Annotated in this window: 55 protein-coding genes and 2 tRNA genes (2 of these 57 only partly in view); 27 read left to right on the top strand and 30 right to left on the bottom strand. The window is 55.3% G+C overall.

Translation table 11 applies throughout. From position 1 onward, the window contains the following. On the top strand, positions 1-215 hold the 3' end of the coding sequence (locus A6F69_RS08640; RefSeq protein WP_067599939.1) for an NAD(P)H-dependent oxidoreductase. Its footprint begins 412 nt before the window's first position; 215 of the gene's 627 nt are visible here — the last part of the coding sequence; its start codon lies beyond the left edge, outside the window; the stop codon is at positions 213-215. Here the strand turns inward: A6F69_RS08640 and tgt are convergent. The 9 genes from tgt to A6F69_RS08685 form a co-directional block, all read right to left on the bottom strand. After that, entirely contained in the window at positions 212-1339 is a 1128-nt protein-coding gene (gene tgt / locus A6F69_RS08645; protein WP_067599942.1) for a tRNA guanosine(34) transglycosylase Tgt, read from the bottom strand. The genes A6F69_RS08640 and tgt overlap by 4 nt on opposite strands. Before the next feature lie 93 nt (positions 1340-1432). Next, positions 1433-1942, bottom strand: coding sequence for a hypothetical protein (locus A6F69_RS08650; protein WP_067599945.1), 510 nt, complete (start codon positions 1940-1942; stop codon positions 1433-1435). 195 nt (positions 1943-2137) lie between these two features. Beyond that, positions 2138-2905, bottom strand: a complete 768-nt coding sequence (locus A6F69_RS08655; protein WP_067599950.1) for an ABC transporter permease — start codon at positions 2903-2905, stop codon at positions 2138-2140. Beyond that, positions 2902-3846 carry an ABC transporter ATP-binding protein gene (locus A6F69_RS08660; protein ID WP_067599953.1) on the bottom strand — a complete coding sequence of 315 codons (945 nt, stop codon included), beginning with the start codon at positions 3844-3846 and terminating at the stop codon, positions 2902-2904. Before A6F69_RS08660 ends, A6F69_RS08655 begins: the two co-directional genes overlap by 4 nt. A 9-nt stretch (positions 3847-3855) precedes the next feature. Further along, complete coding sequence (gene queA, locus A6F69_RS08665; protein WP_067599956.1) at positions 3856-4890, bottom strand: tRNA preQ1(34) S-adenosylmethionine ribosyltransferase-isomerase QueA; 1035 nt, start codon at positions 4888-4890, stop codon at positions 3856-3858. A gap of 44 nt (positions 4891-4934) precedes the next feature. Next, positions 4935-5612, bottom strand: a complete 678-nt coding sequence (locus A6F69_RS08670; protein ID WP_067599959.1) for a peptidylprolyl isomerase — start codon at positions 5610-5612, stop codon at positions 4935-4937. A 104-nt stretch (positions 5613-5716) separates the two neighbouring features. Beyond that, positions 5717-6208: a pantetheine-phosphate adenylyltransferase gene (gene coaD, locus A6F69_RS08675; RefSeq protein WP_067599962.1), complete on the bottom strand. Its 492-nt coding sequence runs from the start codon at positions 6206-6208 to the stop codon at positions 5717-5719. Beyond that, positions 6205-7110, bottom strand: a complete 906-nt coding sequence (locus tag A6F69_RS08680; RefSeq protein WP_067599965.1) for a polyprenyl synthetase family protein — start codon at positions 7108-7110, stop codon at positions 6205-6207. The genes coaD and A6F69_RS08680 overlap by 4 nt, the downstream gene beginning before the upstream one ends. Position 7111: 1 nt before the next feature. Beyond that, positions 7112-7393, bottom strand: a complete 282-nt coding sequence (locus A6F69_RS08685; protein ID WP_067599967.1) for an exodeoxyribonuclease VII small subunit — start codon at positions 7391-7393, stop codon at positions 7112-7114. A 55-nt stretch (positions 7394-7448) separates the two neighbouring features. On the opposite strand from A6F69_RS08685, the gene A6F69_RS08690 reads away from it, so the two are divergent. The 4 genes from A6F69_RS08690 to A6F69_RS13220 are packed head-to-tail and all read left to right on the top strand — an operon-like array spanning position 7449 to position 11120. Continuing rightward, on the top strand, positions 7449-7853 hold the full coding sequence (locus A6F69_RS08690; RefSeq protein WP_067599970.1) for a DUF2177 family protein: 405 nt from the start codon (positions 7449-7451) through the stop codon (positions 7851-7853). A 4-nt stretch (positions 7854-7857) separates the two neighbouring features. Next, positions 7858-8520, top strand: a complete 663-nt coding sequence (locus A6F69_RS08695; RefSeq protein ID WP_067599974.1) for a metal-dependent hydrolase — start codon at positions 7858-7860, stop codon at positions 8518-8520. Between the two features lie 27 nt (positions 8521-8547). Continuing rightward, on the top strand, positions 8548-10794 hold the full coding sequence (gene purL, locus A6F69_RS08700) for a phosphoribosylformylglycinamidine synthase subunit PurL (protein WP_067599977.1): 2247 nt from the start codon (positions 8548-8550) through the stop codon (positions 10792-10794). A gap of 17 nt (positions 10795-10811) precedes the next feature. Next, positions 10812-11120, top strand: a complete 309-nt coding sequence (locus A6F69_RS13220) for a DUF6122 family protein (RefSeq protein ID WP_281179663.1) — start codon at positions 10812-10814, stop codon at positions 11118-11120. On the opposite strand, the gene A6F69_RS08710 is transcribed toward A6F69_RS13220, so the two are convergent. Further along, positions 11117-11908: a Coq4 family protein gene (locus tag A6F69_RS08710; RefSeq protein WP_067599984.1), complete on the bottom strand. Its 792-nt coding sequence runs from the start codon at positions 11906-11908 to the stop codon at positions 11117-11119. The two genes, A6F69_RS13220 and A6F69_RS08710, sit on opposite strands and share 4 nt — an antisense overlap. 111 nt (positions 11909-12019) lie before the next feature. Between A6F69_RS08710 and A6F69_RS08715 the strand changes: the two genes are divergently transcribed. Both A6F69_RS08715 and A6F69_RS08720 read left to right on the top strand, forming a co-directional pair. Next, complete coding sequence (locus A6F69_RS08715; RefSeq protein WP_067599987.1) at positions 12020-12706, top strand: nitroreductase family protein; 687 nt, start codon at positions 12020-12022, stop codon at positions 12704-12706. Between the two features lie 25 nt (positions 12707-12731). Next, positions 12732-13328, top strand: coding sequence for a hypothetical protein (locus A6F69_RS08720; RefSeq protein WP_067600002.1), 597 nt, complete (start codon positions 12732-12734; stop codon positions 13326-13328). Here the strand turns inward: A6F69_RS08720 and serB are convergent. Continuing rightward, positions 13325-14239 (bottom strand): phosphoserine phosphatase SerB, encoded by a 915-nt coding sequence (gene serB, locus A6F69_RS08725; RefSeq protein WP_144573632.1) that lies wholly within the window; start codon positions 14237-14239, stop codon positions 13325-13327. The two genes, A6F69_RS08720 and serB, sit on opposite strands and share 4 nt — an antisense overlap. Here serB and miaA point away from each other — a divergent pair. The 5 genes from miaA (at position 14196) to A6F69_RS08750 (ending at position 19750) form a co-directional block, all read left to right on the top strand. Beyond that, the gene (gene miaA / locus A6F69_RS08730; RefSeq protein ID WP_067602852.1) at positions 14196-15143 is read left to right on the top strand and encodes a tRNA (adenosine(37)-N6)-dimethylallyltransferase MiaA; all 948 of its coding nucleotides are present in this window, start codon (positions 14196-14198) and stop codon (positions 15141-15143) included. The two genes, serB and miaA, sit on opposite strands and share 44 nt — an antisense overlap. A 140-nt stretch (positions 15144-15283) precedes the next feature. Continuing rightward, positions 15284-17026, top strand: coding sequence for a biosynthetic-type acetolactate synthase large subunit (ilvB, locus tag A6F69_RS08735; RefSeq protein ID WP_067600005.1), 1743 nt, complete (start codon positions 15284-15286; stop codon positions 17024-17026). Positions 17027-17035: 9 nt separating this feature from the next. Then, positions 17036-17551 (top strand): acetolactate synthase small subunit, encoded by a 516-nt coding sequence (gene ilvN, locus A6F69_RS08740; RefSeq protein ID WP_067600008.1) that lies wholly within the window; start codon positions 17036-17038, stop codon positions 17549-17551. Between the two features lie 14 nt (positions 17552-17565). Beyond that, entirely contained in the window at positions 17566-18585 is a 1020-nt protein-coding gene (gene ilvC, locus A6F69_RS08745) for a ketol-acid reductoisomerase (RefSeq protein WP_067600011.1), read from the top strand. Between the two features lie 16 nt (positions 18586-18601). Further along, complete coding sequence (locus A6F69_RS08750) at positions 18602-19750, top strand: alpha-hydroxy acid oxidase (RefSeq protein WP_067600014.1); 1149 nt, start codon at positions 18602-18604, stop codon at positions 19748-19750. Here the strand turns inward: A6F69_RS08750 and A6F69_RS08755 are convergent. Together A6F69_RS08755 and A6F69_RS08760 are read right to left on the bottom strand one after the other, a co-directional pair. Next, positions 19722-20189 (bottom strand): PaaI family thioesterase, encoded by a 468-nt coding sequence (locus tag A6F69_RS08755; protein WP_067600018.1) that lies wholly within the window; start codon positions 20187-20189, stop codon positions 19722-19724. The two genes, A6F69_RS08750 and A6F69_RS08755, sit on opposite strands and share 29 nt — an antisense overlap. A gap of 82 nt (positions 20190-20271) precedes the next feature. Continuing rightward, positions 20272-20826, bottom strand: coding sequence for a YHS domain-containing (seleno)protein (locus tag A6F69_RS08760; protein WP_144573630.1), 555 nt, complete (start codon positions 20824-20826; stop codon positions 20272-20274). Between the two features lie 276 nt (positions 20827-21102). Between A6F69_RS08760 and leuA the strand changes: the two genes are divergently transcribed. Then, positions 21103-22776, top strand: a complete 1674-nt coding sequence (leuA, locus tag A6F69_RS08765; protein ID WP_067600021.1) for a 2-isopropylmalate synthase — start codon at positions 21103-21105, stop codon at positions 22774-22776. A gap of 6 nt (positions 22777-22782) precedes the next feature. On the opposite strand, the gene A6F69_RS08770 is transcribed toward leuA, so the two are convergent. Continuing rightward, positions 22783-23376, bottom strand: coding sequence for a J domain-containing protein (locus A6F69_RS08770; protein WP_157092823.1), 594 nt, complete (start codon positions 23374-23376; stop codon positions 22783-22785). A 206-nt stretch (positions 23377-23582) separates the two neighbouring features. Here A6F69_RS08770 and A6F69_RS08775 point away from each other — a divergent pair, with 206 nt between their 5' ends. Further along, positions 23583-24632, top strand: a complete 1050-nt coding sequence (locus A6F69_RS08775) for an amidohydrolase family protein (RefSeq protein ID WP_067600027.1) — start codon at positions 23583-23585, stop codon at positions 24630-24632. Positions 24633-24746: 114 nt separating this feature from the next. After that, positions 24747-25733 (top strand): NAD(P)H-dependent flavin oxidoreductase, encoded by a 987-nt coding sequence (locus tag A6F69_RS08780; protein ID WP_067600030.1) that lies wholly within the window; start codon positions 24747-24749, stop codon positions 25731-25733. On the opposite strand, the gene A6F69_RS08785 is transcribed toward A6F69_RS08780, so the two are convergent. The 3 genes from A6F69_RS08785 to A6F69_RS08795 form a co-directional block, all read right to left on the bottom strand. Next, positions 25730-26266, bottom strand: a complete 537-nt coding sequence (locus tag A6F69_RS08785) for an AHH domain-containing protein (RefSeq protein ID WP_245638221.1) — start codon at positions 26264-26266, stop codon at positions 25730-25732. The two genes, A6F69_RS08780 and A6F69_RS08785, sit on opposite strands and share 4 nt — an antisense overlap. A 5-nt stretch (positions 26267-26271) precedes the next feature. Further along, complete coding sequence (locus A6F69_RS08790) at positions 26272-27069, bottom strand: hypothetical protein (protein WP_067600034.1); 798 nt, start codon at positions 27067-27069, stop codon at positions 26272-26274. 146 nt (positions 27070-27215) lie between these two features. Continuing rightward, positions 27216-27701, bottom strand: coding sequence for a flavodoxin family protein (locus A6F69_RS08795; protein ID WP_067600037.1), 486 nt, complete (start codon positions 27699-27701; stop codon positions 27216-27218). A gap of 82 nt (positions 27702-27783) precedes the next feature. Here A6F69_RS08795 and recJ point away from each other — a divergent pair, with 82 nt between their 5' ends. From recJ to phoB, 8 genes are all read left to right on the top strand, one after another. Continuing rightward, entirely contained in the window at positions 27784-29571 is a 1788-nt protein-coding gene (gene recJ / locus A6F69_RS08800; protein ID WP_067600040.1) for a single-stranded-DNA-specific exonuclease RecJ, read from the top strand. A 63-nt stretch (positions 29572-29634) separates the two neighbouring features. After that, a tRNA-Glu gene (locus tag A6F69_RS08805) sits at positions 29635-29709 on the top strand. A 96-nt stretch (positions 29710-29805) separates the two neighbouring features. Next, positions 29806-30993, top strand: coding sequence for a sensor histidine kinase (locus A6F69_RS08810; protein ID WP_067600044.1), 1188 nt, complete (start codon positions 29806-29808; stop codon positions 30991-30993). A gap of 167 nt (positions 30994-31160) precedes the next feature. Continuing rightward, positions 31161-32546, top strand: a complete 1386-nt coding sequence (gene pstC / locus A6F69_RS08815) for a phosphate ABC transporter permease subunit PstC (protein ID WP_067600046.1) — start codon at positions 31161-31163, stop codon at positions 32544-32546. Next, positions 32539-33807, top strand: a complete 1269-nt coding sequence (gene pstA / locus A6F69_RS08820) for a phosphate ABC transporter permease PstA (protein ID WP_067600049.1) — start codon at positions 32539-32541, stop codon at positions 33805-33807. The genes pstC and pstA overlap by 8 nt, the downstream gene beginning before the upstream one ends. Positions 33808-33845: 38 nt before the next feature. Then, positions 33846-34592 carry a phosphate ABC transporter ATP-binding protein PstB gene (gene pstB / locus A6F69_RS08825; RefSeq protein ID WP_067602858.1) on the top strand — a complete coding sequence of 249 codons (747 nt, stop codon included), beginning with the start codon at positions 33846-33848 and terminating at the stop codon, positions 34590-34592. Further along, positions 34592-35260 carry a phosphate signaling complex protein PhoU gene (gene phoU / locus A6F69_RS08830; protein ID WP_179946154.1) on the top strand — a complete coding sequence of 223 codons (669 nt, stop codon included), beginning with the start codon at positions 34592-34594 and terminating at the stop codon, positions 35258-35260. The genes pstB and phoU overlap by 1 nt, the downstream gene beginning before the upstream one ends. A gap of 67 nt (positions 35261-35327) precedes the next feature. Further along, entirely contained in the window at positions 35328-36017 is a 690-nt protein-coding gene (phoB, locus tag A6F69_RS08835) for a phosphate regulon transcriptional regulator PhoB (RefSeq protein WP_067600055.1), read from the top strand. Between the two features lies 1 nt (position 36018). On the opposite strand, the gene A6F69_RS08840 is transcribed toward phoB, so the two are convergent. From A6F69_RS08840 to A6F69_RS08855, 5 genes are all read right to left on the bottom strand, one after another. Next, positions 36019-39489, bottom strand: coding sequence for an error-prone DNA polymerase (locus tag A6F69_RS08840; RefSeq protein ID WP_067600058.1), 3471 nt, complete (start codon positions 39487-39489; stop codon positions 36019-36021). 93 nt (positions 39490-39582) lie between these two features. Beyond that, entirely contained in the window at positions 39583-39915 is a 333-nt protein-coding gene (locus A6F69_RS08845) for a PilZ domain-containing protein (protein WP_067600061.1), read from the bottom strand. Between the two features lie 73 nt (positions 39916-39988). Further along, positions 39989-41524, bottom strand: coding sequence for a DUF6504 family protein (locus tag A6F69_RS08850; protein WP_083984748.1), 1536 nt, complete (start codon positions 41522-41524; stop codon positions 39989-39991). Then, positions 41475-42293: an ImuA family protein gene (locus A6F69_RS12965; protein ID WP_245638222.1), complete on the bottom strand. Its 819-nt coding sequence runs from the start codon at positions 42291-42293 to the stop codon at positions 41475-41477. The genes A6F69_RS08850 and A6F69_RS12965 overlap by 50 nt, the downstream gene beginning before the upstream one ends. A 107-nt stretch (positions 42294-42400) precedes the next feature. Then, positions 42401-43801, bottom strand: a complete 1401-nt coding sequence (locus A6F69_RS08855; RefSeq protein ID WP_067600068.1) for a sodium-dependent transporter — start codon at positions 43799-43801, stop codon at positions 42401-42403. A 129-nt stretch (positions 43802-43930) separates the two neighbouring features. On the opposite strand from A6F69_RS08855, the gene panB reads away from it, so the two are divergent. Both panB and A6F69_RS08865 read left to right on the top strand, forming a co-directional pair. Next, positions 43931-44803 (top strand): 3-methyl-2-oxobutanoate hydroxymethyltransferase, encoded by an 873-nt coding sequence (gene panB, locus A6F69_RS08860; protein WP_067600071.1) that lies wholly within the window; start codon positions 43931-43933, stop codon positions 44801-44803. Between the two features lie 5 nt (positions 44804-44808). Next, positions 44809-45882 carry a DUF475 domain-containing protein gene (locus A6F69_RS08865; RefSeq protein WP_179946155.1) on the top strand — a complete coding sequence of 358 codons (1074 nt, stop codon included), beginning with the start codon at positions 44809-44811 and terminating at the stop codon, positions 45880-45882. Here A6F69_RS08865 and A6F69_RS08870 read toward each other — a convergent pair. The 4 genes from A6F69_RS08870 to A6F69_RS08885 form a co-directional block, all read right to left on the bottom strand. After that, the gene (locus tag A6F69_RS08870; protein WP_067600074.1) at positions 45866-46828 is read right to left on the bottom strand and encodes a bile acid:sodium symporter; all 963 of its coding nucleotides are present in this window, start codon (positions 46826-46828) and stop codon (positions 45866-45868) included. The genes A6F69_RS08865 and A6F69_RS08870 overlap by 17 nt on opposite strands. A gap of 59 nt (positions 46829-46887) precedes the next feature. Then, positions 46888-48252: a PEP-CTERM-box response regulator transcription factor gene (prsR, locus tag A6F69_RS08875; RefSeq protein WP_067600078.1), complete on the bottom strand. Its 1365-nt coding sequence runs from the start codon at positions 48250-48252 to the stop codon at positions 46888-46890. After that, the gene (gene prsK / locus A6F69_RS08880; protein ID WP_083984855.1) at positions 48252-50348 is read right to left on the bottom strand and encodes an XrtA/PEP-CTERM system histidine kinase PrsK; all 2097 of its coding nucleotides are present in this window, start codon (positions 50346-50348) and stop codon (positions 48252-48254) included. The genes prsR and prsK overlap by 1 nt, the downstream gene beginning before the upstream one ends. 125 nt (positions 50349-50473) lie before the next feature. Beyond that, entirely contained in the window at positions 50474-51865 is a 1392-nt protein-coding gene (locus A6F69_RS08885; RefSeq protein ID WP_067600085.1) for a helix-turn-helix domain-containing protein, read from the bottom strand. Positions 51866-52028: 163 nt separating this feature from the next. On the opposite strand from A6F69_RS08885, the gene A6F69_RS08890 reads away from it, so the two are divergent. Both A6F69_RS08890 and A6F69_RS13140 read left to right on the top strand, forming a co-directional pair. Then, a complete protein-coding gene (locus A6F69_RS08890; RefSeq protein WP_067600088.1) occupies positions 52029-53627 on the top strand; it encodes an isocitrate lyase in 1599 nt (532 codons plus the stop codon). Positions 53628-53653: 26 nt separating this feature from the next. Continuing rightward, positions 53654-53821, top strand: a complete 168-nt coding sequence (locus A6F69_RS13140) for a hypothetical protein (protein WP_169816562.1) — start codon at positions 53654-53656, stop codon at positions 53819-53821. A 132-nt stretch (positions 53822-53953) separates the two neighbouring features. Here A6F69_RS13140 and A6F69_RS08895 read toward each other — a convergent pair whose 3' ends face one another. From A6F69_RS08895 to efp, 4 genes are all read right to left on the bottom strand, one after another. After that, entirely contained in the window at positions 53954-55756 is a 1803-nt protein-coding gene (locus A6F69_RS08895; RefSeq protein WP_179946156.1) for an SLC13 family permease, read from the bottom strand. Positions 55757-55812: 56 nt separating this feature from the next. Beyond that, positions 55813-55897, bottom strand: a tRNA-Leu gene (locus A6F69_RS08900). Positions 55898-55941: 44 nt separating this feature from the next. Further along, positions 55942-56763: an inositol monophosphatase family protein gene (locus A6F69_RS08905; protein ID WP_067600090.1), complete on the bottom strand. Its 822-nt coding sequence runs from the start codon at positions 56761-56763 to the stop codon at positions 55942-55944. Between the two features lie 5 nt (positions 56764-56768). Next, on the bottom strand, positions 56769-56829 hold the final stretch of the coding sequence (gene efp / locus A6F69_RS08910) for an elongation factor P (protein WP_067600093.1). 503 nt of this gene lie beyond the right edge of the window; 61 of the gene's 564 nt are visible here — the last part of the coding sequence; the start codon falls outside the window, past its right edge; the stop codon is at positions 56769-56771.

Below are 56829 nucleotides of genomic sequence, written 5' to 3' on the forward strand. Positions count from 1 at the left end.
ACGGCGATGCGTTGATCAAAAGGTGGAAACGTCAGGTTCTGGGCTTCTGCGGATTCAAGCCGGTGCGTTTTCTCGCACTTGGACCCGTGAAGCATGGCGAAGCGGACAAGCGTTTGCCGAAATGGCGCAATCGAATCAAGAAGATGGCGCGATCTGCAAATCCCGCAGACTCAGCCAAAAAACGCGAAAGACTGAAAAGCTTCTTGAACCGCTAAGCAGACAGGTACTCGCGGCGGAAGTCACTGGCGAAGGCGTCAAAACGACTTTCTGAAATCGCATCGCGCATGCCTTGCATCAGCTGTTGGTAAAAGCTGAGGTTATGCTCAGTCACCAACATCGCCCCTAGTATCTCACCCGACTTCTGCAAGTGATGCAGATAGGCACGCGAGTAGGTTTGACAGACATTGCAGGTACATTTCTCGTCGAGCGGGCCGGTGTCTTCAGCATGCTTGGCGTTGCGCAGGTTGAGGGGACCATTCCAGGTGAATGCCTGCCCGTTCCGCCCTGAACGCGTGGGCAGCACGCAATCGAACATATCGATCCCGCGTTCGACCGCTCCCACGAGATCGTCCGGCTTTCCGACTCCCATCAAGTAGCGCGGCTTGTCATACGGGAGCTGGTCTGGTGCAAAATCCAAGGTGGCAAACATGGCGTCTTGGCCCTCACCCACAGCAAGCCCACCAACGGAGTAGCCATCAAAGCCTATGTCAGTAAGTTTTTGTGCGCTGATCTTGCGCAGATCCTCATCCAACGCGCCTTGCTGAATGCCGAACAGGGCCGACTGGGCGGCGTGTTCTTCACCACTATCAAAGCCATCACGGCTGCGCTTCGCCCATCGCATAGAGAGCTCCATGCTCACTGCGATCACATCGCGTGGTTGATCTGCGCGGGGGCATTCATCGAATGCCATGACTATGTCAGAGCCTAGCAAGCGCTGGATCTCCATCGAGCGTTCAGGTGTCAGCATATGCTTCGAACCATCGATATGGCTGCGGAACTCTACGCCTTGCTCGGTCAGCTTGCGAAGCTCCGACAGGCTCATCACCTGATAGCCTCCGCTATCGGTCAGAATAGGTCGCTGCCAATTCATGAACTGATGCAACCCACCAAGCCGCGCAACCCTCTCTGCACCAGGGCGCAGCATGAGGTGGTAGGTATTACCCAAGATGATATCGGCGCCGATCTCTCGCACAGTCTCAGGCTTCATCGCCTTGACCGTCGCAGCAGTGCCAACGGGCATGAAAGCGGGCGTCCGAATATCCCCTCGCTGCATTTCGATGCGGCCAGTACGTGCTCTGCCGTCCGTGGCATTGATGCTGAATTTAAACCGCTCGGTCATGGCGGTATCCGCTAGCCGTCTGCAGAGATGATGTCACTTAAAAGAAAGGCCGGCGATGCAACGCAGCGCCGGCCTGCTTCTGGATCTCGAATACTAGAAGGAGAATACGAAGCCTGTGGTGCTACGGACCGTGTCGAACGAAACTGTGTCGACATTGAAGCGCAGCTTTCCGCCTGCAAGGGGGATATCGACGCCAGCACCGACAATCAGATCGCTATCGCTGGTGTCCACTCCATCCAACTCACCATCGTCGAGTTCGATGTTGAGAATCTCTTCAACGTCGAGTTCGATTTCCTGGTAGCCACCGCGCAGATAGTATTTGGTGCCGCTTGAATCGGCGGTGCCGAAGCGAGCGAGCGCGCCATATTCATAGTCGACAGCGTCTGTGCCAAAATGGAAGTTACCTTCAAAACCGGCAAACATGCTGTCGCCAACAGGGAAATCGACGCCTGCAACTACCCCGAAGATCGGGCTTCCATCGTCAAGTTCCACACCATCAGATTCATCCGAACCAACACCCAGATCATGGTATCCGGCCGATACGCCGATAAATGTTTCGGTCTCGTTGGAATCCTGAGCCAGCGCAGCGGCTGGCGTCATCATAGCCGCTGCGAACAGCCCTGCTACAAATTACTTTCTCATTTTCTGTACTTTCTTATCTAACCTCTCAGGGGGCGAGCGGCGAGCCGGATATCGCTTTTGGACCTGTGCATAACAAGGCAACTCGAAGTCACATTTTATCGTTTTATTACGATAATTTGCACGTGTTGTAATACGGTAACACAGTTTTATCTGCGGTCAGTCTCGAAGACGCCAACCCGTCTTGAAGATGTAGGCAATTATCGCAGTACAGACAGCCAGGAATCCCAGCGTGATACTCAACGATAACCCGAAGTTGACGTCTCCACTGCCGTAGAATGTCCAGCGCAGTCCGCTGACCAAATAGACAATGGGATTCGCTAGAGCGATCTTGTCCCACGGCGCTGGCAACATGTCGATCGAATAGAATGTACCACCCAGAAAGGTAAGCGGGGTGAGGAAGAGCAGAGGTATAATGCCCAACTTCTCAAAATTGTCGGCCCATACGCCGAGTATGAACCCGAATAACGAGAAGCTTGCCGCCACCAGCATGATGAAGATTATGGCCAGAATTGGATGCGCAATTGTGTAATCCACGAACAGGTTGGCAGTGATCAGTATAATGCTGGCGAGTATCAAGCTTTTCGCAGCTGCAGCACCAACGAAACCAATCAGCGTCTCCGCAACGCCCACCGGAGCTGACAGCAACTCATAGATTGTTCCTGTGAACCGCGGCATATAAATACCGAAGCTCGCGTTCGAAGTGGTTTCCCCAAGCAGGGTGAGCATGAGCAGTCCGGGGATGATAAACGCACCGTAAGTTACGCCATCGATGGGTTCCATCCGGCTGCCGATCGCAGAACCGAACACAATGAAGTAGAGCGATGTTGTCAACACTGGCGCGAGGATCGATTGGAATGCAGTGCGAAACGCCCGCATTACCTCGCGCTTAAAAATGGACCAGGCGCCGCGGAAATTGAAATTCATTGTGCGGCCTCCTTCTCACCCAGAAGCGAGACGAAAATATCTTCAAGCGAGCTCTCTCGAATGTCGATGCCCGTAAAATCGATCCCTGCCACGCTCAGCGCTTTGGTCAATTCGGCGACTTCAGCCTTGCCTTTGCCAGTGCCGTCGCCGCCGCGATAGCAAAGTGACAAGCCTCCCTCTTCGAGCTCGACAGGAAAGCGCTGGATCGTATCCGGCAACTCAGTCATCGCGGAAGCAAGTTCGATGTGCGCTTCGGTCCGGCCCAAGCGCTGCATCATTGCATCTTTCTCATCGACCATCAGCAGTTGGCCCCTGTTAATGATGCCGACGCGATCGGCCATTTCCTCAGCCTCTTCGATATAGTGTGTGGTGAGGATGACAGTTACGCCTCGCTCGCGCATCTGCCCGATCAATTCCCACATACCCTTGCGCAGCTCGACATCGACCCCCGCCGTGGGTTCATCAAGAAACAGCAAGTCAGGTTCGTGCGCGAGCGCCTTGGCTATCAACACACGGCGCTTCATCCCTCCTGAAAGCGCCATGATACGTTCGTCTCGTTTGTCCCAGAGGCTGAGCGCACGCAGGATTTCCTCGATCCGACTCTTGTCTGACGGGAGACCGAACAGACCGCGCGAATAGGAAACAGCGCGGATCACAGGCTCGAACATGTCGGTCGAAAGCTCTTGTGGCACCAGACCGATCCGCGCCCTCGCCTGCCGCCAATGCGTCGCCATGTCATAACCGAAAGCCCGGATAGTCCCACCGCTTGGTCGAACAAGTCCACACACTGCACCGATCAACGTGGTTTTGCCCGCGCCATTGGGACCAAGAAGGGCAAATATCTCACCCTTGCGTATATCCAGATCAACAGAATCAAGTGCTTTTAAACCACCCGGATAGACTTTGGTCAGACCGTGCAGCTCGAGAATAGGTTCGCTCATTGCAACTGATTAGGGCAGGAGCAGTGAGGAGTCACCATATGAATAGAAACGGTAGTTCGCATTTATCGCGTGCGCATAAGCCTCCATCATGCGTTCGCGACCTATCAGTGCGCTAACCAGCATTATCAAAGTGGATTTTGGCAGATGGAAGTTGGTCATCAATCCATCGACACCTTTGAAACGGTATCCCGGGGTTATGAAGATGTCAGTATCACCTTCAAATGGGGCGATAGTTCGATCATCGCATGCGGCGCTCTCAAGCAAACGCAAGGAAGTTGTCCCAACGGCGATAATCCGCTTTCCAGCCACCCGAGCAGCATTCAGGCGCTCTGCAACCTGGGGCGTTATTCGGCCCCATTCCGAATGCATCTGATGATCGTCGGTATCATCGGCTTTAACCGGCAAGAAGGTTCCTGCCCCGACGTGCAGCGTCAGCGTTTCGTGGCGAATGCCCGCGGCATCCAATTCAGACATCAAACGCTCTGTAAAATGCAGTGAGGCAGTGGGTGCCGCGACAGCTCCATCCTTCTGTGCAAACATGGTCTGGTAGTCTTCGTAGTCCTGCTCATCGATGTCTCGCTTGCCCGCAATGTACGGCGGCAAAGGCATTGTTCCCGCACGGTCGAGAAGGACTTCGACAGGCTCATCGCCTTCAAAAAGCAGCGTGAAGCTCCCGTCTTGATTGCGGGTTTCAGCAAGCGCAGTGACTCCGCCGCCAAAGACGATCTGATCCCCTTCCTTCAGGCGTTTGGCGTTTCGGATGAATGCTATCCAGCGGCGCAGATCCTCTCGCTTGTGCAAAGTGGCACCGATCTTGGCTTCGCCCCCGGCGCGCCGTCCTTCAAGCTGACCCGGGATTACACGCGTGTCGTTGAAGACAAGCACATCGCCGGCAGAAAGCAATTTGGGCAGATCCCGCACACCCCTGTCTTCGAAAGGTCCTGTACCCGGTACATAGAGCATGCGCGCGGCATCGCGCGGGCGAACTGGACGCAGTGCGATCAGCTCTTGCGGGAGTTCGAAATCAAACAGGTCAACACGCATGATCCGCGCGCCTTAAGGCCGACAGTGGCGGTTGAAAAGCTCGATCAGCTAAGCGGAGCGTTCAACGCATCCGCTGTGATCTCTTCTTCCACTGGCGCTTCGGCTTGCGGGAAGACCTGAGGTTTGTTGTCGGATGCAAGGCTAGCCTGCAGAATTCGCGTTGGGTTTGCCGGCGGCTCACCACGCGTGATCGCATCGACACCTTCCATATTGGCAATCACACGACCGAAATTGGTGTAACGCTTATCCAGACTGAAACGCGGATAGAAGACAATGAAGAACTGACTATTTGCACTGTTCTCTTCATTCGCACGTGCCATGGACACTGTTCCGCGAATATGCGGCCGCGGGTTAAACTCTGCCTCAAGGTCTGGCATAGCAGAACTGCCCTGCCCAGTGCCTGTGGGATCGCCACCCTGTGCCATGAACCCTTCAATGACCCGGTGGAAAATCACGCCGTCGTAGAATCCTGTACGGGTGAGCGTTTTTATGCGCTCTACATGGTTGGGCGCCCATGCCGGCATCAGGCGGATTGCAACCCGTTCACCATTTGAAAGGTCAAGCAACCACACATTTTCCGGATCGACCGCCGGATCATAATTGATGGCACGGGGCAGAGGAGCAGCGGCTTCAGAAGCCGGCTCTGTATCCTGTGCGGAACCGTGGGCCGGCATTGATAGCATTCCAATGGAAAGCGTGGCGGCGAGAATTTTCTTCATCATGTTAAAGGTCACGTGATCTTTTGTTTAATTCAGTAAAGCGGGAAGCTGGTTAGCCGGATAGAACTGTCGCGGCAATGAATGATCGCGTCTCTCTCAACAGCAGGCTATTCGGCGAGCTTTGCCAGGACATCGGCTCTAACACTGCTTGTCACGAATTTGGAGATCTCACCGCCATAGATGGCGACTTCCTTCACAAGTCGGCTTGCGATGTGTTGAAGCGAAATATCCGCCATCAAGAATACAGTCTCAACCTCGTGATTCAGCTGCCGGTTCATGCCTGTAAGCTGATATTCGTATTCGAAATCGGTCACTCCGCGGATTCCGCGAATAACAGTGCTGGCACCCATTTCATCGGCAAAATCGACGAGCAATGAGTTGAAGCCCACCACACGGATATTTCCCGGACTAATCCCGGCAACCTCACGTTCGACAATAGCGATCCGTTCTTCGTCAGAAAACATCGGGGACTTAGCTAGATTGGTGGTTACTCCGATGATCAACTCATCAACCAGTTTCGCACCGCGCTCGATAATGTCCATATGACCCAAGGTGATCGGATCAAAAGTTCCCGGATAGATCCCTGTGCGTTTTGTCACCTGTCCCTCTCCACAATGTAACGCGCGACGGCGGCCAGCATCTTTGCCTCATCGCCATGGACCGACAAATGGCCGATGGCTTGATCAACCAGCGCACGTGCTTGTTCTCTCGCCTTGCCTGCACCCATCAGCGTGACAAAGGTCTGCTTTCCCTGCCCCTCATCCTTGCGCAGCGCCTTCCCGGCCTTGTCTGCATCGCCTTCAACGTCCAGCAGGTCATCCGCAATCTGGAAGGCAAGACCGATATCGCGGGCGTAAGCACGAAGATGCGCTCTCCCCTCTGGCTGTACATGCCCCATTATCGCGCCCATCTCTACAGAAGCAGCCAGCAATGCTCCCGTTTTCAATTGTTGAAGCCGCGTGATGGTATGCAGATCGTAATCCTCTTCCTCCGCCATCATATCCATCATCTGACCACCAGCCATACCGTCTTTGCCGCTGGCTTTCCCCAGTGTGAGGATAAGCTCTGAACGCGTGAACGGGTCTTCACTGGTGGCAGTATCGGACAAGATCTCAAATGCGAGCGCGTGGAGCGAATCTCCGGCAAGAACCGCTGTCGCCTCATCGAACTCCAAATGCAGAGTTGGTTTGCCATGGCGCAGAGCATCATCATCCATACACGGCAGGTCATCATGGATCAGTGAGTAGACATGGATCGCTTCGACTGCGCAGGCCGCGCGTAGTGCCGAATCGCGATTTACGCCGAACAGCTCTGCCGTACTAACCAACAACAATGGTCTGACCCGCTTGCCGCCGCCGATTGCGGCATACCGCATTGCTTCTACCAACCGCGCCCGACTATCCTGCGGAACCGGTAAAAGCGCATCGAACACGCTATCAACCTCACGCTGAACGCGCGAAAGCCCGTCTTTCAGGAAACTGTGGTCGATCGCCGCAGCCATCCTATTGCCCGTCGGAATCAAATGGGACAGTGGACGCTGCGCTCCCGCTGCTATCGGTAACGATCTTCTCAATCCGGGCCTGGGCATCATCCAGGCGCGACTGGCAATGATTGCGCAACTGCTCTCCTCGCTCGTAAAGACTGATCGATTGGTCCAGCGGAACATCGCCACTTTCCAATTGCTGGACAACCTCTTCCAATGCGGTGAGTGCTTGCTCGAAGCTCAACTGTGAAATGTCTGTTTCTGACACGTTTTGTCTGATCCCTTCCTTGGCGAGAAGCATTGACCGCCACAGCCCAGACGGTCAAGCTACGATACGAAAGAACGGAGAGTCGCGAATGATAAAATGGGTGATAGCTTACGTTTCGGCAGCAATCGCGTTTGGCGTATTGGATGCGATCTGGCTCCGGTGGGCAGGACCCAATTTGTATGAACCGGTGATCGGCGGAATCATGGCGGACAATTTCCGTGTTGTCCCTGCAGCAGCGTTCTATACAATTTATCTGGCAGGCATGTGCTGGTTTGCAATCAGGCCGGGCCTCGATTCCGGGCAGGTTGGCACTGCATTGATCAATGGGGCTATTCTGGGGGCGGTTTGCTACGCAACTTTTGATCTAACCAGTCAGGCAGTTTTCAAGGTTTGGGCTACACACATCAGCGTTGCTGACATTGCATGGGGAACATTCGTGACTGGCACGTCGGCGGCAATTGCGACATGGATCACTCTTAAGTTCTCCGGATAAAGATATGTTTATTGGTCATTTTGCCCCTGCATTTGCTGCCGCGGCAGTAAGTCCTCGTGCGCCGAAGCTCGGCACCCTGTTTATCGCCGCTCAATTGGTCGACTGGGCATTCTTCGGGTTTGCAATTGTCGGTATCGAAGCGATGCGCATTGACCCAAGCGCGACAGCTATGGTGCCGTATGATCTCTACCACATGCCCTACACACACAGCCTGCTCGGTACCGGAGTGTGGGCCGTGATCTTCGGACTGCTCGTTTTCGCGATCTTGCGCGAAGCTTCTGCTGGAGTACTGGCGGCGTTTGTGGTCGCCTCACATTGGCTGCTCGACTTTGTCACGCATCGACCTGACTTGACACTCGCGGGCGGGGATTCGGTCTATGGACTGGGGCTTTGGAATTTACCGTTCATCGCTATTCCGCTCGAGCTCTCCATCACGCTTGGAGCATTCTACTGGTATGTGAAGCGAACAAGGGGCCCGGTCGGGCCGCCAATCATTTTGCTGGTCTTGTTGCTGATCATGCAGGCAGTGAATTGGTTTGGGCCGCACCCGGATGAAGCCGGGCTGGGTCTCTATGTGCAGGCTTTGATTGCTTTCGGAGTGCTGACTCTTGCGGCGCGCTGGGTCGGGGACAATCGCAAGCACAAACGCGCAATGGGCTGGCGGTAAATCCCGGTCGGCGCTAAGGGCGCTGACATGGCTACAATCGCATCTCAAATCACCCCCGAAGTCGTCGAACAGCACGGGCTGAGCCCGGAGGAATATGAGCGCGTACTCCACGCACTTGGCCGTGAGCCAAACCTGGTGGAGCTCGGAATTTTTTCAGTCATGTGGTCAGAGCATTGTTCGTACAAGAGCTCTCGCCTGCACTTGAAGAAATTGCCGACCGAAGCGCCTTGGGTGATCTGCGGCCCGGGTGAAAATGCTGGCGTAATCGATATTGGCGATGGTCAGGCTGCCATTTTTAAGATGGAGAGCCACAACCACCCGAGCTACATCGAACCATACCAAGGGGCTGCAACCGGTGTCGGCGGCATCCTGCGCGATGTATTCACCATGGGCGCGCGCCCGGCCGCAAACGCCAACGCGCTACGATTTGGCCGTCCAGACCATCCCAAGATGCAACATCTCGTGAAAGGCGTGGTCGCTGGTATCGGCGGCTATGGCAATTGCGTGGGCGTACCTACCGTGTGCGGCGAAACCAATTTCCATCCGGCCTATGACGGGAATATTCTCGTCAATGCGATGACTGTTGGCGTCGCGGACGCGGACAAGATTTTCTACTCTGCAGCAACCGGCGTGGGGAACCCTATCGTCTATGTCGGGTCGAAGACCGGTCGCGATGGCATACATGGCGCAACGATGGCGAGCGCCGATTTTGAGGAAGATGCCGACGCCAAGCGTCCAACTGTACAGGTGGGAGATCCATTTACCGAGAAGCTGCTTATAGAAGCCTGTCTCGAGCTGATGGCGACCGACGCCATCGTGGCGATTCAGGACATGGGCGCAGCCGGTCTAACCTCATCCAGTGTCGAGATGGCCACAAATGGTAGGGCAGGCATTCGCTTGGACATGGACAAGGTGCCATGCCGCGAAGAGGGCATGACGCCCTATGAAATGATGTTGAGCGAAAGCCAGGAGCGGATGCTCATGGTGCTGAAGCCCGGCAAGGAAGAGATGGCAGCTGCCATTTTCGAGAAGTGGGAACTTGATTTCGCGGTGATCGGTGAAGTCACCGACACGCAGCACATGGTGCTCGAGTTCGGCGGTGAAGTAGTCTGCGACATCCCTCTCGGCCCACTCGCCGCCGATGCGCCTGAGTATGACCGCCCTTACCTCTCGAAAGAGGATTACACGGCGTGGGCGCAGATCACGCCTATGCAAGATGCGCCTGACAGCGCCGATCCGGGGGCAGACTTGCTCAAGATGATGGCAAGCCCGCAGTTGGCCTCTCGCTCCTGGATCGCAGAGCAATATGACAGCCAAGTCATGGGCGACACGCTGCAAACCGGCGGCGATGCCGGTGTCGTTCGCGTGCACGGCACGAAGAAGGCACTCGCAATCAGCACCGATTGCACCCCGCGCTATGTCTATGCCGATCCCTACGAGGGTGGAAAGCAAGCGATTGCGGAGGCTTATCGCAATCTTTGCGCTGTTGGTGCGCGTCCGCTTGCGGTGACAAACTGTCTCAATTTCGCGAACCCCCAGCGTCCTGAAATCATGGCGCAGTTCGTCCACGCACTTGAAGGCATGGGCGATGCCTGCCGGATGCTCGATTTCCCCATCGTTTCCGGCAACGTCAGCTTGTACAACGAAAGCAAGGCTACCGGCGGCGGTTCAGCTATCCTGCCCACCCCTGCAATCGGCGGCGTCGGCATCATCGATGATTACGGTCACATGATGACGATGGGCTTCAAGAATGAGGGCGACACTCTCTATCTGGTCGGCCCTGAGTTCTGGGCAAAACCTGATCCAACGCGCTCACACCTGGGCAAATCGCTGTGGCTGCAAATTGTTCATGGGCGTGATGAAGGACGCACTCCGCCGACAGACCTCGTGGTTGAACGCAATGCGGGCAAGATCATTCACGAGTTGATCGAGGATGGCCTCGTCAACGCAGTGCACGATCTGTCCGATGGCGGCCTCGCCGTTGGGTTGGCAGAAATGGCGCTAGCGAGTGGAATGGGTGCAAATGTCGAAGCGCATCCCGATTACACTGCTGCGCAATGGTGGTTCGGTGAAGATCAGGGGCGCTATGTTATCTCCGTTCCAGACACCGAAGCACTGAACGCTGCACTCGCCAAGGGTACCGAAAACGCAGAGACCGCGCAGATCGGTTTCCGCCGTATCGGCACCGTTGGCGGAGATAGCCTTCTCGGAGTTTCGCTCAGTGACTTGCGCGAAGCCCACAAGAGCTTCTTCGGCGACTGGATGGAAGCATAGAGTTTCTCCAGCCAATCCTGCACTACGGCGGTCATTGGATTGCGCCGTTTCTTTTCGCGGCACTTATTTGGCGTGACAAATGGAGCCGTGCAGGCCTTGTTATCGCTAGCGCAAATTTGATCGACCTGGACCATTTGCTGGCTGATCCGATTTTTGATCCCAACCGTTGCAGCATCGGTTTTCACCTACTGCATGGTTGGGAAGCCGCAATCATTTACGTGCTAATGTTAGGGGTGCCTAGATGGTGGGTGCGCGCCTTTGCAATCGGCGCCATTTGGCATTTGGCGGTCGACTACGGTGATTGCGTGATGATGCAGGCCGCTTAAGCCGCCAAAGCCTCAGGCATAATCATATCATCGTCTTGCAGACCTTCTTCGAACAGCTGCGCGATACACTGGCGATAGATCACAGGTTCACCGATATTGAGGCGTTTACGCGCTTCATCAATATCTTCCCGCATCAATGCCTCGATGTCTTCGTGAGCAATTTTCGCCGCTGCCTTGCCCAGCGCTCGACCCTCACGGATAGCATCAAATATAGGTGCCTTGGTCTTGGTTTCCTTCATTCTCTGACGCGTTCCCGCGTAGGCGATGAAAAGAATGCCAAGATTGTGGTTCTGCTCGTAGCTGAAGCCGAGCAAGCATGCTTCACCTAAGCCGTCGCGATTGTAAGTTGTCAGGACGTGAAACAGGTCATGCGTGTCACGCAGCCGTTCAAAATACCACTCGGTCTGATCCTGATGCCGTTTCTCTGCTGGCTGCCACTTGTGGCTTTCTTCGACCAGCCCAGCCGCTGAGAGCCCCTCGCGCTTCATAAAACGCATGTAGTGCTGCGCCACAGTATTGGGTCCGCAATCGGCCCAGCGCGCATGGTCATCAAGCATCGCCGGAATGTTGACCTCTTCGCGCATCATCCGCTGGCCCTCTGGTGATCGGATGAAATCCCAGCCCTGCTTGTGGCCTTTGCGCCCCTTGAGGGCTTCAATGATGTGAAAAACCTGCTCGGTGTCTTCCTTGTCCGCGACCAGTTTGCGGAAATGCTTCCACACCTTGAAAGGCCTGAAACCGGTGGTCTTGCGACCTGGTGCAACCAAAGGGCGATCGATAACAGCCATTGTGAGCTCCTGAGTAGCTGGTAGCAACTTACAACATTGTAAATTCGCTGTCCACGCTCCCGACGGTGTAACAACTTCCGTTCGCTGCGCGAATGCGCAAAAAGAAAGACTATGCAAGACACCGAAACTCTACCCTATTCGCTGCCGGCTCTATCTGATGAGGAAAGCATTGCGCGCGCGCGGTCGCTACGAGATCGATTGAAAGAGCGCCGCACCTGCCGTTTCTTTTCGGACAGCCCTGTCCCACGCGAGGTCATCGAAGCTGCGATCGAGGCTGCAGGGAGCGCGCCCAATGGCGCGAACCATCAGCCCTGGCACTTCGCCATCGTATCCACTGCGGAAAAGAAATGCGCGATCCGCGAGGCAGCTGAAGAAGAAGAGCGCAGGTTTTACGGAGCCGATGGAGACAAGCCCAAGGCAAGCGAGGAATGGCTCGAAGCACTTGCGCCCATTGGTACAGACGAAGAAAAGCCATTTCTGGAAACCGCCCCTTGGTTGATCGTAGTCTTCGCTCAGCGCAAGGGCGGGATCGATGAGGACGGAAAAACACAGAACTACTACGTCAACGAGAGCGTTGGCATCGCTTGCGGTATGCTCATTGCGACCTTGCATGAGGCAGGCTGCGCAACGCTAACGCATACCCCCTCCCCCATGGGTTTCCTGCGCGAAATCTGCGGTCGACCTGAATGGGAAAAGCCGTTGATGATTGTTGTCGTCGGCCACCCCACAGACGACGCGACAGTTCCGGCGCATGCGGTGAAGAAAAAACCGCTTAGCCAGATCGCAAGTTGGATTTAGCCAGACCTCTGGGGAGGAGAATTCAATGCAAAAGACTTGGCCGGTTTGGATTGGAGGCATTCTAGGGCTTGCAGCCATCGCATTCGCGTTTGGGACACAGGCTGGCGTAGTCAATCAATGGCACGAAGCCGCGCATTATACAGCGCGCGTTGGTTTCCCCCTGCTCATTCTAGCCTATATCGCAAGACCGATGGTCGAACTGACCCGCAGTGAGTGGGCGAAGTATGTTCTGGCGCGGCGGAAATACTTCGGACTTGGTTTCGCTGTTGCGCATACAATCCATCTGGCCGCACTCATTACTGCGATAGAAGTATCGGGCGAAGGCAAAGGTATTGTGACCTATGTCTTTGGGGGCGCTGCCTATGCGATCCTTTACGTAATGGCATTCACATCCAACCCGGCCTCAATGAAGGCCATGGGCATTTGGTGGAAACGCGTGCACCGCGTGGGGATCCACTATCTTTGGTTCATTTTCTTCCAAAGCTATGCGGGCCGAATGGCTGATCCAGAGGAAGCCATGATCGCCATACCGTTCACCATCATTGCCCTGGCCGCCGCAGCTGTTCGCTTCTTGGTGTGGTGGAAGGTGCGACAGCGCAAGCGCGCTGCCAACGCGAACTAGCCGCGTACCCAATCTTCTTCCGGGATTCCGAGCAAGCGAAGCACCGACGTCAGATCACCGCTATCGATCCACCCATTCGCGGCCTGCTTCGTCTTCGGCTTGGCCTTATACGCCATGCCGTAGTGGGCCTCTTGCAGCATCGGAATATCATTGGCGCCATCACCGGTCGCCAGCGAAATCGCGCCTTCGCCCAATTTCGCCAGCTCACTCTTCAGCGCGGCGCGTTTGACCGAACTGTCAACAATCGGCCCGATCAGACCGCCTGACAATTTACCGCCTTCAACCTCAAGCCGGTTTCCGACCACATGCTGAAACCCAAGCTGCTGAGCCACCGGATCTGCAAAATGGTGAAAACCTCCGGTGACGAGAACAGTCTCGCAATCGTGCTCCTTGAGAGTCTGCACCAGCATGCGCGCGCCCGGCATCGCGGATATCCGTTCCTCGAGACACTGTTGAATCGCGCCTTCATCGAGCCCTGCAAGCAACTTCACCCGTTCACGCAAGGCATCTTCGAAATCCAATTCTCCCTGCATCGCACGCTCGGTAATGGCGGCAATCTGCGGCTTTATCCCGGCATAATCAGCCAGCTCGTCGATGCATTCCTGCCCGATCATGGTGGAATCCATGTCTGAAATGAACAGATCCGGCAGGTCGAAACCATGATCGCTGATCAGCGCCGCTTCTGCACCCAAAGCATCGCTCAACAAGCGAGGTAGAAGCGCGGGATCATACTCGGCGTTCCACTCAATCTCATGCACGCCCAGATCAATCTCGACCGGTTCAAACGCCGCGTCAAGTTCGATCAGCCACTTCGGCGGATTGCTCAAACGAGTTTCAAGCTGAGCTGCGTCTGCTATCAGCCGGGCGATGGGCAAAGGAGAATCTCCGAATAGAAAACCGGTTGCGCTCATCGCAGGGCCAACCGCCAGCGGCAAGAGCGCAATTGCTTTGCGGCTTGCAAGCGCACGTTTGGCCAATGGCCTGCAAACCGTCATCATCAACGCGGACAGCATGCAGGTTTATCGCGATATACCCGTGCTCGCCGCCACTCCGGATACCGATGAGCAAAGCCAGTGCCCGCACAAGCTCTATGGCGCGTGGGATGGAGCGGAGGCCTGCTCTGCCGCAGACTGGGCAGTACGTGCGAAGCAAGAGATCGCTAAGGCACACGATACGGGTGCCCTTCCCGTTCTGGTCGGCGGAACAGGCATGTACATGAAGGTGCTGCTAGAAGGAATCGCACCAATTCCCGATATCGATCCAGAAATTCGCGAGCAAGTTCGCGCGATGGATACTGCCGATGCATATCTTGCGCTTGAGTCAGAAGATCCTGAGCGTGCTGCCCTTTTGGAACCCACGGATAGCCAGCGGATCGCGCGGGCGTTGGAAGTGATGCGTTCTACCGGTCAACCGCTTAACCATTGGCAGGAAAGGAAGACTGGCGGAATTGAAGGGCAGATCGAACTCCATCCATTGATCCTGCTCCCCAACAGGGATTGGCTCTACGAGAGATGTGATCGCCGTTTCGAGAGCATGCTCGAATCCGGCGCAATTGATGAGGTGCGAAATTTGCTTGACCGTGGGTTTGATCACAAACTCCCGGTCATGCGGGCAATCGGCGTTCCGGAGATCGTGGCGCTGGTGAAAGGAGAACTTTCCCGCGCTGAAGCAATCACCGCTGGTCAGCAATCAACACGGAATTACGCCAAGAGGCAGTATACATGGTTCCGTCGGCAACCTCCCGAGAGCTGGCCACGTGCAGAATCAATAAATAACGATGTTGAGCCTTATTTTGCATCATTATTACAATCATAACGGTTGACACGTTAGATTCGAACGCATAGCGAGGTCTCGTGAGGCCCGGTGTTGCAGTCCCTGCACCGGGCCTGTTTATTAGGGACAAAAAGAGCTGGAATAAGCGGGCCAGTCTCCCGCGCAAATGGAAGGAAACACTCGTGTCGAGCGAACGCAGCGGCGCAAAGATACTGGTAGATTGCCTGATCGATCAGGGAGTTGAATTTGTCTTCGGCTACCCCGGCGGCGCGGTCTTGCCCATTTACGATGAATTGTTCGGCGACCTACGCATTCGCCATATCCTTGTACGCCATGAAGCTGGTGCAGCCCATGCCGCAGAGGGATATGCCCGCTCAACAGGCAAGCCGGGTGTGGTTCTGGTTACTTCAGGCCCAGGCGCAACAAATGCCGTTACCGGAATCGCGGACGCGTTCCTCGACTCCATTCCTATGGTCGTCATCACCGGACAGGTCCCTACCCCTCTGATCGGCACCGACGCGTTTCAGGAGGCCGACACCGTCGGCATCACCCGCCACTGCACCAAGCACAATTATCTGGTCAAAGACCCTGTCGATCTGAAGCCAACTCTGGAAGAAGCATTCCGTATCGCAACAACGGGCCGCCCTGGTCCGGTCGTTGTCGACATTCCGAAGGACGTGCAAATCGCCGTGCCGTCGATGCAGCGGGCGACTAAATCAGCTTCTCACCGGTACGAACCGCAAATGGTCGGCAGCGCCGAAGCCATTGCGGAAGCTGTTGATCTGATCGCCAATGCCGAGCGGCCAGTCTTATACACCGGCGGCGGTGTGATTAATTCGGGGCCAGAGGCGAGTAAGTTGCTACGCCAACTACAGGATATGACGGGTGCACCACTGACCAGCACGCTGATGGGACTTGGCGCATTCCCCGCCGATCATCCCGATTGGCTGGGCATGTTGGGGATGCACGGCACCTACGAAGCCAATATGGCGATGAACAAGTGCGATGTGATGTTGTGTGTCGGCGCACGATTTGATGATCGTGTCACTGGACGTCTTGATGCCTTCAGCCCTGAAAGCACCAAGATTCATATCGATATCGATCGTAGCTCGATCAACAAAACCGTTCCGGTTGAGCTGCCAATTCTAGGTGATTGCGCAGCAGTTCTGCAGCAATTGGTTGCAGCCTGGGGTGATCGCAAGCCGAGAGATCTGGGCGAGTGGAAAGCCCGCATCGCGGGATGGCGCGCGCGCGAATGCCTCGCCTATCCCGAGAAGTCAGAGATGATCATGCCGCAAAAGGCGGTTGAGAGACTCTTCGCGCTCACCAAGGATAGCAACCCGATCATCACAACCGAAGTCGGCCAGCACCAAATGTGGGCCGCGCAATATTTCGGGTTCAACGATCCGAACAAATGGCTGACCTCTGGCGGGCTTGGCACCATGGGTTATGGCCTGCCAGCAGCGATCGGCGCGCAACTGGGCAATCCAGACGATCTGGTGATCGATATCGCTGGTGAAGCATCGATCCAAATGAACATTCAGGAGCTTGGCACAGCCAGCCAGTATCGCTTGCCGGTTAAAGTGTTCATTTTGAACAACGAATATATGGGCATGGTCCGCCAATGGCAGGAATTGACCTATGAAAGCCGTTATTCAAACAGTTACTCGGATAGTTTGCCGGACTTTGTGAAGCTTGCTGAAAGTTATGGCTGGACCGGCATCCGTATTAATGACGAAAGCGAGTTGGATGCCGGAATCGAAGCTATGCTGGCTGCTGACGGGCCGGTCATCGTCGATTGTCTTGTCTCGCCAAGCGCTAACTGCTTTCCGATGATCCCCTCAGGTGCGGCACATACCGAGATGCTTCTCTACGGCGATCAGGTCGAAGGCACGATGGACGATGAAGCGAAAGCACTGGTTTAAGGACGGGTCATGAAAATCAGAGATGCAGCTTCTGAGCGGCACGTTCTTAACGTTACCGTCGACAACGAACCCGGTATTCTAGCCAAGATCACAGGTCTGTTCACCGCGCGCGGCTACAATATCGACAGCCTGACAGTGGCGGACATTTCGGAAGACCATGCCGTCAGCCGGATCACCATCGTCACAAACGGCCCGCCGGAAGTGATCGACCAGATTGAAGCGCAGCTTGAGCGGCTTGTTCCGGTACACCGCGTGGTGGACCTCACAACCGCTGGCGAACATGTCGAGCGCGAGTTGGCACTTATAAAGGTATCCGGAACCGGCGACAAACGCGTTGAAGCACTGCGAATCGCGGAGCTATTCCGCGCCAATGTTGTCGACACCACGATTGAGAGTTTCGTGTTCGAGCTGACTGGAGCTCCGGACAAGATCGATAGTTTCATCACGCTGATGCGCGAATTGGGCCTTGTAGAGGTCGGCCGAAGCGGCGTGGTAGGTATGATGCGTGGCGCTGAAGGCGCCTGAGAAAAGGGAATACAATGAAAGTTTATTATGACGCCGATGCAGATCTGGGCCTGATCAAAGGCAAAAAGATTGCTGTACTGGGTTATGGTTCGCAAGGTCACGCGCACGCTCAAAACCTGCGCGACAGCGGCGTAGGCGAAGTCGCTATTGCACTGCGCGAAGGCTCTGCCACTGCGAAGAAAGCCGAAGGCGCAGGCTTCAAGGTTCTCTCGAATAGTGAGGCTGCTGAATGGGCGGATATCCTCATGATCCTGGCGCCTGACGAGCATCAGGCAGCGATCTACGCTGACGACATCCACGGCAAAATGAAGCCGGGCAGCGCGCTTGCATTCGCGCACGGCCTTAACATCCATTTTGGCCTGATCGAGGCGCAAGATGACATCGATGTTATCATGATCGCGCCAAAGGGTCCGGGCCACACTGTACGCAGCGAGTATCAGCGCGGCGGCGGTGTGCCCTGCTTGATCGCGGTACATCAGGATGCCACCGGCGCTGCGCATGACGTTGCTCTTGCCTATGCATCGGGCGTTGGCGGCGGCCGTAGCGGCATCATCGAAACCAATTTCAAGGAAGAATGCGAAACCGACCTTTTCGGTGAGCAGGCCGTATTGTGCGGCGGGATCACGCACCTGATCCAAGCTGGCTTCGAAACACTGGTTGAAGCGGGTTACGCGCCCGAAATGGCGTATTTCGAGTGTCTGCACGAGACCAAACTCATCGTTGACCTGCTTTACGAAGGCGGGATCGCGAACATGCGCTATTCGATCTCGAACACTGCCGAGTACGGCGACATCAAGACCGGCCCGCGGATCATCACCGATGAAACCAAGGCCGAGATGAAGCGTGTGCTGGCAGACATCACTTCTGGCCGCTTCGTGAAGGACTTCGTACTCGACAATCGCGCTGGTCAGCCGGAACTCAAGGCAAGCCGCAAGGCCGCCGAAGCGCATCCGATCGAGAAGACCGGTGCAGAACTACGTGCCATGATGCCGTGGATCAGCGCGAACAAATTGGTCGACAAGGAAAAGAACTGAGCCGAGAAGGCGCATCATGCGTCTTTCCGATTGCCATAACATCGACGACTTCCGGAAACTGGCCAAGGCGCGCTTGCCTTGGCCGGTTTTCGATTACATCGACGGCGCGGCTGACGATGAACAGACCAAGGCGCGCAACACGGCAGCGTTTGATGACGTCGATCTGGTGCCTGATGTGTTGGCTGGCGTAGCTGAGATTGACACCAGCTGCACAATCATGGGCCGCAAAAGCGCCCTACCCCTGATGCTTAGCCCCACAGCGGTGCAACGCGCTTTTCATCATCAGGGTGAAACCGCCGTAGCGAAGGCAGCAGAGAAATTCGGCCTGTGGTTCGGCATATCCAGCCTAGCCACGCGTAGCATCGAAGAGATTGCCGCGCTCACCAGCGGACCAAAGCTGTTTCAGCTCTATGTTCACAAGGACAAGGGGCTGAACCAAAGCATGATCGAACGCTGTCAGGCGTCGGGCTTTGATGCCATGGCACTGACGGTCGACACTATCGTGTCCGGCAAGCGCGAGAGGTGCCTGCGCAGCGGCTTCACTACCCCACCCCGTTTCACCCCATCAGCGGTCTGGAGCTATGCTACTCGGCCGCGCTGGACGCTCGACTATATCTTCCGTGAGAAATTCCGCCTGCCCAATCTCGACACGCATGTGTCCGAGGGAACCGGTAAAGCAGTGAGCATAGCTGAATACTTCAACACCATGCTCGATACCTCGATGGACTGGGATACCGCCGCGCGTATCCGACGGGATTGGGGTGGCACATTTTGCCTCAAGGGCGTGATGAGCGCGAATGATGCGCGGCGTGCAGTCGAGATCGGCGCTGATGCAATCATGATTTCAAACCACGGCGGCAGGCAATTGGACGGCAGCCGAGCGCCATTCGATCAGCTGCGCGAAATCGTAGACACGGTCGGCGGCGAAATCGAAATCATCTGCGACGGCGGCGTGCGGCGGGGGACCCATGCACTAAAATCGGTCTGCACTGGGGCAACCTCAGCATCGGGAGGACGGCTTTATCTCTATGCCCTCGCCGCTGCTGGTCAGGCAGGTGTTGAGCGCGCAATCGGCATCCTGAAAGATGAGATTGAACGCGGAATGCGGCTGATGGGGGTGACTTCGGTCGACCAGCTTACGCCGGAGCGGCTGCGCTGGCGCTAGTCTGGGCCCCGCTTAGCGCGGCTTCTGACGCTGCCTGCACCTTCTTGGCATCAACCATCAGGATCGTACTCGTTGCCTTAGCCAGCACAGTGCCATCCGGTGCCAGCAGATGGCCCTCATAGAATTCAGTTCGGCGACCTTTCCGCTCAACCCAGCCTTCGGCAATGACCAGACCCGGTCGGGTCGGCGCGAAGAAGCTGACCTTTAGTTCGAGAGACATCGGCACGATCGCGTCGCCATGACGCGCCATCGCAGCATGCGCCATCGCTGCATCAATCCAGCCAGAGATAAATCCGCCCTGCACGACGCCGCCAGAATGGCACATCTCCTCACGCGCTTTGTACTCAAGCGTGGATGATCCATCCGGATCCATCTTCACTATGCGCACCAGCCCCATCGCCTGATAAAGCGGTTGCTGAAGGTCTATCTTGTCGATCATCCCGGCTGCTTAGCCGATTGTGCCGGACATACAAGAAAGGGCGAGCCGCAGCCCACCCTTTGTGAAATGTTGCCACGTAATCTTAATCTGTGGTGTAATGCTCGTCAGGCGAGTGCGTAGGATAATTGACGTCTGCGCTTGCGATGAAGCCTGGGATGTCCTTGTTCCAACGCTCAGCTACGCTCTCGTTAAAGTTCAGGTACAGCTTGCCATCGACGATCTTGTAAACTTCCGGATCGCCCGGAGCGAGCGCATCATTGGCACCAATCGCCCATGCGCAATAGCCACCATACTGCGGGGCATACTTCGCAGGATCAGTCTGAAATTCAGCTGCATTCTCGGCATTCGCAAACTGATAGTCATAGCCTTGATAACGCACCGTATATTCGGCTGAACCTTCTACCGGTGCGTCGCCTTTGAAATAGCTCACGGCGTCATAGCCGGACAGCGCGAGAGTTTCGCCAGCATTCTTTGTATAGATTGGGCCATCGAGCGTACCGCCCAAATCAGCAATCACCGGGATTGCATCGACAACAACAGCCATGCTGTCCGCGCTCGAAGCGTCGTTGGCAGCCGGTTCAGCTGAGCACGCTGCAATCGCAGTTGAAAGCGCAAGCGCCACAAAGAGTTTCTTCATTGATCTTCTCCAGTCATTGTGACCGGTAGTTCGCAGCGCCACCCGATTGGTTTCACAAAGCCACAAATTTTCCCAAATTTGCCAGAAAAGGTCAGTCGCGCTTGCGCTGCCCGACATTTTCCGTAATGCAGGAGCCTATGTCGCGTAACGGTTCGCTACTAATTCTACGACTTACACGCCCTTGGGCGTGACAGTCTGTGCGCGCTCTTCGCGTGCGGGACGCTCAAGGGAAACCAGCTAAGTCGATCAATTCCACCCGTTACGAGTTTCTTCCAAATGACTATGTTGTCTGATCCAAGCCGCAAGTATCGGCCATTCCCGCAAGTCAACTTGCCTGACCGGCAATGGCCAACACGCTCGATTACCGCCCCGCCGCGCTGGCTCTCGACCGATCTTCGCGACGGCAATCAGTCGATTATAGATCCGATGGATGCCGTAAAGAAGAATCGGTTCTTCGAGGAATTGGTCCGTATCGGAATCAAGGAAATCGAAGTCGGATTCCCTAGCGCTGGCGCGACTGAGTTTGACTTCATTCAGGGGTTGGTGCGCGCTGGTAAGATTCCCGACGACGTAACGGTGCAGGTGCTGACGCAAAGCCGCGAAGACTTGATACGGACCAGTTTTGAGAGTCTGGATGGTGCGAAACAGGCCATCGTCCACCTCTACAACGCCGTTAGCCCTGCATGGCGCGATATCGTGTTTCGCATGAGCAAGCCTGAAGTAGTCGAAATCGCCCGAACCGGCGCAAAAGTCATGCGCGACGAAGCGTCCAAGCATCCCGATACGGACTGGCATTTCCAATACTCGCCGGAAACGTTCTCTACCGCCGAACTCGACTTCAGCATCGAGGTTTGCGAAGCGGTAATGCAGGTGCTGCAACCAACTCCTGACAAGCCGATAATCTTGAACCTGCCCGCGACGGTAGAGGCCGCGACACCGAATATCTACGCTGACCAGATCGAATATTTCTGTCGCAATCTGCCCAACCGCGAAAGCGCGGTGATAAGCCTCCATACCCACAATGACCGCGGGACCGGGGTCGCTGCGGCTGAATTAGGCCTGATGGCAGGCGCAGACCGCGTGGAAGGTTGCCTGTTCGGCAATGGAGAGCGGACTGGCAATTGCTGCCTCGTAACCGTTGCCCTGAATATGTACACGCAAGGAGTCGATCCAGGACTCGATTTCTCTGACATCGACCGGATCATCGAAACGGTTGAGTATTGCAACGAGCTGCCTGTGCATCAGCGCCACCCCTATGGGGGCGAACTTGTGTTCACTGCGTTCTCTGGATCGCATCAGGACGCGATCAAGAAGGGTTTCGAAGCGCACGACACACAAAATGACGAACAGTGGCGTGTGCCATATCTGCCGATCGATCCGGCCGATCTTGGCCGTGATTACGAGGCCGTCATCCGGGTTAACTCACAATCAGGCAAAGGTGGATTTGCCTGGGTGCTGGAGCAGGATCAAGGCCTCAAGCTGCCCAAGAAGATGCAGGCGGACTTCTCCAAGCATGTTCAGCGCATGGCGGACGAGCTTGGCCGCGAACTGAATGCCGCCGATATCTGGGAGGCGTTCAAGAACGCCTATCATGTGCAAACTCCCGACAAGCACTTTCAGCTGGTCGACTATGAGGAAAGCCGCGCGTCGGATGGCACCCGCGTGTTTGCCGGCAAAATTGCGGTTGCGGGCGAGGAACAAAGTGTCAGCGGCCGTGGCAATGGTTTGATTTCGTCAGTGGTTTCTACACTCGAAGACAGCTTCGATCTTGATCTCAAGGTACTTGACTACACTGAGCATGCCATGGGTTCTGGTCGGGATGCGCGCGCTGCCGCTTATATCATGTGCCAGTCCGGCGATCGCGTGATCTGGGGCTGTGGTATCGACGAAGACGTTGCCACCGCCAGCGTGCGTGCTGTGCTGAGCGCGGCGAACGGCGTTGTGCAATAAGCTGACCTAATCCCCTGCACGCCGTTTAGGATGGAATTCATCGTCTTTGGTCAGCAATTTTCTTTCTTCGCGCGATCGGCTCATTGCGATGACATGGTCGACGCCTTCGATGGTGATCGCGAGTTCGCTTTGTTGAGTGATCTCGAGATAACCCTTTGATTTGAGATACCAGGTATGGAACTCAAAGCTTTCATCCGAGCACTTGGTCAAACCTTGTACGTGGTAGCTTAAAACACCTGGATCTTCGGGATGCTCTCGCCGGCGCTTATACAGAAAAAACAGAATCTTTTCGTGAATTTCTGCGTCTGCAACGGCGTCCTTCTCATCAATCCAGATGTCCTCGTTGACCGCGAATGAATGAACCGTCCCCTTCCCCAACCGCCGATATTCCTGATCATACTCAGCGCGCTTGTTGGGATCTCGCAGAACTGCATAAGCTTCTGTGACCGACTGGAACTTACCGACATCGGCGGTTTCAGCGTGATCGGGATGATACATTTGGGCCAGGTGGCGATAGGCTTTCTCAAGTATCGTCGCATCGCAGGTAGGCCTCACCTGCAAAACTTCATAATAATCTACAAACGGTTGCGTACTTTCCATCACCCCCACCCCTTGGATGCGAATCTTCAAGTGTCATGCGACCGTGAATTATGGCGAAATTGCATGGCCTGTTCTGATTATTCCGGCCTGCGAACGTCATAGTCACGGCAAGTCTCTCGCTTGTCAAAGAAAATTGATAATCGACAGGCTGCGCCGCTACGACCAGACTTCGGTTAGCATGAGCCATCGAGGAGGGGAAAAGAGCCATGAGTGAAGCAATCATTGAACCGGATCTTCCTATCATCGACCCGCATCATCACCTTTGGGACTTGAGGCCCATAGTACCGCTGTTTCCAGAGCCCCGGCACCGTTTCATCGAAACGCTAGTACCCGTCTCCTATTACACGTTCGACCAATTGCACGCCGACGTGAGTGCCGGTCACAATGTGATCGGTACGGTCTTTATGGAATGCGGGGCGTTCTACAACGGGCGCTATGGCGATGCCCTCAAGCCTGTCGGCGAGGTCGAGTATGTGAATGGTGTGGCCGCACAGTCAGCAAGCGGGCTCTATGGTAATTTGCGGCTATGTGCCGGCATTATCGGTCACGCAGACCTGACGCTGGGGAACAAAGTTGGCGAAGTCCTGGACGCGCTACATGCAGCATCACCCAATCGTTTCAAAGGTATTCGCCACCAAGGTGCATGGGATGCGGACCCTGAAGTGCTTGGACCTCCTTTTCACGCACCACCAGAACTGTATCGTGATGCAATCTTCCGCGAAGGATTTGCCGAGCTGAGAAAGCGCGACATGACCTTTGATGCGTGGATTCTTGAACCGCAGATCCCGGATGTGATTGACCTTGCGAAGGCATTTCCAGATCAGCCAATCTGCCTGGACCATTGTGGTACACCGCTTGGGATAGCCTCTTATACGGGGAAACTACACGAGCGCTTTGACACGTGGCGGCAAAATATCCGCGAGCTTGCCAAGTGTGAAAACGTCGTAATCAAACTAGGTGGTCTAGCGATGCACAACTGCGCAATGCCTGAAGATGGGCCGGCTGTTGGCCATGGCTCTGAGCATTTAGCGGCCTTGTGGCGACCCTATATCGAGACTTGCATCGAAGCCTTTGGTCCAAAGCGCGCGATGTTTGAAAGCAATTACCCTGTTGACCGCTGGGGAGCGACCTATCCGGTGCTTTGGAACACATTTAAGCGCATTACGCAGAAGGCTGGCGCGGATGAAAAGACTGATCTTTACGCCGGCACTGCCGCGCGTTTCTATGGGCTGCAAGACTTGCTTCTTACAAGCTGACGCTACGGCACAGAGAGCTTAGCTGACCCTAGCAAAATCGGCCCCTTGGCAGAGCGGAAACCCACGTTAAAGAGCAGCGTAATTCACGCTAGTTGATGCATTGGAGTTATCCGCATGGCCCTTCCCGCACCGTTCGATCGCCTTCGCCTTCCGTTAATCGGTTCGCCGCTTTTTATTGTTTCCGGCCCTGAATTGGTGATCGCGCAGTGTAAAGCCGGCATTGTCGGGAGCTTTCCTGCGCTCAACGCTCGCCCTCAGACCCTGCTTGATGAATGGCTTCATCAAATCACAGAAGAGCTGGCCAAACACAATCGTGAAAACCCAGATCGTCCCGCGGCTCCATTCGCAGTGAACCAGATTGTTCATAAATCGAACGACCGTGTGATGGCCGACATGGCCACCTGCGAGAAATGGCAAGTCCCGATGATCATCACGTCGCTGGGCGCACGTGAGGAAATTTTCCAGGCTGTGCGCAATTGGGGCGGCATCACTATGCATGATGTGATCAATAATCGCTTCGCGAAAAAAGCAATCGAGAAAGGCGCGGATGGCCTGATCCCGGTTGCAGCTGGTGCTGGCGGGCACGCCGGGGCACTCTCCCCGTTCGCGCTCATGCAGGAAATCCGCGAATGGTTTGATGGCCTTGTTGCCTTGTCTGGCTCGATCGCGAACGGCTATTCGATCCTTGCCGCGCAAGCGATGCGGGCAGATTTTGCCTATACCGGCAGCGCGTTCATTGCGACTGAGGAAGCCAATGCCGATCAGCGTTACAAGGAAGGCATAGTCGAAGGTGATGCGAGTGGCATCGTATACACAAACCTATTTACCGGCGTGCACGGAAACTATTTGCGAAGCTCAATCGAGAAGGCCGGTCTTGACCCGGACAATTTGCCGGAAAGCGATCCTTCAAAGATGAATTTCGGTAGTGGCGGCAATACGAAAGCTAAGGCCTGGAAGGATATCTGGGGCTCTGGCCAAGGTGTTGGCGCAGTGAAATCTGTTGGTACGGTTGAGGATATGGTGGCTCGTTTTGAACGTGAGTATCATGATGCGAAGGCTCAGTTGGAGGCGAAAAGCGCATACACTGCCTGGAACAGCTAGGTCGCTTTCCAGAGTTCCTCGGCCATTGCATCGAGTCTGGTGAAATCAAATCCAGTCCCCAGCGGATCCTTGCGATTCAAGGTCAGGCGTCGCTGTTCAGACAACAATCGTTTTCGCAACGCCTTTTGAAGCAATGCCAGACGAAGCAAGGCGTCCTCCATGGCTCGGCGCGGGTCAGTTAATCGATCCTCCGACCATGAATGTTCGATGTTACCAACACGTTCGATTACCATCTCGTTATACTCGGGATGAGGACCACGGTGGAGAGGCAGCGCCCGGCGAAGTGCGGATTCCTCGTTGGCGGGCAGGAGCACACCATTTCGTCTGAAGTCTTCAAAGCCGACTCGGCGGGCACCAATTTCCGCAAACATTTTCCCGAAACAATGTTTCGACAGTAACTCGCACGGCAGAAGGTGATGGCGCTGTAACTCTGGATCATACCCGGTACGATCACGGCGATTTACTGAACGAAAAGGTATGGTCTTTCGTGATAAGACCGCTCCTGATTTTGAATTACCTTTCCCAGTCGGCACTCTCTTTATTCGCTCAAGACACGAACAAATCGCGCATTTCCTGAAGGTTCCAGATGAATGATCCTGCCATCCGGACTGACAAGATCTTCGCGCCGATCGACTGTCCCTGTCAGAATCAATTGATTGATGAGCCGTACCGCCAGACGAGTCGCAACCACTTTGTCAGACGCCAAATCAGGTTCGATACGGAGCTCCTGTCCGATGATGTGCGCCAGCCCAACGCTTTGCAACCCGCCATCGAGCGCTTCCTGGAACGCGATCAAACCAAGCGCAGGAAACGCTCCCCCTTCAAGATATACGCTAACAGTCGATTCAAAGAATCGTCGACCAATCACGCTGCCAGACGGGGGCCAGACTACGGCTTCGATCTGTTCAAAGCGCTGAATCAGGTTACGGGCCAGACCAAGCAGGGTTTTTAGCACTGGGATCGCGCCCTCTGCGCCTGAAACATGGGCGCCGGGATTCAATCTGATTGCGTGTTCGAATTTGTTGATTTGGTTACGGTCAAAATCGAAGCTATGCGCGACAGTCGGAAAAGAAGAATAGTCGCCAGGAGCCAAACCGATGATGTCAAAGGTTAGTCCATCGCTCAACAATTCGAGCCAGCTGGCTGTATCATGCTCCGTCATCCATTCTTCGTCCGGTCGCGCACCACTAGCGACCAAACCTGGTGCCGGCTCTTTGCCAGGATCGAAACTTACCGAAATGCTCGGGTACAGCTTCGTAAAGCGATAAATATCTAAAATACTTGGGCGTTTTCCATTCTTGAAAAGCAAATAGATCCCCTGCACATCATCATGCATGTAGCGATCCTAGTCTTTTGACATGATTAAAGTCAGCTCCCCGCTCCAGTACCCGACCCCTCAAACACTTTTGGCCACAATTGTGGTTCGCGTCGAGTCCTACCCCCATTTTTACATGGCGCCCGATGATCAGTTCTCTTTGGGCGTTAGTAAATTCCAAGCTTTATTGCCTCCGCCATAGAGCGCCCCAACTCATTGGCTCGAGCAAGATCAGTGGCAGACAATGACTTTTGTGCGGCAATCTCAGCAGCAGATTGCGCATGCGTGATTACAATCCAAGGATCAGCCACGCGCTTCAGGCGCCAACCAGTTGCAATGCGATCAATTTGTCGCTGCGCCCCCTCCCCATCTGATCCTGCCGCTATGATCGTCGCGTATGCCCGCCCCCCGATTTGCCCGAGAACCGGGTAGTAACAGCGATCAAACATTTCTTTCATCTCTCCGCTCATGCTGGCGAGATTCTCGGGGCAAACGAATAAGTACCCGGATGCGAGCAAGATGTCTTCGGGTTGGACGTCCTGGGCTCTACTTAACTTGCACATTCCCTCGGCACCTTGTGCTGCGCCATCGGCGAGCGCCTCACTGGCGCCGGTGCGACTGTGCCAGACAATCAAGAGTGATTTTTCAGTCATACAATGCCAGACAAACCCTCCGATTGAGGAAAGTCAATCCAAGTAGCTTCTGTAGCGGCAATAGATACACTATAGTTCGACCATGGCCTCCCGATCGATATCCCATGTACTTGGCGTGAGCACCTCCCTATCCGGAAAAGCCTGGCTATGGCGCGGCGGCAATATGGAGATTGATCCCGCTTCAACCGGCCTTGAGGACAACATAATTGCGCAATTGCTCAAAACGCGAGGTGTTACGGAAACTGACCTTGCGCGCAACATGTCGCCAACGATGCGCGAGTTTCTTCCCGATCCCAGCATTTTCCGCGATATGGATGCCGCCGCTGAGCGGATAGTTTCCGCCATTCTTGGCGGTGAAAACATCACGATCTACGGAGACTACGACGTAGATGGCGCCACCAGCGCCGCCTTGTTGGTTAACTTGCTGCGCGAATTGGGTGCCGAAGCGGGCTATTATATTCCTGACAGATTGCTCGAAGGATATGGGCCAAGCGGTGAAGCATTGATCAATCTCGCCAAGAGCGGATCCAGCCTGATCGTAACAGTCGATTGCGGGGCTATGGCATTCGACGCATTGAAGCAGGCGCACGATGCTGGCGTGGACGTGATCGTGGTCGATCATCACAAGTGCGCTCCGGAGCTGCCTCTCGCGGCTGCGTTGGTAAACCCCAACCGCTTGGATGAGGATGATGAAGCTGCCGCGCATGGCCATCTGGCGGCTGTAGGAGTTGCTTTCCTGCTGGCAATCGCGATCGTTAGAGTGCTGCGCGCGCAAGGCTATTTCGAGACGCACAAAGAACCCAACCTGATGTCCCTGCTTGATCTGGTTGCACTTGGTACAGTGGCCGATGTTGCCGCCCTTCATGGCTTGAATCGCGCCTTCGTGGCGCAGGGGTTGAAGATCATGGGCAAGCGCGAACGGGTTGGGATGGCTGCCTTGATCGACGCGAGCCGATTGAAGCGCGCGCCACAATGCAGCGACCTTGGCTTCGCACTCGGCCCAAGAATCAACGCCGGCGGACGGGTGGGTGAATCCACATTGGGGGTGCGCTTGCTCACAACAGATGATCCAGTCGAAGCGGCCGAGATTGCGGAGCAACTCTCGCAGCTTAATGAAGAACGTCGCGCGATCGAAGCTCTGGTACAGGCACAGGCTGAAGATCAAATCGCTACCCAGCACAATCGTGCTGTGATCCTGCTTTCCGGTAGAGATTGGCACCCTGGTGTGATCGGGATCGTGGCCGGTCGAATCAAAGAAAAGACTGGGAAGCCAAGTCTGGTCATTGCGGTCGACGAAACAGAGGGTGTTGGCAAAGGTTCAGGCAGATCGATTTCTGGAGTGGATCTGGGAGCAGCAATCATTGCTGCGCGCGAAGCCGAATTGCTGATCGCCGGAGGGGGGCATGCGATGGCCGCTGGCTTGACCGTGGAATCGGGAAAGATCGACGCTCTCGCCGACTATCTGGACCAACGACTTTCTCGAGACGTCGAGAAGGCGGGTTTGAACCAAGCGATGCAGCTTGACCTTTCCTTGGCGCCCGGCGGTCTCACGCCAGATTTGGTCAGTACCCTTGAGAAAGCCGGACCATTCGGGGTTGGCTGGCCTGCACCTCGAGTGGCCGTTGGGCCCGTACGCATCGTTAAAGCCGATGTGGTGGGCAAAGATCATTTACGTGTTATCGCCGCAGGCGAAGATGGGCGCTCGTTTAAATCGATCGCCTTCCGCGCTGCCGAGACTGAGATGGCCCAAACGCTGCTACACAGAGCACACGGACGCAAATTTCACTTGGCTGGGCGTGTCAAAATCGATGATTGGGGCCCTCGACCTCAGGCAGAATTGCACCTCGAAGATGCAGCTTTTGCAGATTGATTGAAAACTGGGCTTGACCGGAATCGCCCACCCCTCTAGAGGCGCGCTCTCGCAAGCGAGCGTGGCCCGTTCGTCTAGCGGTTAGGACGCGGCCCTTTCACGGCTGAAACACGGGTTCGATTCCCGTACGGGTCACCACCACTTTCTCCACGCGCGCATTTATCCGAATAAAACGCACAGGCACACAGATGCCTGCGCTTTTATTGGCCGTGTTATCTGGTATGGCCCACAACCATGGATAGCGGCCCGGAGCACCCCGTTACATCAATCGTGATCGCCGCGATTGCTTGTTTGACGTTGGTCCTTTTTGGCCTTGGGATAGCACCTTCGATCGGCGTGTTCGTCTTGTGGGTAGGGTCGATCTACCTTGCTAACGCTACCCCACCCCCATCGCATGAGCGTCATAACGATGGCCTGATCACAAGCGAATCCATGGGCGAGTTGATCCAGCATTCTTCTATCCCCCTGCTGGTGATCGAGGATGGGAAAGTGTCGATAGCCAATCGGGCAGCAAAGCGGGTTCTGGGCAATCACATCATCGGGCAAGATTCGCGGATGGCCTTCCGCCAGCCTGCTGCAGTTAAGTTGCTTACCAAAAAGAAAAATGGGGCGGCGATAATAAAGGGGCTCGTAAGGAGGCGTGATATCTGGCGCATGAAGCGCCAGAAGCTAAGCGACTCGATGTCGGTAATCGAGTTGACGAATTTGACTGCAGAAGCGGATATCAGTCGGGCGCACACCGATTTTGTTGCCAATGCCAGTCACGAACTACGCACGCCGCTCGCTTCGATAATCGGCTATGTAGAGACCTTGCAGGACGATAGCGCCGCCTTGGACAAGCCTACGTCACAGAAGTTTCTCGATACCATTCATCGCGAAGCACAGCGGTTGCAATCGCTGGTCAGTGATCTGATGTCGCTGTCGCGCATCGAGGCGGTCAAGCATGACGAACCGACAGATCTGGTCGACTTTGCAGGACTTGTCGAACGCGCTGCACGAGATGCCGCCGGTCAAGAGCGGGCCGAACGACTCGAGTTGCAACTTACACCAAACCTGAACGTTCGCGGCGATCAACAGCAACTTGAACAGCTTGTACGCAATCTGGTCGATAACGCGCTGAAGTATGGCCACCAGGACAAACCCGTCAGCGTAGTCCTGGAAAGCGGCAAGGATGCCAATGCAAGGTTGACGGTTACTGACAGGGGTGATGGCATTGATCCGGAACATCTCCCGCATCTTACAAGGCGGTTTTATCGGACTGATCCGGGCAGGAGCCGCGCCGCAGGCGGAACCGGCCTGGGCCTCGCGATTGTAAAACATATTGTGGAGCGCCACCGCGGCCGGCTCGACATAGAAAGCTCTTTGGGCAAAGGCACATCTGTAATTGTCCGGATTCCGGCCGTTTCAGATGAGAATGACTGATTGTCATGAATTTGTCTTATTTCTTTAACAAAGCACTCGGCGACCGGCGCGACCGTCATACAGATTCGCATTCTTTCGCGGGTTTGAAACATACAGAGTTTAGATCACCTAGGCGTACTTCCCACGACTGGGGCATGAGCGCAGCAACGGGGCATATTAGCTAAGCAATGACGCCAATTACGCTGCTCTTGATTGGACTTGGTCTAGCCCTTGCCGGGTGGCTTGCGGCTCGTGCGAAGGCGTGGAGTCTTCAGTCATCGGACAGTGTTGTACGGTTGACTTCGCGACCGAATTATCACGGGTGGTACGTCGCGCTATGGATCATCGTGCCAATGCTGGCCTTTATAGGCCTGTGGTCATTCATTGAACCGCAATTGGTACTCCAGGCAGTCTTGAGCACACCAGCAGCGCAGACGCTGCCAGAATTCGGTTTCGAACGAGAGTCGATCCTTGCAGAAGCCCGCGCGGTTGCAACAGGGCAAGCCAATGCGGTGTTTAATCCCAGTGCGGAACCTCTGATTGAACCCTTCCGTGATGCGCTGCAACGTTATCAGTTGATTGGCGTGGCGGTAGCCAGCGCGATAGCCCTTTTGTCCGGAATTCGGGCGTTTCTGAAGATTAAGCCGGACTTTTCTGCTCGAACCAAGGTTGAGCGCTCCGTGATGGCGCTGCTCCTGCTTGCATCGCTGGTCGCTATCCTCACGACGTTTGGCATTTTTGCCAGCCTCGTGTTTGAGACGATCCGCTTCTTCGGCATGGTCAATCCGATTGATTTTCTATTCGGGACGTTCTGGGGGCCGGACCCCATGAGCAATCCGGAAAGCCCCGACCCGACGCGTTATGGGGCCATCCCGCTCTTCTGGGGCACAATTTATATCGGCGCCATTATTGCGATGATTGTTGCGATCCCCCTTGGGTTGATGAGCGCAATCTATCTTACACAATATGCCAACCCGACTCTGCGCAAGTGGCTCAAGCCCGCGCTTGAGATTCTGGCTGGTGTTCCAACAGTGGTCTACGGCTATTTTGCCGCCCTTACCGTAGCACCGGCCATTCGCGACGCAGCTGTTGCGATAGGCATCAGCAATGCCTCAAGCGAAAGTGCACTGGCTGCGGGCCTGGTCATGGGCGTTATGATCATCCCATTTGTCTCATCCATGGCAGACGATTCCATTGCCGCCGTGCCAAGCGCAATGCGTGACGGCAGCTTAGCATTGGGCGCCACCAAATCCGAAACAATCAAGCGGGTGCTTGTGCCCGCTGCTCTGCCCGGAATTGTCGGCGGCGTCATGCTCGCAATCAGTCGAGCCATCGGCGAAACTATGATCGTCGTTATGGCAGCGGGAGCTGCTGCAAACCTATCAGCCAATCCACTCGAGGCCATGACTACAGTCACGTTCCAGATCGTTGCCATGTTAACCGGCGAAGGTAGTTTTGATCACCCGGCAACGCTCAGCGCTTTTGCGCTTGGCCTTGTTCTCTTCATCGTCACTCTAGGTCTCAACTTTGTTGCCCTGCGTGTCGTAAAGCGGTTCCGTGAAGCTTATGAGTGACGCAACAGCCTCCCCCGACGCCATCCGCCCGACGCGGACCGATGCATTCCGTCAGCACCTTGAGAAGCGTTACGCGGCTGAAAGACGCTTCAAGCTTGCCGGCCTGAGCGCGATTCTGCTTTCTGTAGCAGTGCTGATCTTTCTGCTCGGCAACATGACCTACAATGGCCTGGCTGGATTCCAGCGCGCAGAGATCGACGTCAAGATTGATCTCAGTCAGTCGGGTATTGCTGGTGATGAGAACACTCTGAGCGGCCCCTTGGCCATTCAAACACTCGAAGGCCAAGGACTGGCCGATGTGGTTCAATTCTACGCCACGCAAGAGCTTGGAGAGGAAGGCGCCCGGGGAATCAGCAGCGAAGCTTGGCGCGATGTCGCGGCAGACATTATTGCCGATCCGTCCATCCTACAGACACAGCAAACATTCAGCCTGCCCGCATCAGACGATCTTGCATCTGGACTTAAAGGCGAGGGTTCGACCGAGATGCAGGCACTGGCCGACCGGCTGGAGGCTGATGGGAAGCTTGCTAGCAATTTTGACGCAGGGTTTCTGCAGCGTTCCGATGCAACGAGCCCACAAAAAGTAGGCATCTGGGGAGCTTTGAAGGGTTCAATCCTCACCATGATTGTCACCCTGCTTCTCGCATTCCCGATTGGCGTAATGGCTGCGCTATACCTCGAAGAGTATGCCCCCAAGAATCGTTGGACTGATTTAATCGAAGTATCGATCAACAATCTCGCCGCTGTCCCATCCATAATTTTTGGTCTGCTTGGCCTCGCGGTGTTCCTCTGGATGTTCCCGAACTACCGTTCTGCACCCCTGATCGGGGGCATGACGCTCGCGCTGATGACAATGCCGGTGATCGTGATTTCAGGACGCAATGCGATCAAAGCGGTACCACCTTCAATTCGCGACGGCGCGCTGGCAATTGGTGCATCTCCGGTCCAAGTCGTGTTTCATCACGTCTTGCCGCTTGCGCTTCCAGGTATCCTGACCGGAACAATTATCGGCATGGCGCGTGCACTTGGTGAAACAGCACCGTTGCTGATGATCGGCATGCGTGCGTTCGTAGCGACTCCTCCCGATGGTTTCACATCACCCGCTACCGTTCTGCCAGTTCAAATTTTCCTCTGGTCAGACGAAATCGATCGAGGTTTTGTCGAACGGACGAGTGCGGCTATCATAATCCTGTTGCTGTTCCTCCTGCTGATGAACGGCCTCGCCATTTACCTACGCAACAAATTCGAGAAGACCTGGTGACTGTAATCCACCCCAACCTTGAGACGCTTGATGCTAAGATGCGCGCGAAGGACGTGTCGGTCTTCTATAGCGAGAAACAAGCGATCGATAATGTCTCGATCGATATCCCGACCGGGTACGTGACAGCGTTCATCGGTCCATCTGGCTGCGGTAAATCGACGTTCCTGCGGGTATTGAATCGTATGAATGATACGATCCCGACTGCGCGCGTCGAAGGTACTATCGAGCTCGATGGCGAAGACATTTACCGTTCCGGTATGGACGTGGTTCAGTTGCGCGCACGCGTCGGAATGGTGTTTCAGAAGCCTAACCCATTTCCCAAGTCGATTTATGATAACATCGCTTATGGCCCAAAGATCCACGGACTTGCTGAAAGCAAAGATGAACTCGACGCTGTCGTTGAGCGGTCGCTGACCCGTGCGGGCCTGTGGGACGAAGTAAAAGATCGCCTGCAGGATAGCGGGACTGCACTCTCTGGTGGGCAGCAGCAACGCCTGTGTATCGCGCGGGCAATCGCAGTCGATCCTGAAGTTATCCTGATGGATGAGCCGTGTTCAGCGCTTGACCCCATAGCTACGGCAAAGATTGAAGAACTGATCGCTGAGTTGACCGATCGCTATGCGATTGTGATCGTCACTCACTCAATGCAGCAAGCCGCGCGTGTTTCACAACGCACAGCGTTTTTCCACCTTGGTAAGATGGTAGAATACGGTCAGACTTCTGACATATTCACGAACCCCATCGAGGATCGGACCAAGGATTACATTACAGGACGGTACGGATAATGGCTGAACATACAGTCAAAGCATTCGACGAAGACATCACGCGTCTGCGCGGCTTGATTGCGGAAATGGGGGGGCTTGCCGAAGTCGCTCTCCAGGATGCGCTTGATGCTATGGTGCGCGGCGATGAAGAGCTGGGCGAAAAGGTCGTCAAGAACGACAAGAAGATCGACGCGCTTGAGTCAGAGGTGGACAAGTTGGCTGTGCGGGTGATTGCCTTGCGTGCACCAATGGCTGACGACCTGCGTGAAGTCATCGCAGCGCTGAAGATTGCCGGTGTGGTCGAACGTATCGGCGATTATTCAAAGAATATCGCACGCCGAGTTGGTCAAGTTGAAGACCGCAAGCGATTTGAGCCGCTTACCCTATTGCCGGCCATGGGCGAATTGGCCGGCGAAATGGTGCATGATGTGCTGACTGCCTATGCTGCACGTGACCCCGATCTTGCGCGCGAAGTGATCGCGGCTGACAACAAGGTAGATGCTTTTTACGACAGTATTTTCCGGAACCTTGTCAGTCATATGGTAGAGAATCCTGCGACCATTTCTAGCGCGGCACAATTACTTTTCGTCGCCCGGAATATTGAACGGATCGGCGACCATGCGACCAATGTTGCCGAGATGGTACATTATGCGGCGACCGGGACATATCCGCCGGATGAGGATGATTGACATCAATCTGTCGTAAAAGTGCAATAGAGCTCTCCTCGTCGCATTCGGTTGAAGGAGACTGACGATTATGTCCGCGGCTAAATTATTGCTCGTCGAAGATGACCCGTCCCTTTCGGAGCTCCTCGAGTATCGTTTTTCGAACGAAGGCTACGATGTGCGTTGCACAGCTGACGGCGATGAAGCGCTGATATTGGCTGCTGAAGACTTGCCAGACCTGATAATTCTCGACTGGATGATTGAAGGAACTAGCGGGATTGAAGTTTGCCGCCGCCTTCGCCGAGACAAAAGCACTGCTCACGTTCCAATCATCATGCTCACCGCCCGTGAGGCGGAGGATGATCGGGTGCGAGGTTTGGAAACCGGGGCGGATGACTATTTGACCAAGCCCTTTAGCCCGCGCGAACTGCTAGCACGTGTGGCTGCCGTCATGCGTCGTATCCGCCCTGCGCTTGCTGGTGAGAGCATTTCAGTGGGTGACATCATGCTTGATCCCGTTGCACACAAGGTTCAGCGGCGTGGGCGTGATCTCAAGCTTGGTCCGACCGAGTATCGTTTGCTCAAATTCTTCATGGAAAGCCCCGGGCGGGTGTTCAGCCGCGGTCAGTTACTTGATGCAGTCTGGGGCACTGAAAGCGATATCGAGTTGCGCACCGTCGATGTGCATATTCGACGTTTGCGAAAGGCCATCGAAATGGATGGCCTTAAGGATCCGATTCGGACGGTTCGATCAGCCGGTTATGCGTTAGAAGCCGTATGACTCAGTGAAAGTCGCGTGACTTGGGCAGGATGCGCAGGTTGCGCGGATGCCCTATGGCAGGCAGTGGCCGTTCGCCATGCAGATCACGAGGTTTGACGGTCAATGGCTTGCGCGAGTTGAGCGGACTGCTGACGTGATCGGCACGCGCTACAGGTGACGCCAGCAAGTCATCCGCCAAACCATAAAGCGTATCAGTGGCATCGGTCATATGATGCGCAATCACGTGTATGACTTCATCGTCATATTCGACCCGCCCTCGCACCTCCATCAGCCGCGCGCCCATGATGACGCGCCGCTGTTTCTCCATAACATCAGGCCAGACCACAAGGTTCGCGACCCCTGTTTCATCCTCCAGTGTGATAAAACACACGCCCTTTGCAGACCCCGGTCGTTGACGGATCAACACCAAACCCGCGATCTGCACCATGGAGCGGAACTTGCGGTCCCTCAGCTCACAAGCGCGTACAAAGCCGCGCTCCGCGAGCGACGCGCGCAAAAAGGAAAGCGGGTGTGCCTTCAGACTGAGGCGCGTGGTCTGATAATCCGTTACTACTTCTTCGCTGAGTGGCATTTGCGGCAGCTTGGTGCGTGCCTTTTCAGCCCCTTCATCACGTTCTGCTGCAGCCTGAAATAGCGGCAGATCAGGTGCCGCGATCAGGCTGCGCGCGTCCCACAAGGCCTGCCGGCGTGAAAGGCCCAGCGACGTGAAGCAATCCGCGCTTGCAAGTCGTTCGATATGCGCAGGAGAAAGCCCTGCCCGCTCACGCAGTTCGGCTACGTCCTTAAACACGCCGCCCTCTGCCCTCGCCGTAACTATTCGTGCCGCCACATGTTCTGGCAGGCCATCAACCTGTCGCAGTCCCATACGCATGGCGATGCTATCTCGCTCGCGCCGGGACACGGCAGCATGTTCGAGAGTGTTGTCCCACATAGAGTGATTCACATCTACCGGAAGCACCTCAACCCCATGCTCACGCGCGTCACGTACAATTTGTGCCGGGGCATAGAATCCCATCGGCTGAGAATTGAGCAATGCGCAGGCGAAAGCAGCGGGGAAATGGCATTTGAGCCAGCTAGAAACATAGACCAGATGCGCAAAGCTGGCCGCGTGACTTTCCGGGAAGCCATATTCCCCAAAGCCCTTTATCTGGTTGAAGCAGCGCTCGGCAAAATCCGGGTCATACCCACGCGCAACCATTCGCCCGACCATCATGTCTTCCAGCTCGTGCACCATCCCGCGCGAACGGAAGGTTGCCATTGCCTTCCTCAACCGATTGGCCTCTGCGCTGGAAAACTTCGCGGCATCAAGCGCGATCTTCATCGCTTGCTCCTGAAAGATCGGCACACCCAAGGTGCGCGCAAGGATGCTGGAAAGCTCATCCGGTGGGCCATGCTCAGGCGCGGGCGCAGGAATTTGTACCGGTTCTGCACCCCTGCGGCGCTTCAGATAGGGGTGCACCATGTCACCCTGAATAGGACCAGGACGAACAATCGCGACTTGGATGACCAGATCGTAGAACTCTCGTGGACGTAGCCGGGGTAACATATTCATCTGTGCGCGGCTCTCGACCTGAAACACGCCCAATGAATCCCCGCGTCGCAGCATCGTATAAGTCTCCGGGTCTTCGCGCGGTACCGTTGCCAATGTCAGAGTGCGATCATGATGCGCCTCAAGCAAATCAAAGCATTTCTTGATACACGTGAGCATTCCCAGCGCCAGCACATCGACTTTCAGGATACCCAGGGCTTCGATGTCATCCTTGTCCCATTCGATGAAGCTGCGGTCAGGCATCGCGCCATTCCCGATCGGAACAGTTTCAGTCAGCGCACCTTCGGTCAGGATGAAGCCGCCGACATGCTGGCTGAGATGACGTGGCATGCCGATCATCTGCTCTGCCAGCTTGATCACACGCTTCAAATGTGGATCGCGCACATCCATGCCCGTTTCCTTGACGTGCTTTTCCGCGATCTCGCTACCGTAGCTCCCCCAAACTGTCCGCGCGAGTGAGCTGGTCACATCTTCGGACAGGCCCATCACCTTGCCCACCTCGCGGATTGCCATGCGTGGCCGATAATGGATCACAGTCGCAGTCAGTCCGGCGCGATGACGGCCGTATTTCCGGTAAAGATACTGGATCACTTCCTCACGCCGCTCATGCTCGAAATCGACGTCGATATCGGGCGGCTCTTTACGTTCTTCGGAGATAAAGCGATCAAACAGGAGCTGGTGCTTGGCCGGATCGACGCTGGTGATCTCAAGGCAATAGCATACCGCTGAATTCGCCGCTGAACCTCGGCCCTGGCACAGGATCGGCGGGTCAACGCTACGCGCGAAATCGACAATGTCCTTGATAGTGAGAAAATAGCGCGCAAGGTCGAGCTTGCCTATCAGGTCAAGCTCCCGCTTCAGTGTTGACCGCACGCTGTCTGGGACACCTTCCGGATAGCGTCGATCTGCCCCTTTCCAAGTTTCGCTTTCGAGATATTGCTGGGGAGCCATTCCGGCGGGGTAGATTTCCTCAGGATACTCGTAGCGCAATTCTTCAAGACTAAACTCGCAAGCGTCGGCCACTTCGCGCGCAGCAGCGATCGCATGCGGCCAGCGTGAAAACAGCTGTTGCATCTCTTGTGGTGATTTCAGGTGTCGTTCGGCATTGGCTGCCAGCAAATGCCCTGCCTCAGCCACCTTGGTCTTGTATTTGATCGCGGTCATTACATCCTGCAAGGGACGCTTGTCGGGTGTCGCGTAGTGCACATCGTTGGTTGCCAGCAGGCAAAGCCCGTTGGCCTTGGCCAAAGTATCGAGCATTTCGATCCGTGCGATATCATCGCCGCGGAAGAGATAGCTTGCCGCAATGTGGCGCAGCGTAGGCAGCCCTGCCGTCAAATGTGGAAGCAGTTCCGTAAAATTGCCTGATACGTGATCGGCAAGCGTACAGTTGCTATCGAGCGCCACTACGTTGTTCGCCCAGGCCGGAACAGTAAAACGTGCTCTCAAGTCAGCTGGTGGTAACAGGATGAGCTGCACATCCTCAGCATACTCGGCAAGCATGGCGAGCGAGATTTCGCACACGCCTTTTTCTTGCCACTCGCCAGTGAGTGTTTGCATTCGTCCAGCACTGATCAGCTGGCACAACCGGCCATAGGCAGCCCGGTTCTTAGGGTACGCGAGACATGCAAGTCCCTCGACCGTCTCAATCCGCGTGCCGATCACCGGCCTCATTTTGAGCGTGGTTGCTTCACAGTGAATGCGCACGACGCCGGCAAACGAGTTGGCATCGGCTATCCCGATTGCGTCGTAACCTTGAAGGTGAGCGGTGCTGACCAGATCAACAGCGTCAGAAGCACCACGCAGAAAACTGAAACAGCTAACCAGCCCCAGCTCGACAAAGGGCGCACGCTCAGGCGGTGTAATCGCATCAGGATCGACATCGATCCGGCGCTTGGCTGCTGTCGGCGGTGAATCGGGCATAGTTCACATAGATTGATCTTCTGGATCAAACTTATGTTCACTAAATGTTCCAACTCAACTTTTCAAGCAGATGGTCAAAGGGCGAGCAAAGAATCAGGCAGCCTTGCCTGCTTTCTTCTGTTCTTTCTTTCTCGCGTTCTCATTGTGGAGGAAATCGACAACCGCCGGGTGCATCTTTCCTTCAAAAGCAATTCCTGCATATCTTCCGTCTACCCAGACGAACTTTCCAACAGGTGTATGCACTCCGTCGATCCGCAAGAGGATGCTTTCACCCACGCGAGCGAAGCCGTGTCCTCCCTTTACCTTGCACCCTCCCTCAGAAACATCGATCACTTCGACGAAGAGTGGGCGCGAGCGAGAGCGGCCCTTGACCAACAGGTCAAGCCGCTTGCGATCGGATGAACGTGATGATTCCGTCTGCTGCATGCGTCCCTTATGCGGCAAAAACGTAAAGAAAATTCTAGCAAATATTTCTATATGTTTTCTAGTAACTTGTCTGTTAACCGTAGAGCCCGTGCAAGTACCAGAGTGGTAAATCGCCGCGCCCATCACCACTGATCCCATGGCGATATATCCAGTAACGCCGCCCCTCTGAGTCTTCGATTCTGTAGTAATCACGCAGCCGTGCGCTTGAGCGTTCGCGCCACCATTCAGGCGCAATTCGTTCCGGTCCTTCCGCGCGCATGACTTCACGCACTTCTCCCCGCCACTTGAAAGAACGCGGGTGACCATCTGGAGTCGCATAAAGTACGGATATCGGCTCGGGCTTGTCGAACAATTTTAGTGGCCGTTGATGAAAAGCAAGCTCACCTTGTGTCATGGGCTCAGGCTCCAACGGAGGCTGCCAGCGCTGTGCACGTTCGGGTATATGGCTCGCATGCGCTACAGGGCGCTGCACAGCGTTTTTTCCAAGCCGCACAGTTAACCGGTCGATACAGGCATTGAGCGAAGTGCCGTGTTCCTCTGCGGCAGTCTCGATATCGCGCTGATCGAGCGCCAAAGGTTCAGCCCAACTGGCGCGCAATCGCAGCAACTCGATCCCGAAGCCAGCATCAACATCGTCAAGTTTCGCGCCAAACAAGCGACAAATATGGGCAGGATCACGGGTGGATGCGGAAAGTTCAAGCGTGCGGATCACCACTTCTCCATCGACCCGCCACAGGCCCAGTTCTAAGCGTCGTGCACCCTCGCCCTTGCCTTCCAATTCACGCGCCATGTCATCGGCCAGATCGCGCATGACCTGATCGAGCAGACTGCGATGACGGATCGGCTCAATCAACCGACGCTCGACCAGCGGGACACCCTGCGGAATCACTGGCAGCAACGGCTCAGGTACGCGGCCCAGCAACTGATCCATTCGCACCAATGGGTTGGACGCAGGGGATTTGCGATTACGGAACCGGCGCTGCAGCGCATCTCTCCCTACCCCGCCAAGATCTTCCAGGCGCTTAAGACCCAAGCGGCGCAGCACGGTCAACACGTCAGAGTCCAGTCGTAACGCTGCGACTGGTAGCTGCGACAGATGCATAGCCGCGTCGTCCTGAGCCCCCAAAATAGCCCCATTTGCCCCGTAATGCGCCAACGCCCAAGCCGCGCCCGCTGTTGGCGCGATTGCCAGTTTTGCGGTCAGATCGCGTGCAAGGAATGCCGCCTGCGTATCTGCAATCAATCGTTTCTCGCCACCGAATAGATGCGCCACTGCGGTCACATCGACGATCAGCCCGTCCGGTGGATCCAACGCACTCCACGGTCCCCAGCGCCGCGCCCAGAGTGCCAATTTCTCCAGAAAAGCCAGATCGCCTGCAGGGTCAGCCGGGGCTGTCTGGATTTCCGGACAAAGCGTGCGCGCATCTGCCAGCATGGTACCCACCCGTGCTCCCGCAGCATGTCCCGCCTCATTCACAGCTGCGATGCGCGGCCCATGAGCAGTCTCGCTAAGAAGGACGGTTGGCGCGGCGTCTGCACCCTCACCACGCGTAATTCCGTTAGAGAGCCGCCAGCGATCGACCGCCAGCTGCACGAACCAGATCGACATGATCCGTCGCGGTTGCGACTGTGGAGCCGCTGATTGATGGCTTATGCGGTCGAGCGGCGATGAGACCGCTGCCGTCATCGCTTAAACTCCATTCTCCAGGCGGGTGCGTACGCGCACGAAACAGCTCTGCACGCCAGGTCGGGCGGCCGGGGGTGGTCCGCGCCCAGCGCGGAGACGCAGATGGTACAGATGTCACTTTCCAGCGCATCCGCGCTGAAGACAGATCAGCCTCGGCATCAATCCGCACCAGCCACAAGGGCACGCCATGCTTCTCTGTTGCCAAACTCAACCTTCGTGACGCAGTAAAATTAAGTCCACGCGGATTGCCGGCAATTTCTCCCAGAACGAAAGCGAGATCACGACAACGCAGCCCTTCTTCCAGCGCAAACAACGCATCTTCCGGCGACTTGGCTTCGACATGGATAAGTCGGTGCTGCAAGTCTTTAGGTAGGCCATGGACATAGGGTCGTCCCGTGAGGCGTACGGCAGATTTATCCTGCACCCACAAGATCTGGCGGCGATCCTCTTGCGCAGGCGCGATATCCCTTGCAGCCACCTTCATCGCATCGCGCGCTAAGGAAAGGGCCAGCGCAGCGCCGGAGCCTTCATCACTGTCAGAGAATATCTCACTATGCTGAGGCACCGAAAGGCCAGGCTTCCAACGCGGTAGACAGGTTTGCACGAGCGCCGCTGCACTACCTGCAGATGTATTGGCGACAAGGATATCAGAGACAGAATCAGTAGTTTTGGACATAACGGAACGACTCATTTGTTCCTATTATGTTCCAATATCGGTGGGTTGGCAATGGCTGTCGACTGCGCGCACGAAAAAGGCCGGAGGATCAACCTCCGGCCCATCACCAAACCCAACAAGCCTTATCCGAACAAACCAAAAAACAGAATAACCGTCAAAGCCAGGGGACAAACAAAACGAACCAACACCCGCCAGCTCTGATGCAGAACCCCATCCAGTCCATTTTCGTCATCGATCAGTTTCGCATCAGCTACCCAACCGACGAAAATACACGTCAAAATCGCACCAATCGGCATGAACAACTTCGCCGTCACACCATCGAGCGTGTCGAAGAAATTCGTTTCCGCGAATAGCGGAATAAAGCCAAGCGGATAAAACTCAGCCATCTCATTAAATGAAAGCGACGACAGCACACCCAAAATCGCTGCCCCCAAACCGACAATCAAAGTCGCAACCGGTCGCGACATACTGAATTTCTCGAACACATAAGCCGTCGGGGCTTCAAGCAGCGAAACCGAGCTCGTCAGCGCTGCAAAGAAAACCATCACGAAGAAGGCAAGGCCGATCAACGAGCCAAATGGCATCGCCTGAAATGCAATTGGCAAAGACTGAAACATCAAGCCCGGTCCAGCGCTTGCCGAAAGACCCGCCGCAAACACAATCGGGAAAATGGCGAGGCCCGCCAACATTGCAACACCAGTATCAGCCGCTGCGATAATGCCCGAAGTCTCACCCAGATTGGTGTCACGATTGGCATAGGCGCCGTAAGTCATCATGCCTGCCACGCCAAGCGAGAGAGAAAAGAACGCTTGTCCAACAGCGGCGAGCATTACCTCTCCGGTCAACTTCGAAAAATCGAAGGTAAAGAGATAGGCAACAGCCTCTCCGAAATTGCCTGTGAACGCGCCATAAACAGTGATGCCAACAAACAGCAGGAAGAAGATGGGCATCAGGTAAACTGCGACCCATTCAATCCCACTCGACACACCCCGAGAGACAAAGAACATGGTCACAGCGAGAAAACCGAGATTGAGACCAACCATTAGTCCACCGTCACCAAACAAACCGGGCAACAGACCTTCGATATCAGACGCAGCGCGTCCTTCAAATGCACCGCCAGAAAGCCCGGTTTGGACTAGATCGCCGGCGAAGACCCCTATGTAATAAACGACCCAGCCACCCACGACGCAGTAAAAGCTCAAGATCAGGAACGCTGCAAACACCCCCATCGAACCAAGAATGCCCCATCCCTCCGGCGCATTGGAATCGCGTGCAACACGGCGCACACTTTCAGGTGCGTTGGCTTGGCCATGACGCCCGACCAATACTTCAGAAAGCAGTACCGGCAGGCCAATCAGAAGAACGCAGAAGATGTAAAAGAGAACAAAGGCACCACCCCCATTCTCCCCCGCCTCTGCGGGAAACCGCCACATGTTACCCAACCCGACAGCGGAACCCACCGCTGCCAGAATAAATGCACTGCGTGACGACCAATTCTCGTGGCTCTTACCGGTGACTGCCATGACTGAAGATTTTCCCTTTAGTACGCGTCCTCGACGCGCTTTGTTCTGGAAAGCCTTGTGCAAGAAAATTGCACTTTCGCCAAGTATCTTGGCTTTGCCTTATCCCCACAGCATAGCTAAAGCTGCCGCATGTCTACCACATTTCAGCTCGACACCAGCACAAGCCGCGCCACCCCCACCCCCAAGCCGCGCAAACGGCTCACGATTCCAAAAATTCGGGATCACAAGAAGGATGGTGAGACCAAGGAACCGCTGGTGATGTTGACGGCCTATACGGCACGTCAGGCTCAACTACTTGATGCACATTGTGACATCCTGTTGGTCGGGGATTCACTGGGCCAGGTTATCTATGGCCTCGACTCAACAGTTCCAGTGACGCTGGAAATGATGGCAAACCACGCCGCAGCCGTTGTGCGCGGCTCGTACCACTCAGTCGTGGTGGTCGATATGCCATTCGGCTCCTATGAATCTTCAAAAGAGAAAGCATTCGAAAGCGCTTCCTATCTGCTTAAACAGAGCGGCGCGGCAGCTGTTAAGCTTGAGGGCGGTGAAGCGATGGCAGAGACGGTCGAATTTCTGAACAAGCGCGGCATTCCCGTAATGGGCCATGTAGGCCTAACCCCTCAAGCGGTTAATGTGTTGGGCGGATATGCCGCGCGCGGGCGCAGCGACGCCGAAGCCGAGAAGATCGTTAGCGATGCAAAGGCATTGGACGCAGCTGGAGCCTTCGCCATTGTAATTGAAGGTGTGGTCGAACCAATCGCAATCGAGGCAACCAAATCAGTCTCCTGCCCAACAATTGGCATTGGCGCCTCGGCCCAATGCGACGGCCAAGTGCTTGTGACCGAGGATATGCTGGGCATGTTTGAACGGGTACCTCGCTTCGTGAAGAAGTATGAGGATATTGCAGCCATGATCGACAAGACCGTCGAAAGTTATGCAGGGGAAGTGCGCGCGCGCACGTTCCCGACTGCAGACCAGACCTACCAACCGAAAAGCTAAAACTGATGCAGACGCTGCTCCGCTATTACAGCTTCTCACTGGCTTTCTCCGCCGTCTGCCTTGGCCTGGCGGTTTGGTATGGCTGGGCCAGCACGGGGGATATTGCCGCCACGCTAGGCATCCTCTGGATTGTTTTCGTGCTTTCCATTCTCGAAGTTTCACTCAGCTTCGACAACGCTGTCGTGAACGCGACTGTGCTGCGAAACATGGATCCGGTTTGGCAGCGGCGCTTTCTAACTTGGGGCATACTCATCGCGGTTTTCGGGATGCGGATCGTCTTTCCGATCGCGATTGTTGCCATCGCTGCACAAGTGGGTCCGGTTGAAGCTATCAATCTGTCGCTCAACAGTCCGGATGAGTACGAACGAATTGTCTCCGAAGCGCACGTCGGCATTGCCGGCTTTGGCGGCGCGTTCCTTGCGATGGTGGGCCTGACCTTCTTCTTTGAGGAAGACAAGGAAGTGCATTGGATCGCTATGCTTGAACGCAGTATCAATCGGTTTTCCAGCGTACCCGCGATCGAGATCGGACTGGTGCTCAGCGTACTGTACGGCGTGTCGACACTGCTCACTCCGGAAGACACGATCACCTTCCTGACGGCAGGCATCCTCGGCCTTGTCACGTTCATCGGCGTGCAGGCGATCTCTTCCCTACTGGAAGAAGCCGAAGCAAAGAAACGCGCGGCAGGCATCGTTGTGAAGTCCGGCTTGGGCGGGTTTCTCTACCTCGAAGTGCTTGATGCTAGTTTCAGCTTCGACGGCGTGATCGGCGCCTTCGCGCTTTCCAACAACATGGTGATCATCGCGCTCGGTCTGTCTGTGGGCGCAATCTTCGTGCGTTCAATTACGATCCATCTGGTCCAGACCGGTACGTTGAACCAGTACCGCTATCTTGAACACGGCGCGTTCTGGGCAATCATCGTGCTCGGCGCGATCATGCTGTTCTCTGCCAAGTTCCACATTCCGGAAACAATAACCGGCTTGTTGGGTGCAACGCTGATCGGATTGAGCTTCTGGTGGTCGGTACGACACAACCGGCGCGAAGGTTCAGAAACAATCGATCTCAACTCGCCGGGTTGAGGCGGCTCGCAATCGGCGCAGCCACGACCAGCTGGATGAAGTGGTAGGCGATCAGGGGAATCAGAATGATTCCTGCCACCGCCGGATCGAACATCAGCGTCGCAAGCGGCGCGCCCATCGCCAGGCTTTTTTGCGTCCCCGCAAACAAGAACGCGATCCTGTCTGGCCGGTTTTTGGTAAGCAGTCCCCCTGCTGCCCATGATCCGGCAATCGCATATGCCAGATAAAGGAATACAGCGATCAGAGCGGCAATCCACGCTGACCCACTGATCCGATCCCAGATGCCTTCATTCACCGAACCGCTCATCGCCACATAGACAGCGACGGCAATCGGAATACGGTCAGTCCATTTAGTCAGCGCCGGGTTCTGGGTAATGATTTCGCCAAATCGCGGCTGCAAGATCTGACCAAGAGCAAATGGGAGAAGCAACACCGTCGCGATCTTGACGAGCACTTCACTATGAAACGCTACAGCGTCTCCACCGGCGATAACGGCAAACAGCGGTGCGCTGAGGAATACACCGAGTATGTTGAGCAGCGCAGCAGCGACAACCGCATGCGCAATATTCCCTCCGGCCAAAGAGGTATAGACCGTCGCTGACTGTATCGTAGACGGAAGAGCGCCAAGGTAGAGAAACCCCAATGCCAGAAGCGGCGGGAGCAAGCCACCGCCGAACTCATAAATCGCCCATCCGCCCAGCAACATCGCGCCAAACACCCACAGCGCCAGCGCCCCGTGGAAGCGCCAGTCTGTTAAGCCTCTTCTCACTTGTTCTCGGGGAAGCCGTAAACCGTTCAGAAAAAAGAGCACGAAGATCGCTGCGTTGGCGATCCATTGCCCCAGTTCCTGGCGGCTATCCGGCACAGGCGCAACCAACGCCAGCACCAACGCCAGGATCAGTAAACGGACCATTGGATCAAAGATTCGCGCCAAGGAAGAGAGCATGGGCTCGCTCTGCCTTTAAGGAACACGCCTGTCGAGAGCGCCGATCCCTCGCCGCCTCATTATGCAGACAAATCGTATTGCTTCAGCAAGTCATACAACGTGGGGCGGCTGATCCCCAGGAGCTTCGCAGTATTCGAAATGTTGCCCTCGCTACGCGCCAAAGCATGCCGAATAACCCGGCGATCCGCTTCTTCGCGTGCGCTCTTGATATTTAGGACATCATCCCGCCCTACGCCATTTTCCTGAAGGTCCAGATCGCCTGCGCAAACCAGCTTGCCATCGGCCATGATCACAGCTCGCTTTACACGATTTTCCAACTCCCGCACGTTACCTGGCCAGTTATGTGAATCGATCGCGACCAGGGCATCAGGTGAAAACCCTGTAATCTGCGGGTTCATTTCATTGGCAAATCGCTTGAGGAAGGCTTTGGCCAGTAAAGTTGAGTCACCGTGACGCTCAGCCAATGAAGGGATCTTCACGACAATTTCCGCCAAACGATAGAACAGGTCTTCGCGGAAAGTGCCTGCTGCGCACATCGCCTCAACATCCTGATGTGTCGCGCAGACGATCCGCGTGTCGACCTCAATTGCCTTGCGCCCACCGATACGTTCTATTGTGCGTTCTTGCAGGAAGCGCAGCAGTTTAACCTGCAGGGGCAAAGGAATGTCGCCGACCTCGTCCAGAAATAGCGTGCCACCGGCGGCATTCTCGATCTTGCCTTCGGTCGTCTTTACTGCCCCGGTGAACGCGCCCTTCTCATGACCGAACAGCTCACTTTCCAGCAGGTTTTCCGGAATTGCAGCGCAGTTGATGGCCACAAACGGCCCACCTTTGCGATCACTCGCATCGTGCAAACCCTTAGCGAGCAACTCTTTGCCTGTACCGCTAGCTCCCAGCAGCATAACCGAAACATTGGTTCTTGCTACCCGCTCAATCGTATTAGCAACTTTCACCATCTCTGGTGCGCTCGTTATCATCGTGCCGAGTACACGATGATCATCACCACTCTGTGCTTTTAGTTTGCGATTTTCATCTTCAATCTGATGTAGATTGAACGCGCGCCGTACAATTAGCCCCAAGGCATCAATATCGACCGGCTTCTGATAGAAGTCATAGGCACCGCCCTCGATTGCCTTCAACGCGCTTTCGCGGGCGCCATGACCTGATGCCACTATTACCTTGGTGTCGGGTTTGAGTTCCATGATCGCATCAAGGACAGCAAATCCTTCACTTGTGCCGTCAGGATCAGGCGGAAGTCCGAGATCCAAAGTGACCACGGCTGGTTCATGCTGCCGAAGCGCGGCGATGGCACTTTCGCGATCTATGGCAGGAACAACCTCAAAGTCGTCATAGGCCCATTTGAGCTGTGCCTGTAAACCCTCATCATCTTCGACGACGAGTAGCACGGGTTTACGGTTGGTCATCACGCCACCTCGTTCTTCTTAGATAAGCTTTGCTCGAAAAGTTTGGCCGTTGCGGACAGGGGCAACGTCACCATAAACCGGGTTCCAAGTCCTGGCCGGGTCTCAACATTTATTCTGCCACCCATCGCACGGATGAGTTCGCTCGCTTCGAAAGCACCGATACCGAACCCGCCTTCTTTCGATGAAACGAATGGCTTGAAAAGGCCGTTGCGCACAAATTCGGGAGTCATTCCCGTCCCGCTGTCGACAATCTCGATCTTCGCGTGGATGCCGTCATTTTTAACCTCAAGGAAGACGGTGTCGTCATCCTTGCTGGCGTCAATCGCATTCTGAACAAGGTGTTGCAGAGCCTGTGTAAGCGCTTCGACATCACATCTGACGAGTCCAGGTATGGCCTGCGCCACCTCTACTGAGTGCATTCCGTTAAAACGTTTGGCAATGTCACCAACGAGCGCGGAAATCTCGACTACACTCATCTCGGAAGGTTTTCCGGAACCATATCTTCCGAGCCGAGCAAGCATCGTATTCAATTTGTCGGCAGAATTCCGCAGCGTTATAAGCATATCCTTACGGAATTCAGGGTTCTCAGCATGCTTTTCAGCGTTACCAGCGAGTAAACTAAGCTGACTCGCAAGGTTTTTGATATCATGCATGACAAACGCGATCCGACGATTGAACTCGTCAAACCGATTGGCTTCCATCAGGGCCTGCTGTCCCGTCTGCTCTGCCAGATAACTCGCCAATTGCCGACCGGCCACACGAAGCAAATCGAGATCTTCCCAATCGAGACTACGATTGGTTGTGGGGCGCGAAAGAATTACGACGCCGACAAGTCGACCATAATGCAATAACGGAACTGCGGCCCAAACGTCTTCGGATTCGAGCATCCATTCAGGAAAGGAGCGCAGTTCTACCGGGACGTTCGCGCCTGAGCGGACTCTGTCAAAATCTACAATGTAGCCGCTTTCTTCAAGCGCACTCGAGAAACCGCGCTTAGCTGCGGGCGAAGGGACCGAAATCTCTCGCCATCGCCAATCGGAAACCAGCTCCAACTCGGCCTCCTCATTGGGCGCAAGAAGCAGCCCGCCTCGGCTATCTGTAATGTCGGCCAGCGCCTTCACAGCACGATCTTGCAGCGTAGCGTTGTCATTCTCGTTCAAACCCACGGTGTCGGTGAAACGCTGCCACTCTGCCCGGTAGTCATAACGATGCTGGAACAGATGTTTGACTAAGGTTACTCGAAGCCATCCGCGTGCCTTTGCGGAGGGAACCCACACCACGGCCGCTGCACATGCCAGGATCAGAAAACCCACCTGCGAAAAGCGCCCTAGCTCTCCCCCCAACGCGGCAAGTGATTGCGCAATTACTACCATCGCAAGCAGGTAGGCTGTGATGACCAGTAAAGAGAGGCTGCGGAAGGCGACGGCTCTGGACGGGCTGAACTCTAAGCCTGCCGTGCGTGAATGACTTCCGAGTGCCAGACAAACAGCAACTCCAGCGATTGCAAAGCCCTGTAACACCGATAGAAGATCGGGTGCGTCCCCGGTGAGGTATGCGATTGTATAATAGTTGAGTTCAAACAGCCAAAAACCCGCAAGGGCCAAGGCGCTCCAACGCAGCAGATTGCGCGATGTGGTTGCCGCACCCGCATATAGATTGTGCAGCAGAACCAACGATCCAATCGTCACCAGCAGATGCAAGATGGCAGAGATTTGGAAAATAAACGCCTGCGCTTCAGGAATGCTCACGAACCGCCGATCAAGGATAAGCAACAGCGGTTGAAACAGCTCCACTACGAACAAGGTGATGACCAGATAGCGAACCATGCGCATGCTCAGATCCCGGCCGTCATTAGCGAAGAGCCGGAACAGCAAGTAAACAAGCGCTATATTCCGCGCAGTTTGAGCAAGCTCAGTTGAGAAATCTGCAGCGCCGAATGCTGCGCAAAGTACACTCCACAGAGCAGATAACAGAAGCGCTAAAATCGTCGCATCTCGATCCCGACGTTGCGCCTCTCCACGCTTGTAGACCCAGCCAGCTGCGATCACGCAGGCCACGGCCCCCACAATAGCCGCGGTTACTGCCAAGAATGGCATCAAACTGGATGAGGCTCCGATCATCCCTTCGCTTTTAATGAGCAGAAGTGAAATGTCGGTAAACTTTACACTAAGTCTCTATACCGCTGAAAAGTCGTGACCTTTCTAGTCAAAGCACAGACAAACTATCGCTGTTTGAGCCCCTGAAAATCGAAAGGGGTCACACCACGTGCAAGACGATCGACTTGCAACGGGGCACCACGCGGCGGCAACGATCGCTGACGACAGCCTTCTCGATAACATCTCGCGCAGCCGAGACCGATGGGCTCCGCAGCCTCAGGTTCAAGCGACATTCCCTTCGTCGCAGCAAGCTGTGAACCGTATCTCGCCTCGACACCCAGAACAATGACAAAACGGGCTTGTTCCGCCGTGCCGATAGCATCGACTGTCCGAGCCAAGGTAATCCAATGCGCTGGTCCTGAATCAGCCCCCTCAACAATGATCGGTTGCACACAAAGATCGCCGCGCCGTTCAAAAGCGCTATGCGCAACCCACAGCGGGCAAGTGGCTTCACTTTCCAGCAGGGTAGCCCCGCTAGCGCCGGAGAAACGCTTGGAAAACTGTCCCGCCCGATCAATCCTAGCCATAAAGAACGGCAAGCCGCGCTGGCCGACCCGTTGCAAAGTAGTGAGCCGGTGTGCCAACTGTTCGAAACTGACGCCAAAGCGCCGTTGAAGTATGACGAAATCATATCCGGTTTGCTCGCAAGCCCGCAGAAAACGACCGTAAGGCATCAGCAGCGCCGCAGCGAAGTATGCTGTCAAGTGCCGCTCAAACAACTGACGCGCTGCAAGATCATCTAATTGTGCGCCAGCGACCAGCTTTGAAATCGCTTCGCGTTGCTCAAACGTGACGAGTTGCGCGGCAATCTGGAAATTGCGCGAGGACCGGTCGAGCATTTCGGACAACTGCAATTGGCGCGCGTGTAGATCCAATCGGCGCAAAGCATCAGGCATTACATCAAGCGGCAAAACCCGTACGCTCAACTGATGCCTCTCGCGAAGCCTTTCGGTAAGCGCTGCACCGAGATCGCTGTTCGAAATTCGCAGTTCGTCCGCAAGCTCTTCTGCGGTGCTGTCCAGATCTGCGAAGTGGTTGCGCCAGCGCTCGATCTCGCGCCGTGACGCGATCAGACTGTCGTTGACACCGCCAACTTCCTGACCGCTTTGGTCATACAGCCGCGCAAATGCCGCCGCCGCCTGAGGAGCGGAATTGAGCAGTTCGCTAATTTCTTCACGGTCAATATTGAGATCGGCAAATCGTTCATCGGCCAGGCGCCGAGCCAATCCATCGACTCCGCCAATGCTCTCATCTTCACGCAAAGTACGTGGGTCGAAATCAAACCGGTCGATCACCTGCACCAATACACGCGCGGATAGTGGTCGCTGGTTTCGTTCGATCAGGTTGAGGTAGCTCGGACTAATTCCCAGGGCTGCTGCCATGGACGACTGTGTCATTCCTTCACGCTTGCGCAAACGGCGCAGTGCGGGGCCAGCTAAGAGGCTATTGTCGGTCATTTTCGTAAATATATTTACATTTTGACAAAAAGATAGCCTCAATTTCGCTCAATCAGACACGATTTTTTGTAATTTTTCCTGTCCGAATCTTCACCTTCCGCGCATTTAGGGTGCAAAGAGGCACCTCCCCGCCCTTGGGCACGCCTCAGCAGGAGATCAAAGAATGACATACGCTTCGACAATTGCTGACCTTCGCACCACGATCGAGACCAATGGTCCGTCTTGGGACGCGATCGATGCTGAGAGCGCCGCACGCATGCGCATCCAGAACCGCTTCCCCACCGGACTAGATATCGCGCGCTACACCGCGAAGATCATGCGCGAGGATATGGAAGCCTATGACGCTGATCCAGCGAACTACACGCAGTCACTCGGTTGCTGGCACGGTTTTATCGCCCAGCAAAAGATGCTCAGCATCAAGAAGCATTTCGGCAGCACTAAACGCCGCTATCTCTACCTCTCAGGTTGGATGGTCGCTGCATTGCGGAGCGAGTTCGGCCCGCTGCCCGATCAATCTATGCATGAGAAGACCAGTGTTCCTGCTCTAATCGAAGAACTCTACACCTTCTTGAAGCAAGCCGATGCGCGCGAACTCGGCGGGATGTTCCGCGAGCTTGATGCAGCAAAAGAAGCCGGCGACGCTGTCACAACGCATCGCTTGCTGCACCAGATCGACGAATATGAGACCCACGTTGTTCCGATCATCGCTGATATCGACGCAGGCTTCGGTAACGCCGAGGCAACATATCTGCTCGCAAAGAAAATGATTGAAGCAGGTGCTTGTGCGCTTCAGATCGAGAATCAGGTCTCTGACGAAAAACAGTGCGGTCACCAGGACGGTAAGGTTACAGTACCGCATGAGGAATTCCTGCAGAAGATCCGCGCCATCCGTCATGCGTTCCTGGAACTGGGTGTTGAAGACGGCATCATTGTTGCTCGCACCGACTCGCTTGGCGCTGGTCTCACAAAATCAATCGCCTACACAAAGGAAGACGGTGATCTGGGCGACCAGTACAACAGTTTCCTCGATTGCGAAGAAGTTGAGCCGACCGACATCAAGAATGGCGACGTCTTCTTGAGCCGTGAAGGCAAGCTTTTGCGTCCAAAGCGCCTCCCGTCGAACCTTTATCAGTTCCGCGCCGGCACAGGCGAAGATCGTTGCGTTCTGGATTGCATCACATCACTGCAGAACGGTGCAGACCTACTCTGGATTGAGACCGAGAAACCGCACATCGGTCAGATCGGCGGTATGGTTGATCGCATCCGCGAAGTCATTCCCAATGCCAAGCTGGTCTACAACAACTCGCCCAGCTTCAACTGGACGCTGAACTTCCGTCAGCAGGTCTATGATGCATGGGAAGCAGAGGGCAAGGATGTCAGCGGCTTCGATCGCGACAAGCTAATGAGTGTGGACTATGACAGTTCTGAACTGGCTGCTGAGGCTGATGAGCGTATCCGCACATTCCAGAAGGATGCAGCTGCGCAGGCTGGTATCTTCCACCACCTGATCACACTGCCTACTTATCACACGGCCGCTTTGAGCACCGACAACCTTGCGAAGCGCTACTTCGGAGAAGAAGGTATGTTGGGTTACGTTCTCAACGTTCAGCGCGAGGAAATCCGTCAAGGCATCGCTTGCGTGAAGCACCAGAACATGGCCGGTTCGGACATTGGCGATGATCACAAGGAATACTTCGCCGGTGAAGCGGCCCTTAAGGCTGGCGGCAAAGACAACACCATGAATCAATTTGAGGCTGCATAAGCAGGCCCGCCCAAAGGAGAGTGATTATGACTGACACCACAACCAAGGAACCGGGCCGCGCTCGCGCACTGCTCTCAACAGCAGATTTCCGATTGCTACGCCGCGCACTTGAAAGTCACGCTCGCAGCACCGAGGACCGCGATGAGCTGGCGAAGATCAACGCGCTTCACCATCGCCTTGGCACATACACCTGATTGATCTGGCGAAGTGGCCCTTCCCCCCAGCTGCCTAGCTAAATCAATTCTCCTGGGGAGGAGAACACGGCCGTCCAAGCGGAGACGCTTGGGCGGTCGTACTTATTTAGGGGATGCCTAAACTCCCTGCATTCACCACATGCTGTATGACCATGCCAACATCGCTGACAGGCTGGTCACCATGATCAGGACGAGCGGGACACCTGTGCGCACATAGTCTTTAAACACATAGCTCCCTTCGCCCATGATCAACATATTGGTTTGATAGGCAATCGGCGTAGCGTAGCAGAGGTTGCACCCGAACAAGACCGCGAGGACCAGGGGTTCGGCTGGGATGCCGAGCTGGTTGGCAATACTGAAAGCAATAGGCGTTCCGACCGTAGCCGCCGTCGCATTCGACGCGAAGTTGGTCAGGATCGTCACGAACAGCATAATTGCCGCAACAATTCCTGCAGGCGGCAGGAATTGTAGCCCTAATGATAACAATTCGCCCAACCAGGCAGCCGCCCCGCTCTCAAGAATAACCCGACCGATCGCGATGCTGGCCGCAATGAGAACGATGACCTGAGCCGACAAGGCTCGCCCGACCCGTTCGAACTTCACGCAGCCGGTAACGAACATCAAAATGGCACCAGCCAGAGCCGAAATGGCGATCGGAAAAATTCCGATAGATGCAGTGAAGATCGAAACACCCATAATGGTGGCAGCCAGAAGGGCTTTCGATTTGCGAGGCAATTCGCGTGCCCCCTCGAGCATCAACAAGCTGTCGCTCGTAGCGAAATCCTGAAGATCTCCGGGAAGCCCCATAACCAACAGAACGTCGCCTTCGCTGATTCTGAGATCACCGACCTCGCTGTAGTTAGCTTTCTCTCCCAACAGGCGATCAGGACGATGAATGCCCAACACTGCAACGCCATGCAGGTCCGCGATACCTGATGTCGGGAGCGTACGATTGATGAGGCGAGAGTCTGCGGTAACCGTCATCTCAACGACGACGATATCCTGTTCTTTGTTTCCGGCCTGGCGTCGAATGCGATCCAGGACCCAGGTTGGCGCCAACTCGCCCTTCAGAACACGAACCGCATCCTCGAGCGCTTGGTGCGAGCCCGAAATGTGCAAGCGTTGTTGTGGTTGTACCGGCCCCGTCATCTTGTCGTGGAAACGAATTCCGTCTGGCAACTTTGGCAGAATGGCGGAGACTTCTTGGCCGATCAGTTCGCTGTCACCGCCAATGCGCAGGCGCGTATGAAACATCCGGGGCGCGTGCGCGGCCTCTACCCGGTTGTCACCGAGCAGCTTTGGCATGACCAGCCAGAGGTAAGGCAATGCGATCAATGAGGCGCCGAGCACAATGGGTGTAAAGTCAAACACACCCATTTCTCGCATACCCAAATCGACCGCAATCGATACTACGAGGATATTGGTCGAGGTGCCAATCGTGGTTGCGAGCCCGCCTAGCAACGACGCAGCATTCAGCGGGATCAACGTCTTTGAAGCTGGTAAAGCTCCGCGCTCGGCCAACGCCACAAATATTGGGATCATCAGCACCAGCACGGGGGTGTTGTTCACCACCATGGACAAGGTGAAGGCGATAAATAGCGAGAAAAGCAGGCCCAACTGCAGGTTCATCTTGAAAAGTCGTTCAAGAAGACGCGCAGCTGGCTCAAGTGCACCTGTTACTACTAACCCCCGACCCATCACCATTAATGCACAGATTGTGATCAACGCGTAGTGGCCGAAACCCTCGAAGGCCAGAATCAAGCCATCTGTCTCACTGGTTCCATCAAGCGGAAAGAAATAGAGGCCAACCGCAATCACTGCGATCGTAAGCAGTGAAATGATCTCAATCGACATACGCCCACGAGCGAAGCCGACGAACATCGCAATGGTCAACACCATAGCGGCTATTGCATGTAAGGAAGGCAGCGCGATCATTGCTGATACACTGAATCCCAAAGCTTCAGGGAAATTACAAGCGAATTCGTGAAATGTGGTGCCCCTGGCCCGACTCGAACGGGCACTCCGTTAGGAACTCGATTTTGAGTCGAGCGCGTCTACCAATTCCACCACAGGGGCACACCTTGCGGGAGCGAGGCAGATAGCCGCGCCCGCAATCAGGTTCAAGCCTTCAATGCTCCAGCAAGAAGTTTGTGCAATTTTGAGTGCAATGCATCGTTTGCTGCGAGCACATGTTTTGCGTGGACGGGTTCCGAACGACCGCGAAAATCGCTCACGAATCCGCCCGCTTCCCTGATCAGAAGACAGCCTGCAGCTGTGTCCCAATCGCTAAGACCGGTTTCCCAAAAACCGTCAAACCGGCCTTGCGCAACATAAGCCATATCCAGCGATGCGGCGCCGAATCGGCGGATGCCCGCGACTTCTGGCCCGATCGCCGAGTAGATCTTCATCCATTCATTCGGGTCGCCGGCTCCCTGGAAAGGGATGCCCGTTGCGATCAATGAATCAGAAAGGCGGGAACGCGCCGACACGCGCAAACGTGCATCCTGCAGCCACGCACCGCGCGTTTTCTCAGCCCAGTACGTCTCATCGTTGATAGGGTGATAGACCACTCCGGCCGTCACCTCGCCCCAGCCAGACCCATCAAGCTTTGGCTCCTGCACCGCTATGGAAATCGCAAAATGCGGAATGCCGTGCAGGAAGTTGCTGGTTCCATCTAACGGATCAATGATCCACCGCGGCTTGGTCGGATCGCCTTCGATTATGCCTGCCTCTTCCAGCACAAAGCCCCAGTCAGGTCGCGCATGGAGTAGTTCATCATAGATTGCACGCTCAGCGCGCATGTCAGCTTTCGATACGAAGTCAGCAGGTCCTTTGCGGCTTACCTGCAGGTGCTCGACTTCGCCAAAATCGCGGCGCAATCGATTGCCAGCTTTGCGTGCCGCCTTCTCCATCACGCGAACGAGGCCAGAAAACATCGACATGGACCTTAGCCAGCCTTCCCGACATAAGTCTGCTCATAGACATCGACCACGATGCGTGTGCCGCTT

Origin of the sequence: Altererythrobacter ishigakiensis (assembly GCF_001663155.1) — a bacterium.
Taxonomy (GTDB): domain Bacteria; phylum Pseudomonadota; class Alphaproteobacteria; order Sphingomonadales; family Sphingomonadaceae; genus Erythrobacter; species Erythrobacter ishigakiensis.

Excerpts from the sequence above, each read along its gene's own strand:
- A6F69_RS08870 (WP_067600074.1), bottom strand. The coding sequence starts at position 46,828 with ATGCTCTCTTCCTTGGCGCGAATCTTTGATCCAATGGTCCGTTTACTG.
- A6F69_RS08865 (WP_179946155.1), top strand. The coding sequence starts at position 44,809 with ATGCAGACGCTGCTCCGCTATTACAGCTTCTCACTGGCTTTCTCCGCC.
- A6F69_RS08695 (WP_067599974.1), top strand. The coding sequence starts at position 7,858 with ATGTTTATTGGTCATTTTGCCCCTGCATTTGCTGCCGCGGCAGTAAGT.
- A6F69_RS12965 (WP_245638222.1), bottom strand. The coding sequence starts at position 42,293 with ATGAGTCGTTCCGTTATGTCCAAAACTACTGATTCTGTCTCTGATATC.
- A6F69_RS08660 (WP_067599953.1), bottom strand. The coding sequence starts at position 3,846 with ATGAGCGAACCTATTCTCGAGCTGCACGGTCTGACCAAAGTCTATCCG.
- phoB (WP_067600055.1), top strand. The coding sequence starts at position 35,328 with ATGTCCGCGGCTAAATTATTGCTCGTCGAAGATGACCCGTCCCTTTCG.
- A6F69_RS08775 (WP_067600027.1), top strand. The coding sequence starts at position 23,583 with ATGAGTGAAGCAATCATTGAACCGGATCTTCCTATCATCGACCCGCAT.
- A6F69_RS08685 (WP_067599967.1), bottom strand. The coding sequence starts at position 7,393 with ATGCTTCTCGCCAAGGAAGGGATCAGACAAAACGTGTCAGAAACAGAC.
- A6F69_RS08720 (WP_067600002.1), top strand. The coding sequence starts at position 12,732 with ATGCAAAAGACTTGGCCGGTTTGGATTGGAGGCATTCTAGGGCTTGCA.
- A6F69_RS08670 (WP_067599959.1), bottom strand. The coding sequence starts at position 5,612 with ATGATGAAGAAAATTCTCGCCGCCACGCTTTCCATTGGAATGCTATCA.
- A6F69_RS08710 (WP_067599984.1), bottom strand. The coding sequence starts at position 11,908 with ATGGCTGTTATCGATCGCCCTTTGGTTGCACCAGGTCGCAAGACCACC.
- A6F69_RS08780 (WP_067600030.1), top strand. The coding sequence starts at position 24,747 with ATGGCCCTTCCCGCACCGTTCGATCGCCTTCGCCTTCCGTTAATCGGT.
- A6F69_RS08755 (WP_067600018.1), bottom strand. The coding sequence starts at position 20,189 with ATGATCGACAAGATAGACCTTCAGCAACCGCTTTATCAGGCGATGGGG.
- A6F69_RS08680 (WP_067599965.1), bottom strand. The coding sequence starts at position 7,110 with ATGGCTGCGGCGATCGACCACAGTTTCCTGAAAGACGGGCTTTCGCGC.
- phoU (WP_179946154.1), top strand. The coding sequence starts at position 34,592 with ATGGCTGAACATACAGTCAAAGCATTCGACGAAGACATCACGCGTCTG.
- miaA (WP_067602852.1), top strand. The coding sequence starts at position 14,196 with ATGGGCAAAGGAGAATCTCCGAATAGAAAACCGGTTGCGCTCATCGCA.
- A6F69_RS08810 (WP_067600044.1), top strand. The coding sequence starts at position 29,806 with ATGGATAGCGGCCCGGAGCACCCCGTTACATCAATCGTGATCGCCGCG.
- A6F69_RS08905 (WP_067600090.1), bottom strand. The coding sequence starts at position 56,763 with ATGTCGATGTTTTCTGGCCTCGTTCGCGTGATGGAGAAGGCGGCACGC.
- A6F69_RS08655 (WP_067599950.1), bottom strand. The coding sequence starts at position 2,905 with ATGAATTTCAATTTCCGCGGCGCCTGGTCCATTTTTAAGCGCGAGGTA.
- A6F69_RS08855 (WP_067600068.1), bottom strand. The coding sequence starts at position 43,801 with ATGGCAGTCACCGGTAAGAGCCACGAGAATTGGTCGTCACGCAGTGCA.
- A6F69_RS08750 (WP_067600014.1), top strand. The coding sequence starts at position 18,602 with ATGCGTCTTTCCGATTGCCATAACATCGACGACTTCCGGAAACTGGCC.
- A6F69_RS08760 (WP_144573630.1), bottom strand. The coding sequence starts at position 20,826 with ATGAAGAAACTCTTTGTGGCGCTTGCGCTTTCAACTGCGATTGCAGCG.
- panB (WP_067600071.1), top strand. The coding sequence starts at position 43,931 with ATGTCTACCACATTTCAGCTCGACACCAGCACAAGCCGCGCCACCCCC.
- A6F69_RS08850 (WP_083984748.1), bottom strand. The coding sequence starts at position 41,524 with ATGTCGATCTGGTTCGTGCAGCTGGCGGTCGATCGCTGGCGGCTCTCT.
- purL (WP_067599977.1), top strand. The coding sequence starts at position 8,548 with ATGGCTACAATCGCATCTCAAATCACCCCCGAAGTCGTCGAACAGCAC.
- A6F69_RS08795 (WP_067600037.1), bottom strand. The coding sequence starts at position 27,701 with ATGACTGAAAAATCACTCTTGATTGTCTGGCACAGTCGCACCGGCGCC.
- pstA (WP_067600049.1), top strand. The coding sequence starts at position 32,539 with ATGAGTGACGCAACAGCCTCCCCCGACGCCATCCGCCCGACGCGGACC.
- queA (WP_067599956.1), bottom strand. The coding sequence starts at position 4,890 with ATGCGTGTTGACCTGTTTGATTTCGAACTCCCGCAAGAGCTGATCGCA.
- A6F69_RS08650 (WP_067599945.1), bottom strand. The coding sequence starts at position 1,942 with ATGATGACGCCAGCCGCTGCGCTGGCTCAGGATTCCAACGAGACCGAA.
- leuA (WP_067600021.1), top strand. The coding sequence starts at position 21,103 with ATGACTATGTTGTCTGATCCAAGCCGCAAGTATCGGCCATTCCCGCAA.
- tgt (WP_067599942.1), bottom strand. The coding sequence starts at position 1,339 with ATGACCGAGCGGTTTAAATTCAGCATCAATGCCACGGACGGCAGAGCA.
- A6F69_RS08895 (WP_179946156.1), bottom strand. The coding sequence starts at position 55,756 with ATGATCGCGCTGCCTTCCTTACATGCAATAGCCGCTATGGTGTTGACC.
- prsR (WP_067600078.1), bottom strand. The coding sequence starts at position 48,252 with ATGACCAACCGTAAACCCGTGCTACTCGTCGTCGAAGATGATGAGGGT.
- A6F69_RS13140 (WP_169816562.1), top strand. The coding sequence starts at position 53,654 with ATGACTGACACCACAACCAAGGAACCGGGCCGCGCTCGCGCACTGCTC.
- A6F69_RS08770 (WP_157092823.1), bottom strand. The coding sequence starts at position 23,376 with ATGGAAAGTACGCAACCGTTTGTAGATTATTATGAAGTTTTGCAGGTG.
- ilvN (WP_067600008.1), top strand. The coding sequence starts at position 17,036 with ATGAAAATCAGAGATGCAGCTTCTGAGCGGCACGTTCTTAACGTTACC.
- A6F69_RS08790 (WP_067600034.1), bottom strand. The coding sequence starts at position 27,069 with ATGCATGATGATGTGCAGGGGATCTATTTGCTTTTCAAGAATGGAAAA.
- A6F69_RS08840 (WP_067600058.1), bottom strand. The coding sequence starts at position 39,489 with ATGCCCGATTCACCGCCGACAGCAGCCAAGCGCCGGATCGATGTCGAT.
- A6F69_RS08845 (WP_067600061.1), bottom strand. The coding sequence starts at position 39,915 with ATGCAGCAGACGGAATCATCACGTTCATCCGATCGCAAGCGGCTTGAC.
- A6F69_RS08890 (WP_067600088.1), top strand. The coding sequence starts at position 52,029 with ATGACATACGCTTCGACAATTGCTGACCTTCGCACCACGATCGAGACC.
- recJ (WP_067600040.1), top strand. The coding sequence starts at position 27,784 with ATGGCCTCCCGATCGATATCCCATGTACTTGGCGTGAGCACCTCCCTA.
- prsK (WP_083984855.1), bottom strand. The coding sequence starts at position 50,348 with ATGCCATTCTTGGCAGTAACCGCGGCTATTGTGGGGGCCGTGGCCTGC.
- pstB (WP_067602858.1), top strand. The coding sequence starts at position 33,846 with ATGCGCGCGAAGGACGTGTCGGTCTTCTATAGCGAGAAACAAGCGATC.
- serB (WP_144573632.1), bottom strand. The coding sequence starts at position 14,239 with ATGAGCGCAACCGGTTTTCTATTCGGAGATTCTCCTTTGCCCATCGCC.
- A6F69_RS08690 (WP_067599970.1), top strand. The coding sequence starts at position 7,449 with ATGATAAAATGGGTGATAGCTTACGTTTCGGCAGCAATCGCGTTTGGC.
- A6F69_RS08885 (WP_067600085.1), bottom strand. The coding sequence starts at position 51,865 with ATGACCGACAATAGCCTCTTAGCTGGCCCCGCACTGCGCCGTTTGCGC.
- ilvC (WP_067600011.1), top strand. The coding sequence starts at position 17,566 with ATGAAAGTTTATTATGACGCCGATGCAGATCTGGGCCTGATCAAAGGC.
- pstC (WP_067600046.1), top strand. The coding sequence starts at position 31,161 with ATGACGCCAATTACGCTGCTCTTGATTGGACTTGGTCTAGCCCTTGCC.
- A6F69_RS08715 (WP_067599987.1), top strand. The coding sequence starts at position 12,020 with ATGCAAGACACCGAAACTCTACCCTATTCGCTGCCGGCTCTATCTGAT.